The sequence below is a fragment of the Planotetraspora thailandica genome, from assembly GCF_016863335.1.
GTDB classification, from domain to species: domain Bacteria; phylum Actinomycetota; class Actinomycetes; order Streptosporangiales; family Streptosporangiaceae; genus Planotetraspora; species Planotetraspora thailandica.
In genome coordinates this window covers 1-56,610 of record NZ_BOOR01000035.1, presented here as the reverse complement: position 1 = coordinate 56,610, position 56,610 = coordinate 1, and the positions used below count along the sequence as shown (strand labels likewise).

The 56,610-nt window shown below is 69.0% G+C and carries 54 protein-coding genes; 32 read left to right on the top strand and 22 right to left on the bottom strand.

Annotated features, from left to right (window positions below; translation table 11 throughout):
- Positions 1 to 60: 60 nt before the first annotated feature.
- The 7 genes from Pth03_RS23575 to nucS all read right to left on the bottom strand — a co-directional run bounded on the left by Pth03_RS23575 (position 61) and on the right by nucS (position 5,680).
- Positions 61 to 660, bottom strand: a complete 600-nt coding sequence (locus Pth03_RS23575) for a cob(I)yrinic acid a,c-diamide adenosyltransferase (protein WP_203946537.1) — start codon at positions 658 to 660, stop codon at positions 61 to 63.
- A gap of 47 nt (positions 661 to 707) precedes the next feature.
- Complete coding sequence (locus tag Pth03_RS23570; RefSeq protein ID WP_239119307.1) at positions 708 to 1,310, bottom strand: TetR/AcrR family transcriptional regulator; 603 nt, start codon at positions 1,308 to 1,310, stop codon at positions 708 to 710.
- Between the two features lie 202 nt (positions 1,311 to 1,512).
- Positions 1,513 to 2,361 carry an ABC transporter permease gene (locus Pth03_RS23565; RefSeq protein ID WP_239119306.1) on the bottom strand — a complete coding sequence of 283 codons (849 nt, stop codon included), beginning with the start codon at positions 2,359 to 2,361 and terminating at the stop codon, positions 1,513 to 1,515.
- Positions 2,362 to 2,403: 42 nt separating this feature from the next.
- Complete coding sequence (locus Pth03_RS23560) at positions 2,404 to 3,231, bottom strand: ABC transporter ATP-binding protein (protein WP_203946536.1); 828 nt, start codon at positions 3,229 to 3,231, stop codon at positions 2,404 to 2,406.
- Between the two features lie 46 nt (positions 3,232 to 3,277).
- Positions 3,278 to 4,168 carry an alpha/beta fold hydrolase gene (locus Pth03_RS23555; RefSeq protein ID WP_203946535.1) on the bottom strand — a complete coding sequence of 297 codons (891 nt, stop codon included), beginning with the start codon at positions 4,166 to 4,168 and terminating at the stop codon, positions 3,278 to 3,280.
- A 78-nt stretch (positions 4,169 to 4,246) separates the two neighbouring features.
- Entirely contained in the window at positions 4,247 to 4,807 is a 561-nt protein-coding gene (locus tag Pth03_RS23550; RefSeq protein ID WP_203946534.1) for a hypothetical protein, read from the bottom strand.
- 198 nt (positions 4,808 to 5,005) lie between these two features.
- Entirely contained in the window at positions 5,006 to 5,680 is a 675-nt protein-coding gene (nucS, locus tag Pth03_RS23545) for an endonuclease NucS (RefSeq protein WP_203946533.1), read from the bottom strand.
- Positions 5,681 to 5,738: 58 nt separating this feature from the next.
- On the opposite strand from nucS, the gene Pth03_RS23540 reads away from it, so the two are divergent.
- The 4 genes from Pth03_RS23540 to Pth03_RS23525 all read left to right on the top strand — a co-directional run bounded on the left by Pth03_RS23540 (position 5,739) and on the right by Pth03_RS23525 (position 9,427).
- Positions 5,739 to 7,247: a 3-hydroxyacyl-CoA dehydrogenase family protein gene (locus Pth03_RS23540; RefSeq protein WP_203946532.1), complete on the top strand. Its 1,509-nt coding sequence runs from the start codon at positions 5,739 to 5,741 to the stop codon at positions 7,245 to 7,247.
- Between the two features lie 75 nt (positions 7,248 to 7,322).
- Entirely contained in the window at positions 7,323 to 7,640 is a 318-nt protein-coding gene (locus Pth03_RS23535) for an Rv1322 family protein (protein WP_203946531.1), read from the top strand.
- A 199-nt stretch (positions 7,641 to 7,839) separates the two neighbouring features.
- Positions 7,840 to 8,580, top strand: a complete 741-nt coding sequence (locus Pth03_RS23530; protein ID WP_239119305.1) for an alpha/beta hydrolase — start codon at positions 7,840 to 7,842, stop codon at positions 8,578 to 8,580.
- Between the two features lie 76 nt (positions 8,581 to 8,656).
- The gene (locus Pth03_RS23525) at positions 8,657 to 9,427 is read left to right on the top strand and encodes an alpha/beta fold hydrolase (RefSeq protein ID WP_203946530.1); all 771 of its coding nucleotides are present in this window, start codon (positions 8,657 to 8,659) and stop codon (positions 9,425 to 9,427) included.
- A gap of 155 nt (positions 9,428 to 9,582) precedes the next feature.
- Here the strand turns inward: Pth03_RS23525 and Pth03_RS23520 are convergent, their stop codons facing one another.
- Both Pth03_RS23520 and mce read right to left on the bottom strand, forming a co-directional pair.
- Entirely contained in the window at positions 9,583 to 10,881 is a 1,299-nt protein-coding gene (locus tag Pth03_RS23520; RefSeq protein WP_203946529.1) for a DivIVA domain-containing protein, read from the bottom strand.
- 184 nt (positions 10,882 to 11,065) lie between these two features.
- Entirely contained in the window at positions 11,066 to 11,488 is a 423-nt protein-coding gene (mce, locus tag Pth03_RS23515; protein WP_203946528.1) for a methylmalonyl-CoA epimerase, read from the bottom strand.
- 160 nt (positions 11,489 to 11,648) lie between these two features.
- On the opposite strand from mce, the gene Pth03_RS23510 reads away from it, so the two are divergent.
- Positions 11,649 to 12,842, top strand: coding sequence for an acetyl-CoA C-acetyltransferase (locus Pth03_RS23510; protein ID WP_203946527.1), 1,194 nt, complete (start codon positions 11,649 to 11,651; stop codon positions 12,840 to 12,842).
- 2 nt (positions 12,843 to 12,844) lie between these two features.
- On the top strand, positions 12,845 to 13,804 hold the full coding sequence (gene meaB, locus Pth03_RS23505) for a methylmalonyl Co-A mutase-associated GTPase MeaB (RefSeq protein WP_203946526.1): 960 nt from the start codon (positions 12,845 to 12,847) through the stop codon (positions 13,802 to 13,804).
- A gap of 53 nt (positions 13,805 to 13,857) precedes the next feature.
- Here the strand turns inward: meaB and Pth03_RS23500 are convergent, their stop codons facing one another.
- Complete coding sequence (locus Pth03_RS23500) at positions 13,858 to 14,559, bottom strand: DUF4230 domain-containing protein (RefSeq protein ID WP_203946525.1); 702 nt, start codon at positions 14,557 to 14,559, stop codon at positions 13,858 to 13,860.
- An 86-nt stretch (positions 14,560 to 14,645) separates the two neighbouring features.
- Positions 14,646 to 16,367 carry a hypothetical protein gene (locus tag Pth03_RS23495; RefSeq protein ID WP_203946524.1) on the bottom strand — a complete coding sequence of 574 codons (1,722 nt, stop codon included), beginning with the start codon at positions 16,365 to 16,367 and terminating at the stop codon, positions 14,646 to 14,648.
- A gap of 395 nt (positions 16,368 to 16,762) precedes the next feature.
- Here Pth03_RS23495 and Pth03_RS23490 point away from each other — a divergent pair, with 395 nt between their 5' ends.
- Positions 16,763 to 17,308 (top strand): MarR family transcriptional regulator, encoded by a 546-nt coding sequence (locus Pth03_RS23490; RefSeq protein WP_203946523.1) that lies wholly within the window; start codon positions 16,763 to 16,765, stop codon positions 17,306 to 17,308.
- Between the two features lie 263 nt (positions 17,309 to 17,571).
- Here the strand turns inward: Pth03_RS23490 and Pth03_RS23485 are convergent, their stop codons facing one another.
- On the bottom strand, positions 17,572 to 19,278 hold the full coding sequence (locus tag Pth03_RS23485) for a S8 family peptidase (RefSeq protein WP_239119304.1): 1,707 nt from the start codon (positions 19,276 to 19,278) through the stop codon (positions 17,572 to 17,574).
- A gap of 217 nt (positions 19,279 to 19,495) precedes the next feature.
- Between Pth03_RS23485 and icmA the strand changes: the two genes are divergently transcribed.
- Positions 19,496 to 21,178, top strand: a complete 1,683-nt coding sequence (icmA, locus tag Pth03_RS23480) for a coenzyme B12-dependent isobutyryl-CoA mutase large subunit (protein ID WP_203946521.1) — start codon at positions 19,496 to 19,498, stop codon at positions 21,176 to 21,178.
- Between the two features lie 471 nt (positions 21,179 to 21,649).
- Here the strand turns inward: icmA and Pth03_RS23475 are convergent, their stop codons facing one another.
- Positions 21,650 to 23,035 (bottom strand): pyridoxal phosphate-dependent decarboxylase family protein, encoded by a 1,386-nt coding sequence (locus Pth03_RS23475; protein WP_203946520.1) that lies wholly within the window; start codon positions 23,033 to 23,035, stop codon positions 21,650 to 21,652.
- A gap of 66 nt (positions 23,036 to 23,101) precedes the next feature.
- Here Pth03_RS23475 and Pth03_RS23470 point away from each other — a divergent pair, with 66 nt between their 5' ends.
- The 4 genes from Pth03_RS23470 to Pth03_RS23455 all read left to right on the top strand — a co-directional run bounded on the left by Pth03_RS23470 (position 23,102) and on the right by Pth03_RS23455 (position 26,854).
- Complete coding sequence (locus Pth03_RS23470; protein WP_203946519.1) at positions 23,102 to 23,569, top strand: Lrp/AsnC family transcriptional regulator; 468 nt, start codon at positions 23,102 to 23,104, stop codon at positions 23,567 to 23,569.
- 72 nt (positions 23,570 to 23,641) lie between these two features.
- Positions 23,642 to 24,559: a tetratricopeptide repeat protein gene (locus tag Pth03_RS23465; RefSeq protein WP_203946518.1), complete on the top strand. Its 918-nt coding sequence runs from the start codon at positions 23,642 to 23,644 to the stop codon at positions 24,557 to 24,559.
- Between the two features lie 207 nt (positions 24,560 to 24,766).
- Positions 24,767 to 26,176: an NAD-dependent malic enzyme gene (locus tag Pth03_RS23460; RefSeq protein WP_203946517.1), complete on the top strand. Its 1,410-nt coding sequence runs from the start codon at positions 24,767 to 24,769 to the stop codon at positions 26,174 to 26,176.
- Between the two features lie 105 nt (positions 26,177 to 26,281).
- A complete protein-coding gene (locus tag Pth03_RS23455) occupies positions 26,282 to 26,854 on the top strand; it encodes a YqgE/AlgH family protein (RefSeq protein WP_203946516.1) in 573 nt (190 codons plus the stop codon).
- 95 nt (positions 26,855 to 26,949) lie between these two features.
- Here the strand turns inward: Pth03_RS23455 and Pth03_RS23450 are convergent, their stop codons facing one another.
- Positions 26,950 to 27,591: a TetR family transcriptional regulator gene (locus Pth03_RS23450; protein ID WP_203946515.1), complete on the bottom strand. Its 642-nt coding sequence runs from the start codon at positions 27,589 to 27,591 to the stop codon at positions 26,950 to 26,952.
- A 179-nt stretch (positions 27,592 to 27,770) separates the two neighbouring features.
- Between Pth03_RS23450 and Pth03_RS23445 the strand changes: the two genes are divergently transcribed.
- The 6 genes from Pth03_RS23445 to Pth03_RS23420 all read left to right on the top strand — a co-directional run bounded on the left by Pth03_RS23445 (position 27,771) and on the right by Pth03_RS23420 (position 35,697).
- Entirely contained in the window at positions 27,771 to 29,336 is a 1,566-nt protein-coding gene (locus Pth03_RS23445) for a DHA2 family efflux MFS transporter permease subunit (protein ID WP_203946514.1), read from the top strand.
- 115 nt (positions 29,337 to 29,451) lie between these two features.
- Positions 29,452 to 29,703 carry a DUF3039 domain-containing protein gene (locus tag Pth03_RS23440; protein ID WP_203946513.1) on the top strand — a complete coding sequence of 84 codons (252 nt, stop codon included), beginning with the start codon at positions 29,452 to 29,454 and terminating at the stop codon, positions 29,701 to 29,703.
- A gap of 98 nt (positions 29,704 to 29,801) precedes the next feature.
- Positions 29,802 to 30,755: a zinc metalloprotease gene (locus Pth03_RS23435; RefSeq protein WP_203946512.1), complete on the top strand. Its 954-nt coding sequence runs from the start codon at positions 29,802 to 29,804 to the stop codon at positions 30,753 to 30,755.
- A 159-nt stretch (positions 30,756 to 30,914) separates the two neighbouring features.
- Positions 30,915 to 31,643 (top strand): hypothetical protein, encoded by a 729-nt coding sequence (locus Pth03_RS23430; protein WP_203946511.1) that lies wholly within the window; start codon positions 30,915 to 30,917, stop codon positions 31,641 to 31,643.
- A 1,540-nt stretch (positions 31,644 to 33,183) separates the two neighbouring features.
- Positions 33,184 to 34,935 carry a DEAD/DEAH box helicase gene (locus tag Pth03_RS23425; protein ID WP_203946510.1) on the top strand — a complete coding sequence of 584 codons (1,752 nt, stop codon included), beginning with the start codon at positions 33,184 to 33,186 and terminating at the stop codon, positions 34,933 to 34,935.
- 117 nt (positions 34,936 to 35,052) lie between these two features.
- Positions 35,053 to 35,697, top strand: a complete 645-nt coding sequence (locus tag Pth03_RS23420) for a hypothetical protein (RefSeq protein ID WP_203946509.1) — start codon at positions 35,053 to 35,055, stop codon at positions 35,695 to 35,697.
- Between the two features lie 65 nt (positions 35,698 to 35,762).
- On the opposite strand, the gene Pth03_RS23415 is transcribed toward Pth03_RS23420, so the two are convergent.
- From Pth03_RS23415 to Pth03_RS23405, 3 genes are all read right to left on the bottom strand, one after another.
- On the bottom strand, positions 35,763 to 36,347 hold the full coding sequence (locus Pth03_RS23415) for a hypothetical protein (protein ID WP_203946508.1): 585 nt from the start codon (positions 36,345 to 36,347) through the stop codon (positions 35,763 to 35,765).
- Positions 36,348 to 36,426: 79 nt separating this feature from the next.
- Complete coding sequence (locus Pth03_RS23410; RefSeq protein ID WP_203946507.1) at positions 36,427 to 36,999, bottom strand: nicotinamidase; 573 nt, start codon at positions 36,997 to 36,999, stop codon at positions 36,427 to 36,429.
- Positions 37,000 to 37,049: 50 nt separating this feature from the next.
- Positions 37,050 to 38,327: a nicotinate phosphoribosyltransferase gene (locus Pth03_RS23405; RefSeq protein ID WP_275413180.1), complete on the bottom strand. Its 1,278-nt coding sequence runs from the start codon at positions 38,325 to 38,327 to the stop codon at positions 37,050 to 37,052.
- A gap of 39 nt (positions 38,328 to 38,366) precedes the next feature.
- Here Pth03_RS23405 and clpS point away from each other — a divergent pair, with 39 nt between their 5' ends.
- The 5 genes from clpS (at position 38,367) to Pth03_RS23380 (ending at position 41,071) form a co-directional block, all read left to right on the top strand.
- Positions 38,367 to 38,654 carry an ATP-dependent Clp protease adapter ClpS gene (clpS, locus tag Pth03_RS23400; protein ID WP_203946506.1) on the top strand — a complete coding sequence of 96 codons (288 nt, stop codon included), beginning with the start codon at positions 38,367 to 38,369 and terminating at the stop codon, positions 38,652 to 38,654.
- Positions 38,655 to 38,690: 36 nt separating this feature from the next.
- Positions 38,691 to 39,215 carry a DUF2017 domain-containing protein gene (locus tag Pth03_RS23395; RefSeq protein WP_203946505.1) on the top strand — a complete coding sequence of 175 codons (525 nt, stop codon included), beginning with the start codon at positions 38,691 to 38,693 and terminating at the stop codon, positions 39,213 to 39,215.
- Positions 39,216 to 39,224: 9 nt separating this feature from the next.
- Positions 39,225 to 39,638: a M67 family metallopeptidase gene (locus tag Pth03_RS23390; RefSeq protein WP_203946504.1), complete on the top strand. Its 414-nt coding sequence runs from the start codon at positions 39,225 to 39,227 to the stop codon at positions 39,636 to 39,638.
- A gap of 206 nt (positions 39,639 to 39,844) precedes the next feature.
- A complete protein-coding gene (locus Pth03_RS23385) occupies positions 39,845 to 40,123 on the top strand; it encodes a MoaD/ThiS family protein (protein WP_203946503.1) in 279 nt (92 codons plus the stop codon).
- Positions 40,124 to 41,071, top strand: a complete 948-nt coding sequence (locus Pth03_RS23380) for a PLP-dependent cysteine synthase family protein (protein WP_203946502.1) — start codon at positions 40,124 to 40,126, stop codon at positions 41,069 to 41,071.
- Between the two features lie 437 nt (positions 41,072 to 41,508).
- Here Pth03_RS23380 and Pth03_RS23375 read toward each other — a convergent pair whose 3' ends face one another.
- Positions 41,509 to 43,161 carry a DUF3352 domain-containing protein gene (locus Pth03_RS23375; protein ID WP_203946501.1) on the bottom strand — a complete coding sequence of 551 codons (1,653 nt, stop codon included), beginning with the start codon at positions 43,159 to 43,161 and terminating at the stop codon, positions 41,509 to 41,511.
- Positions 43,162 to 43,326: 165 nt separating this feature from the next.
- Here Pth03_RS23375 and Pth03_RS23370 point away from each other — a divergent pair, with 165 nt between their 5' ends.
- The 8 genes from Pth03_RS23370 (at position 43,327) to Pth03_RS23335 (ending at position 50,630) form a co-directional block, all read left to right on the top strand.
- A complete protein-coding gene (locus Pth03_RS23370; protein WP_203946500.1) occupies positions 43,327 to 44,121 on the top strand; it encodes a thioesterase family protein in 795 nt (264 codons plus the stop codon).
- Positions 44,122 to 44,367: 246 nt separating this feature from the next.
- Positions 44,368 to 45,195 carry a glutamate racemase gene (gene murI, locus Pth03_RS23365; RefSeq protein ID WP_203946499.1) on the top strand — a complete coding sequence of 276 codons (828 nt, stop codon included), beginning with the start codon at positions 44,368 to 44,370 and terminating at the stop codon, positions 45,193 to 45,195.
- Positions 45,192 to 45,944 carry an MBL fold metallo-hydrolase gene (locus Pth03_RS23360; protein ID WP_203946498.1) on the top strand — a complete coding sequence of 251 codons (753 nt, stop codon included), beginning with the start codon at positions 45,192 to 45,194 and terminating at the stop codon, positions 45,942 to 45,944. The genes murI and Pth03_RS23360 overlap by 4 nt, the downstream gene beginning before the upstream one ends.
- A gap of 126 nt (positions 45,945 to 46,070) precedes the next feature.
- A complete protein-coding gene (rph, locus tag Pth03_RS23355; protein WP_203946497.1) occupies positions 46,071 to 46,790 on the top strand; it encodes a ribonuclease PH in 720 nt (239 codons plus the stop codon).
- Positions 46,787 to 47,389, top strand: coding sequence for an RdgB/HAM1 family non-canonical purine NTP pyrophosphatase (gene rdgB / locus Pth03_RS23350; RefSeq protein ID WP_203946496.1), 603 nt, complete (start codon positions 46,787 to 46,789; stop codon positions 47,387 to 47,389). The genes rph and rdgB overlap by 4 nt, the downstream gene beginning before the upstream one ends.
- Positions 47,390 to 47,442: 53 nt before the next feature.
- Entirely contained in the window at positions 47,443 to 49,113 is a 1,671-nt protein-coding gene (locus Pth03_RS23345) for a molybdopterin-dependent oxidoreductase (protein ID WP_203946540.1), read from the top strand.
- A gap of 192 nt (positions 49,114 to 49,305) precedes the next feature.
- Positions 49,306 to 50,340 carry a toxin glutamine deamidase domain-containing protein gene (locus Pth03_RS23340; protein WP_239119303.1) on the top strand — a complete coding sequence of 345 codons (1,035 nt, stop codon included), beginning with the start codon at positions 49,306 to 49,308 and terminating at the stop codon, positions 50,338 to 50,340.
- Positions 50,337 to 50,630 carry an SUKH-4 family immunity protein gene (locus Pth03_RS23335; RefSeq protein ID WP_239119302.1) on the top strand — a complete coding sequence of 98 codons (294 nt, stop codon included), beginning with the start codon at positions 50,337 to 50,339 and terminating at the stop codon, positions 50,628 to 50,630. The genes Pth03_RS23340 and Pth03_RS23335 overlap by 4 nt, the downstream gene beginning before the upstream one ends.
- On the opposite strand, the gene Pth03_RS23330 is transcribed toward Pth03_RS23335, so the two are convergent.
- The 4 genes from Pth03_RS23330 to Pth03_RS23315 form a co-directional block, all read right to left on the bottom strand.
- Positions 50,613 to 53,096 (bottom strand): ABC transporter permease, encoded by a 2,484-nt coding sequence (locus Pth03_RS23330; protein ID WP_203946495.1) that lies wholly within the window; start codon positions 53,094 to 53,096, stop codon positions 50,613 to 50,615. The genes Pth03_RS23335 and Pth03_RS23330 overlap by 18 nt on opposite strands.
- A gap of 2 nt (positions 53,097 to 53,098) precedes the next feature.
- Positions 53,099 to 53,839 carry an ABC transporter ATP-binding protein gene (locus tag Pth03_RS23325; protein ID WP_203946494.1) on the bottom strand — a complete coding sequence of 247 codons (741 nt, stop codon included), beginning with the start codon at positions 53,837 to 53,839 and terminating at the stop codon, positions 53,099 to 53,101.
- A gap of 114 nt (positions 53,840 to 53,953) precedes the next feature.
- Positions 53,954 to 54,619, bottom strand: coding sequence for a response regulator (locus tag Pth03_RS23320; RefSeq protein WP_203946493.1), 666 nt, complete (start codon positions 54,617 to 54,619; stop codon positions 53,954 to 53,956).
- Between the two features lie 37 nt (positions 54,620 to 54,656).
- On the bottom strand, positions 54,657 to 55,832 hold the full coding sequence (locus Pth03_RS23315; RefSeq protein WP_203946492.1) for a sensor histidine kinase: 1,176 nt from the start codon (positions 55,830 to 55,832) through the stop codon (positions 54,657 to 54,659).
- Between the two features lie 520 nt (positions 55,833 to 56,352).
- Here Pth03_RS23315 and Pth03_RS23310 point away from each other — a divergent pair.
- A complete protein-coding gene (locus tag Pth03_RS23310; RefSeq protein WP_203946491.1) occupies positions 56,353 to 56,586 on the top strand; it encodes a hypothetical protein in 234 nt (77 codons plus the stop codon).
- The last annotated feature ends 24 nt before the right edge of the window (positions 56,587 to 56,610 follow it).

Sequence of the window (56,610 nt, the reverse complement as noted above, 5' to 3'; positions counted from 1 at the left end):
GCGCCTTCGCGGGACAGTGGTAGGCGCTCTCATCGCGGGCTCGGGCGCTTTCAGGCAGGTTCAGCGGGTGGCGCCGGGCTTCCAGAGGATCTCTCCGCCGTCGGCGGCGACCCGGCAGAGGATGAACAACAGGTCGGACAGCCGGTTGAGGTATTTGGCCGGCAGAGGGCTGACGTCGTCGTGGGCCTCCAGAGCCGACCAGGCCGTGCGCTCGGCCCGCCGTACGACGGTGCGGGCGACGTGGAGGAACGCGGTCGCGGGAGGACCGCCGGGCAGGATGAAGCTGCGCAGGGGCTTCAGGGGAGCGTTGAACCGGTCGCACTGCTGCTCGAGCCAGGTGATGTAGGACTCCTCGACACGCAGCGGCGGGTATTCGGGATCGTCGGTCACCGGCGTGCACAGGTCGGCGCCGACGTCGAAAAGCTCGTTCTGCACGCGGGTCAGCACGGCGACGACGTCCGCGGGAAGCCCTTCGGCACCGGCGACGGCCAAGGCGGCCCCGATGGCGGCGTTGGCCTCCTCGACGTCTGCGTAGGCCGCCAGCCGGGGGTCGGTCTTGCTCGTCCTGCTGCCGTCGCCCAGGCCCGTCGACCCGTCGTCGCCGGTCTTGGTGTAGATCTTCGACAGCACGACCGGCTTGTCGTCATCGGCTCGTGTCATGCCGCCCAGCGTAGTCAGATCATTTCCGATGGCCCTGGGCAGGAGGGTCACAGGCCGAACGAGCGGTGGAAGATGTGCACGGCCGTGTCGATCACTACGTCCGTCGAAGGCGTCGGATCGGCGAGCACCCATTCGATGAGCAACTCCGTGACCGCGCCGATAAGGCCGAGGGACAGCATGTGCACGTTGCGGGGGAGAGGATGGCCCGCGTCCTTGGCGACACCCTCGATGATCTCCGTGAACGCCTTCACCGTGTGCTGCCGGGCCATGGTCAGCACGCTTCCCGCACGGCGGACCTCCAGATGCATGAGACGGGCCCGCCGTGCGTCCTTGGTCACGAAATTGACGTATTCGGCGATGCCGGCGACGATCCGGTCGTCCAGCGACGCGGGGGCCCTGTCGATGGCCGTGGTCACCACGGTGATGGTCTCGTCCACGCATCGCTGGTAGACGGCGTGCATCAGGTCGTCGCGGCTGGAGAAGCACTCGTAGAACGCACGATTGGAGATCCTCGCGGCGGCGCACAGGCGTTCGATGGTGGTGGCGTGGAAGCCGGGATGGGCGAACAGCGTGTACGCCGCTGTTATGAGCCGCTCCCTCCGGTCTGCGAGCCGCTCCGCCGCAGACATGCCCCGGTAGTCACGTCCCATGCAAATCTTCCACCTCATACCGTCATGACCCAAAGAACCTTCCATTATGGTGGCAAGATCCTTTACGCGGAAGTGCCGCTAAATGGGCGCCTTTCCGGTATGCCGAGGTGGCCTCAAGGCTTGACAGGGAGGTCAACCCGTCACTTTGTGGTTACCGTACCGCGTCGCGGCGACCACGTACTGTGATCGCCGCGACCCGGCCTCATCCGTCGCGACGGCCCTTCCAGCGGAACGTCGTCAGGCACAACACGGCGCCTCCGATCAACCAGGCGCCCAGGACCAGGGCGACCCGGTCCAGTTCGTACGACTTCGTCGTCTCGAAGACGGCTCCCGCGTCTCCGAGAAAGACCGAACGAAAGCCCTGGCACATCCACTTCAGCGGGAAGAACGACGCAATGTTGATCAGCCATTGCGGCATCAGGGTGAACGGGATGAAGACGCCGGAGATGAACTGCAACACCACGAAGGGCATGCTGATCACCGCCGCGGCGCTCTTGGCCGACCTCGGCAGGCTGCTCGCCGCGATGCCGAGCAGCGCGGCGGCCGAGACGCCGAGCAGGAACACCCAGGCGAGCGTCACCCAGCGTGACAGGTCCGAGGGCAGGTTCAGGTCGTACATCAGCACGCCGATGGTCAGCAGGATGGCCACCTCGAGCAGCGCGATGACCAGAACATTGACGATCTTGCCGATGAAATAAGCGCCGGCAGGCATCGGTGTCCCGGCGAGCCGCTTCAGCGTGCCGTCCTGACGTTCGGTCGCGATGCCGATGCCGAGGTTCTGGAACCCGGCACCCATGACGCCCGCGCCGATCAGGCCCGCGGTGTACAGCTGGGAGAAGGTGATCCCGGTGCCCTCGAGGCCGCCGGCGAAGATCGAGCCGAACAGCACGAGGAGGACGATCGGGAAGGAGAAGGTGAAGACGACCGCGTCTTTCTCGCGGAAGAACATCTTCGTCTCGACGGCCGCCCGGGCCAGGCCGAGCCGGAACGTGGACGGCATCGGCGCGGAGGCAGGAGCGGCGGTGGGCAGGGCGGTGGCGGTTTCAGCCAAGGGGGGCCTCAATTAGGTGTCGGGAGGGAGAGGGCACGATGATCAGGAGGGCTCGATCAGGCTCAGGTAGATGTCCTCGAGCGAGGGGCGGGTGACCGTGAGCCCGGGGATCTCGCCGTCGAACGTCCGGCTCAGCTCGAGCACGGTCTCCGTCGGGGTGTCGGTCTCGACGGAACCCTCCGACCAGGTCACGCGCGCCTTGGCCGTCGCGCGGCCACCTAGGGTCGACGGCTCTCCCTCGGCGACGATGCGTCCCTGGGCGATCACCGCGACGCGGTCGGCCAGTGCCTCGGCCTCTTCCAGGTAGTGGGTGGTCAGCACGATTGTGGTGCCGTCGTCGGACAACCCCTCGATCAGCTCCCAGAACTGCCGGCGGGACTCGGGGTCGAAGCCCGTCGTGGGCTCGTCGAGGAACAGCAGTTCGGGCCTGCCGACGACGCCGAGGGCCACGTCGACCCGCCGCCGCTGGCCTCCCGACAGGTGGCGGATGCGCTTGCCCGCGCTCTCGGTGAGGCCGACCATCGCGATGACCTCGTCAGGGTCGCGGCTGTCGGGATAGTACGCGGAGAAGTGCCGGAGCATCTCGCGCACGGTCAGCTCGGGGGATTCTTCGGTGTTCTGCAGGACGATGCCGATCCGCGACTTCCAGCGCCTGGTGGGTTTGCCCGGATCGGAGCCCAGCACGCTGACCTCTCCGGCGTCGCGTTTGCGGTAGCCCTCCAGGATCTCGACCGTGGTCGACTTTCCCGCTCCGTTAGGGCCGAGGATGGCGAAGATCTCGCCCTGTGCGATGTCGAGATCGATGCCGGCGACGGCGTCGACTCCGCCGTACTGCTTCCTCAACCCTCGCACCTGTATGGCTTGTGTCATATCTCTACTTTCGTTGCCATATAGGTGCCGCGTTACCCGTATTGGATCATCTTTGTAGGAACGCCTCGAGAAGCTCCGCCGTCAGCTCGGGGGCCTCCTCGGGCACGTAGTGATCGCTGGGCACCGCCTGCCCCCGCACATCCTCGGCGTACCGCCGCCAGACGTCCAGGACGTCGTACGTCCTGCCGACGAAGCCGTGCTCACCCCACAGGGCCAGCAGGGGACACCTGACCCGGTTTCCCGCCTCCGCGTCGGCGTCGTCGTGGCGCAGATCGATGCTCGCGGCGGCGCGGTAGTCCTCGCACGACGCGTGGATCGCCGCCGGGTCGGAGAAGCACCGCACGTACTCGGCCTGGGCCGCCGAGTCGAACGGCGAGCCGCCCCCGTGCCGGGCGGTCATCCGGGTGAGCACCCAGAACGCGGGGTCGCCGCCGATCAGATGCTCGGGGATGCCGTTCCCCGCCGCGAGGAAGTACCAGTGGTAGTAACCCAGGCCGAACGCGGCGTCGGCGTGGAGGAAGATGTGGCGAGTCGGCACGATGTCCAGCACGGCCAGCCTGTCGACCCGGTCCGGATGGTCGAGGGCGAGCCGGTGCCCGACCCGGCCTCCACGGTCGTGGCCCACCACCGCGAAGCGCTCGAATCCGAGCTCCCGCATGACGAGCACCTGGTCGCGGGCCATCGCGCGCTTGGAATAGGGGCTGTGGTCGGGCGTGGAGGCGGGCTTGTCGCTGTCGCCGTAACCGCGCAGGTCGGTCAGGACCACGGTGTGGTCGCGGGCGAGTAGCGGTGCCACGTGATGCCAGATGAGATGCGTCTGCGGGTAGCCGTGCAGGAGCAGCACGGGCGGACCGTCCCCGGCGACCACCGTGTTGATCCGCACGCCGTCGGCGTCGATCATGTGCCGGGCGAACGACGCGGGCAGGGGGACGGTCATGATCAGTCCTCCGATCGGCGTTGCAGGATGCCTTGCCGCCTGGTTATCAGCCCCCGGCCCGCGCCGCCACTTCGTCGATCAGCCTTCGAGGATCTCGAACCGCTCGGCCATGGCTGTGAAGAGGGCGTCGTCCTCGTCCGGCACCGATGATCCGAGGCCGAGGCAGAATCGCACACCGTCTTCGATGACGATGTATTCGCGGACCGCCCACACGCGGCCCGCGTCGTGCCGGGCGCAGTCGAGCCGAGCGGCGCGCCGCCCGGCCACGTCGACGTCGGAGATGACGAAGTCGCCGAATCCGGAGGCCTCCAGGGTGGCCTGGATGAGCTCGGCGACCTCGGCCGCGGTCGCGCCCGGCCGTCCCGGCCCGCGGAAGACGATCACGCTGTGCCTGCGGTCGGACGGCTGGGCGAACCGCGCGGTCTCCCAGGGGCTGTTCTTGAGGTTGGGCGGCCGCTCGTTCCAGTCCTGCGGAACGTGTACGGCATAGCCGTACTCGGGCTTTTCGATGCGCTGCCACTCCATGTGCCACTCCTCGGCGTCGAGACGTCGAAGGTGCCTCAGAGCAGCGGTGTACGACTCGCCGGTACGGCGGGCTCGTTCACGGACACGGCGCTTGAAGTGCTTGTTCGCTGTCATCGGGACCCTCGACACCACCATGGCCCGGCCCCGGCGACAGGCCCATGGCGGGCGGATGACAAGCGATCCGAGGAGACCAGTCCCCTTTGCCTCCGCCAGGCGGCCCCGCCGGGGAGGGCCGAAGGAGGTTGGGCGTTGGATCGACGCCGAGAACCCAGGATAGCGCCAGGAATGCCCTTTTTGCTTTGTGGCGGGCGGTCAGAAGAGGGTGGGGTTCTCCGGCTCGATGCCCCGCAGACCGTCGTAGTCGAGGACGACGCAGTCGATGCCGCGGTCGGCGGCGAGCACCCGGGCCTGGGGCTTGATCTCCTGAGCGGCGAAGACGCCTCTCACCGGAGCCAGCAGAGGATCACGGTTGAGCAGCTCGAGATAGCGGGTGAGCTGTTCGACTCCGTCGATGTCGCCTCGCCGCTTGATCTCGATGGCGACGGCGCCCCCATGATGGTCGCGGCAGAGGATGTCGACCGGGCCGATCGCCGTCATGTACTCCCTGCGGACCAGGCTCCAGCCCTCTCCGAGGGTGGTGATGTGCTCGGCGAGCAGCTCCTGGAGGTGCGCCTCGACGCCATCCTTCTGCAGGCCCGGGTCGATCCCGAGCTCGTGGCTGGAGTCGTGGAGGATCTCCTCGATCGTGAGGACGAGCTTCTCGCCGGTCTTGCCGTGGATCACCGACCAGGTGACCGAGCCGTCGATGTTCTCCTCACGGATCTTGCACGGGGGGTTCATCCAGTTGAGTGGTTTGAACGCCCGGTCGTCGGCGTGAATCGACACCGAACCGTCCGCCTTGATCAGGATGAGCCGGGGCGCCATGGGGAGGTGGGCCGTCAACCGTCCCACGTAGTCGACGCTGCACCGCGCGATGACCAACCGCATGAGCGCCAACCCTACCGGGGCGTACGGCCCGGACGAGCCGCTCTGGGAAACTGGCCGCATGGCACGCACGTTTGAGACGGTCGGAGTCGTCGGGCTCGGCACCATGGGCGCGGGCATCGCCGAGGTCTTCGCCCGCTCGGGCCTGAACGTGATCGGGGTCGAGGCCGACGACGCGGCGCTGGCCAGAGGACGCGGCCATTTGGAGAGCTCGACCGGCAAGGTCGTGGCGCGGGGCAGGATGTCCACGCAGGAGCAGACCGCTCTTCTCGGGCGGATCTCCTTCACCACGTCGCGTGAGGACCTGGCCGGCGCCGACCTGGTGATCGAGGCGATCCCCGAGATCATGGAATACAAGCGGGCGCTCTTCGCCGATCTCGACCGCATCTGCAAGCCGTCGGCCGTACTGGCCACCAACACCTCCTCGCTCTCGGTGACCGCCATCGCCGCCGCCACTTCCCGGCCGGCCCAGGTCGTCGGCATGCACTTCTTCAACCCGGCCCCGGTCATGAGGCTCGTGGAGGTGATCGGCACGGTCGTGATCGAGGACGGCCTGGCCGCCGAGGTCGCGGGCCTGGCCCGGCGGCTCGGCAAGACGCCGGTGACCGTGGGGGACAGGGCCGGATTCGTGGTCAACCGGCTGCTGCTCGGCTACCTCAACCACGCGTGCGTCCTGCTCGAGTCGGGCCTGTCCTCGCGGGACGACATCGACGTCGCGATGAAGCTCGGTCTCGGCCTGCCCATGGGCCCCTTCACGCTGCTCGACCTCGTCGGCCTGGACACGTCGTACGAGGTGTGCGAGGTGCTGTTCCGTGAGAGCCGGGACCGGCGGCACGCGCCCGCGCCGATGTTGCGCGAACTCGTCACCGCGGGGCTGCTCGGCCGCAAGACCGGCCGCGGCTTCTACTCGTACGGCGAAGGCACGGCGACCGTCCCCGAAGCCGGCCCGAAGGCCGCCGTGTCCGTGGCCGGCATCGTGGGCGGCGTGCCGGAGGCGGCGAGGCTGCTCACCGATCTCGACGCCGCCGGGTTCAAGGCGGTCGTCGCGGAGCCGTCCGACCTCACGCCGGTGGCCGACGCCGACGTGGTCATCGCACTGTCCGAGCGGCCCGTGATCGAGCTCGCCGTACGGCTTCCGCATCCCGAACGGCTCGTCGGGCTCCACCTCGTGGGCGACCAGGTGGCCGAGGTCGCTTCCACCGTCCTCACCTCGGACGAGGCCGCGGGAGCCGTACGGGATCTGGTGACGGTGCTGGGGCGCACGTCGGTGAGATGTGGCGACCGGGCGGAGTTCGTCGTCAACGCGCTGCTCTATCCCTATCTCAACGACGCGATCCGCATGCTGGACTCCGGTTATGCCTCCGCCGGTGACATCGACACGGCGATGCGGCTGGGCTGCGGTTACCCCGCGGGGCCGTTCGAGATGCTCGACGTCATCGGGCTGGAGCGGGTCAGGGACGGGCTGCGTGCGCTGTACGCCGAATATCGCGAGCCGTCGTTCGCCCCTGCGCCGCTGCTCGACCAGCTCGTGACGGCCGGTGTGTCCGGCATTCGCGCGTATGCCAGATGATCCTGGAAGAATGCAGGCAGATATACCGTTTCGCCCAGTGTTGATATCGTCCCCGGGTCCTGGAGGGCTGTTGCCGTGAGTCCGCGCCGTGCCCGACGTCTCGGCCCTTACGAGCGTCCCGACGGCCGCGGCGCCGTACGGCCGGTCGATTCCGTGCCGGGGGTCGACCAGGTGGAGAGCGCGGCCGACGGCGACTGGGTCGTACGGAAGGTCTCGGGTGCGGCGCTGGCCAAGACCTATCGATGCCCCGGGTGTGAGCAGGAGATCCGTCCTGGTGTGCCCCACATCGTGAGCTGGCCCGCCTGGCAGGGCGGCGAGGAGGAGCGGCGGCACTGGCACACCGCGTGCTGGAAGAACCGGGCAAACCGGGGCCCAGGGCGCAACCGGTACTGATCCGCCCGTGCATGATCACGTTTGGCGTCCGCGCTGGTCAGGTGGGGGATGGCCGAACTTCTGCATGATCACGATGGGGATATGGCCTGGTCGGCGGGCGTGACGCCGAAGTTCTGCATGATCACGCAAAGAGAAGTGGCTGGTCCGGGATACTGTGGGAGAACTTGTGCATGATCACGGCAAAGGGGGTGCGGTAGGGGTGTCGCACTCGCAGCCGCACGCGGAATCGCAGCCGCGGGACATCAGGGCGTCGACGGTCCTGCCCGCCAAGCGGGACGACATCGAGCTCCACACGGCCGACGGCCTGACCCTCGTCGGGGAGCTCGCGCTTCCGGAGGGCAAACCGCCGGTCGCGACGCTCGTGTGCCTGCATCCCCTGCCCACGCACGGCGGCATGATGGACAGCCACGTGCTGCGCAAGGCGTCCTACCGCCTGCCCGCTCTGGCCGACCTCGCCGTGCTGCGCTTCAACACCCGGGGCACGACCTCCGAACGCGGTACCTCACAGGGCTCCTTCGGCGAGGGAGAGACCGAACGCTACGACGTGGCGGCCGCCCTCGAATACGCGGAGTTCCACGATCTCCCCCACCCGTGGCTGGTCGGCTGGTCCTTCGGCACCGAGCTCGCCCTGAAGTGGGGGAGGGACCCCCTCGTCGAAGGCGCGATCCTGCTGTCGCCTCCGCTGCGCCGGGCCGGCGAGGCCGATCTCGACGCCTGGGCCGAGTTCGGCCGGCCCCTGGTCGCCCTCGTGCCGGAGTTCGACGACTACCTCCAGCCGGAGGAGGCCACCCGCCGGTTCGCCCGTGTGCCCCAGGCCGAGGTCGTCGGCGTCGACGGGGCCAAGCACCTGTGGGTGGGCGAGCCGTACGTGCGGATCGTCCTCAACGAGATCGTCAGGCGGGTCAACCCGGCCGCCGCGCCCCTTCCGATGGCGGTATAGGGCTCGTCCGCACTCGTGGGCGCCGAATCGGCCGCGGAAGGGTGGCAAGCGGCCGATCGCGCGTTACCTTGACCTGATGCAGCTGTACTCCCGATCGGCTGGAAGCGGCCTGCCCGTCGTCCTGCTTCACGCGTTCCCGCTCTCCTCGGCGATGTGGCTCGCGCAGCGCGAGAGCCTCGCCCCGGTGTGCCGGGTCATCACCCCTGACCTGCGGGGATTCGGCGGTTCACGGCTGGGCGACGACGATCCCTCGGTCGACGCGATGGCCGACGACGTCGCGGGCCTGCTCGATGCTGAACGCATCGACCGGGCGGTGGTCGGCGGGTTGTCCATGGGCGGCTACGTGACGATGGCGTTCTGCCGCCGCCATCCCGACCGGCTGCGCGGCGTGATATTCGCCGACACCAAGGCCGATGCGGACACGGAGGCGGCCCGGGCCAACCGGGAACGCGTCGCCCGCGCGGTGCTCGACGGCGGCTCGGGAGTCCTGGTCGACGACGTCATGCCTGCGCTGCTCGGCGTGACCAGCAAGCAGCGCCGGGGCATGGTCGTCGGACGTGTGCGCGGCCTGATGCAGTCGGCCCCGCCGGTGGCCGTCGCCTGGGCCCAGCGCGCGATGGCGGCCCGGCCGGACTCCTTCGACACGCTGCGGGCGCTGGACGTGCCCGCACTGGTCGTCGTGGGCGAGGAGGACGAACTGTCCCCGCCCTCCGACGCGGAGGCGATGGCCGCGGCCACTCCGGGCGCGAAGCTTGAGGTCATCGACAAGGCGGGCCATCTGTCCGCGATCGAGCAGCCCGAGGCGTTCAACCACGTCGTCGCGGAGTTCGTACGGTCCCTCAGCTGAGCTCCCTTACGGACCGGGATCCGGCTCAGCGGACCGAGCAGGGCGGCACAGGGCCCGGTGCGGCAACCGGAAGGGCCCGGCGAGATCGATCCCGCCGGGCCCTTCCCGTATAGCCGTTCAGATAGCCGTCGCCAACTCCCCGAAAGCGACGGTTGTTACTCCTGCCACCATTCGGCGTCGTCGTCGGCCTTGGGAGCGGGCTCGACCGGCTTGGCCGCCACCACGGGCTTGTCGGCCACGGGAGGCGCGGCGGACAGGGCCGGCTTCGCCGGGGCCGCGGCGACCGGAGCGTGCTCGGGCTCCATGCCCGGGAGAGCCGCGCCGCCGAGCAGCTGACGCAGCTGGGCGAGGTGGCTGGTGATGCTGTCGCGCTGGCGGGTGAGCTCGTCGACCTGACGCTGCATCGCAGTGCGGGTGCGCTCCGCTTCGCTCTTGGCGTCGGTCACGATCGACTCGGCGCTGGACTTGGACTCGGCCACCAGCTGGTCGGCGTTCTTACGCGCGTTGGCGAGCAGCTGCTTGGCGTGGGTGTCGGCCTCGCGGCGGGTCTGCTCGGCCTGCTGCGTGGCCTTGGTGGCCCGCTGCTCGGCCGTGGCGGCGCGCTGCTCGGCCTCGGCGACCAGCTTCTGGGTGTTGGCCTGGGCGGTCGCGTGCCGCTCCGCCTCCTGCCGCTCCGCTTCCTCACGGCGGGCGGCGAGCTGGATCTCGAACTCGGCCTCGTCCTGGGCCCGCTTGGCCTCGGACTCCTCCAGGACCCGCTGTGCCTGGGCGCGCATCTCGTCCGCCTGGCGCTTGGCCGTGGTGAGCACCTCGTCGCGCTCGCGCTTGGTGGACGCGCGCAGCTGGGCGACCTCGCGCTCGGTGGTGGTGCGCAGCTTGGCGATCTCACGCTCGGCGTCGGCGCGCTTCTCCGCCACTTCGTGGTCGGCCGTGGCGCGCAGCTTGGCGACCTCGCGCTCGGTCGTGGAGGTCAGCTCGTCGGACTCGCGCTTGGCGGTGGAGCGGATCTCCTCGGCGTCGCGCTCGGCCGTGGTCCGCATGTCCTCGGCCTCGCGGTTGGCCAGGGCCCGCTTCTCCGCTGCCTCGTTCTCTGCGGCCGCACGGAGGTCGGCCGCGTCCACCCGAGCCGCCGCCTTGATCTCGTTCGCCTCGGACCTGGCCGCCTGCACGAGCTCCGTGGCCTGCTCTTCCGCCAGACGCAGCAGCTGCTCGATGCGGGCGCCGAGACCGGAGTAGGTCGGGCGCTCCTGCTCCTGCAACTGGCGCTGCGAGTCGGACAGGTCGCGCTGCAGCGCGCTCACCTGCTCCTTGGCCTGACGCAGCTCGGTGTCGAGCGTCTTCAAGTGGTCGTGGACCTGGTGCCGGTCATAGCCCCTGAGCACCACGTCGAATTCCCGGGAAGGGGCGTCTTCGAAGAAATTATTGAGCTGGTGGGCGTCGATGTCGGACTGCATGAGGCTCGATCCTGGTTGTCGAGACGGCTACACGGGCCGGACGGGGGGTTCGGACATCCGAGGCGAGGAACCCATAGGGCATCCACGTCCGGTGGTACGTCAGCGTACTCCGGTACTGCCGTGTTGGCGGCCCCGTCCGACTTTCTGCGTGACTTGTTACGTATGAACGTTTCTTGCGTTTGACTCAGCGCCGTGATGTCTCGACGAGTTCGGTGAGCACTCCTCCGATGTCTTTCGGATGGAGAAAGGCGATCGAAGCTCCCATCGAGCCGTGCCGCGGCCTTTCGTCGACCAAACGCACACCTTTCGCGGAGATTTCCGCCAAGGCTTTCGTGATGTCCGCCACTCCGTAACCGATATGGTGCACGCCCTCGCCCCGCTTGGCCAGGAACTTGCCCACCGCGGTGTCGGGGTGGAGCGGCTCCAGCAGCTGGACGTAGGAGGCGCCCTGGTCGCCGTCCGCCACGTGCAGCATGGCCTCACGGACGCCTTGTTCCTCGTTGACCTCCCGGCTCACCACGGTCAGCCCGAACACGGACTCGTAGAACTCGATCTTCTCGTTCAGATTGTGGCACGCGATTCCCACATGATCGATCCTCAACAACATTTTCGGTCACTCCCTTTCGCCCGTCGCCGAAGTCCGCCTGAAGTCCGGGCCGAAGCCCCCCGGGAGGCAGGCGCCGAAGGGGGCCCGCTCCCCGCGGTCGTCCGGCGTCTGCTGGGTATGGTGGCACCGTCGCCCTGATCTCGTGGTGGAGGCCCCTGAAATGTCTGGTTCCGTCATCGTCGCCGGAGCACGCACGCCCATCGGGAAGCTGCTGGGCTCGCTCGCCGATCTTTCCGCTGTCGAGCTGGGCGGCATCGCCATCAAGGCCGCGCTGTCGCGCGCCGGCGTCGCCCCCGACCAGGTGCAATACGTGATCATGGGTCAGGTGCTCCAGGCGGGGGCGGGGCAGATTCCGTCACGTCAGGCCGCCGTGAAGGCGGGCATACCCATGACCGTGCCGTCCCTCACCATCAACAAGGTGTGCCTGTCCGGCCTCGACGCGATCGCCCTGGCCGACCAGCTGATCAGGGCCGGCGAGTTCGACATCGTCGTGGCGGGAGGCATGGAGTCGATGACCAACGCCCCCCACCTGCTGCCCGGGCTGCGCAAGGGCGTCAAGTACGGCGACGCCGGCATCGTCGACTCGATGGCGTTCGACGGCCTCACCGACGCCTACGACCAGGTGGCGATGGGCGCGTCCACCGAGCACCACAACAAGCGGCTCGGCCTCACCCGTGAGGAGCAGGACGAGTTCTCCGCCCGCTCGCACCAGCTCGCCGCGAAGGCGACCAAGAACGGCGTCTTCGACGACGAGATCGTTCCCGTCTCCCTGCCGCAGGGTAAGGGCGAGCCGATCGAGTTCTCCGCCGACGAGGGCATCCGGGCGGACACGACCGTGGAGGCCCTCGCCCGGCTGCGTCCCGCCTTCAGCAAGGACGGCACCATCACCGCGGGGTCGGCGTCCCAGATCTCCGACGGCGCCGTGGCCGTCGTGGTCATGTCGCGGGCGAAGGCCGAGGAGCTGGGCCTCGAATGGCTGGCCGAGATCGGCGCCCACGGCAACGTGGCCGGGCCGGACAACTCGCTGCAGTCCCAGCCGGCCAACGCGATCAAGCAGGCGCTCGGCAAGCAGGGGCTGACGACGGGCGACCTCGACCTGCTGGAGATCAATGAGGCGTTCGCCCAGGTCGTGCTCCAGTCGGCCAAGGAGCTCGGCGTCCCGATGGACAAGATCAACGTGAACGGCGGCGGCATCGCCCTCGGTCACCCGATCGGCGCGTCCGGCGCCCGGATCGTGCTGGCCCTGGCCCACGAGCTCAAGCGCCGCGGCGGCGGCCTCGGCGCGGCCGGCCTGTGCGGCGGCGGCGGCCAGGGCGACGCCCTCATCATCCGCGTCCCCGGCTCGGGAAACTGACGATGGAGGTCGCGGCGCTCGTCGCCGAGGCGCGGCTGGGCCGGCCCCGTGCGGTGGCGCGCCTGCTCTCGCTGGTCGAGAATGCCGTGTCGTCGCCCGAGCGCGCGGGCACACTCCGCGAGGCCATGGCGGAGCTCGCCACCGGGACGCGGGAGCCGTACACCGCGCGGGTCATCGGCCTGACGGGCGCGCCCGGGGTCGGCAAGTCGACGACGACGGGCATGCTCATCCAGGCGTTCCGCGCCCGCGGAAGCCGGGTGGGCGTGCTCGCCGTCGACCCCTCCAGCCCCTTCACCGGGGGCGCGCTGCTCGGCGACCGGGTGCGGATGCAGGAGCACGCCACCGATCCGGAGGTCTTCATCCGCAGCATGGCCAGCCGGGGCCACCTGGGCGGGCTCGCCTGGGCGACGCCGCAGGCGTTGCGCGTGCTCGACGCCGCCGGATGCGACGTGATCCTCATCGAGACCGTGGGCGTCGGCCAGGCCGAGGTGGACGTCGCGCGCCTCGCCGACACCACCCTCGTGCTGCTCGCCCCCGGCATGGGCGACGGCGTGCAGGCCGCCAAGGCGGGCATCCTCGAGGTCGCCGACGTGTTCGTGGTCAACAAGGCCGACCGGGAGGGCGTCCAGGCGACCGTGCGGGAACTGCGCAACATGGTCGCCCTCGTCGAGGCGCCCTGGCGGCCGCCGATCGTCACGACCGTGGCCGCCAAGGGCGAGGGCGCCGACGACCTGCTGGCCGCGCTCGACAAGCACGCCGCCCACCTGAAGGGCTCGGGCGAGCTCCACTTCCGCAGACTCGCCCGCGCCAGGGACGAGATCGAGGCGATCGTGCTCGCCCGGCTGAGGTCGCGGCTCGCCGACCCTCAGGAGGACCGGCTCGCCTCCCTCGCGGAGCGGCTGCTCGCGGGCGGCCTCGACCCCTATTCGGCCGCCGACGACCTCATCGCCGCGCTCAACTGAGTGGCCGGGCTGTACGGCTCCCGCCGCTCAGCCGAGCGCGGAATGAGCGGTCGTCAGGACTGGTCGTCGTACTGGATGACGACGGTCGTGAAGCCGAGCGACTTCAGCATGCTCTCCAGCGCGACCTTGGTGTTCTGGTCGGCCCGGGCGCGCAGGTCGCTCGAGGCCGCCGTGTCCCCGATCTTCTGCTCGGCCAGCAGGTAGAGCTCCTGCTGGTTCTGCGACGAGGAGGACAGGAAGTCCGACACCCGGTCGAAAAGGCCCCGCTGCTGCGCGTAGACGTAGGAACGCTTGTTGTCGAGGTTGGGCTTTTCGAGCTGGGCGTGCGGAAGCCGTACGGTCACGGTCTTGCCGTCGGGGGAGACGGTGATGGCGTCCTTGGACAGGCCTGAGAAGTCCACGTAGGCGTCCACGCTGCCCACGCCGACGAACAGGGTCCTGGTGCCCTTGATGGCGTCGGGCAGGAAGTTGGCGTCCTTCTCCAGGTCGACGATGACCTGGAAGTTGCCGGTCGCGGCCTCGTACCGGCTGAGGTTCTGGATCGACTGCAACAGCACCGGGCCGCTGCGGTCGATGGTCTCCTCTCCAAGCGGGTTCAGCCATGACCACGTAAGACGTGCGCCCACGACGACGAGGAGGATGACGAAGAGGACACCGGCGAGAAGCCGCCAGCCTCTGCGGGGATTGCGGGCCGGAGGCTGGTCGGGGAGCGGGCCCGTGGCCGGCTCGGGGAGGTGTCGGGTCTGGCGGTCCACGGGAGGACATCTTCCCCCTATTGGGGCGATCTCACATCCCGGTTGCCCGCGCCGCGGCTTTCGGCGGCGCGGGGGGAACGGGCGTCTCACTGGTTTCCGGGCACCGCCCCGGTGGCCTGCCGGACGTCCGGCGGCGTGATCGTGCGGCCTGGGGGGAGACGTTCCTGGTCAGGGCGGAAATCGGTGCCGCGGCGGGAATCCTGAGCCGGCTGGGAGTCGCCGCCGGAGCCCGGGTCGATCCGGTGGCCGCCCGGCCAGGAGCCGTCGCGGAATCCGCGGGCGTGGTGGGAGTCGCGCCCGGTGGGGTCGCCGGGACCCGTCGGCGCGGCCCCAGGACCCGGAGACGCGCTCGCCTCGGGGGCCGTGCCCGGAGCCGAACCCGGGTCCTGTCCCTGACCCGCGCCCGGCGACTGCCCCGGCTCTGGCGACTGCGGACCGGCCGACTGCCCGGGCGTCGTGACCGGGCCGGGGCCGGGAGGCACGGCGGGGGCGGGCGGCACGTCCGTCGGCGACGGCGTCAGGACGGGTGCGGCCGTGGGCGGATAGGACGGGCTCGGGTTGACGGGATAGACCGGCGCGTAATCATGCTCGCCGCCCACCGGATATCCGGTCATCTTCGGGACGGCCGGCCGGACTCCACCGCCGAAATGCCTGCTCTGCAGCCCGCACGACACGAAGTCGGAGTAGAACATGCGCAGCCAGTCGCGCCGCTGCGTCTCGGTGAGTTCCGAGAACCACACCGCGGCGTACCGGTGCTCGGGGATCGGCCCCGCGGGCAGTGGCTCGTTGCGCAGCCAGGCGATCACGATGGCCCGGTAACCGGCGGCGATCATCCCCGGGCACGGCCTGGCCAGATGGTCGAGGAACTCGGTCGCCGCGCGGTCGGCGTAGCCGTCGCCCAGGTCGTCGACGTGGATGAAGGCCACCCCGGGATCGGCCGTGTCGTCGTCGCCGCGCGAGTGCTGCTCCACCCGCTTGAAGCCGGCGGGAGTTCCGGCCAGCCGGGCCGCGATCGTCGTGAACGTGCTGACCAGCTCGGTCAGGCCGCCACGCATCGTCGGATGCACGCACACGGTGATCGGCCACTCCTGGCAGCTGTAGACCAGGCGCTCGGTCGCGGCCACCGTCTGCGGCTCGGTGACGAGCCTCGCCGCTCCCGTGCCCGCCGCCAGCACCGCGATGACCGCGGCGGCCAGCGCGAGCGTGCGCCCGGTGACGAGCGCCACCCAGCCGAGCAGCAGCGCGGTGCTCAGGCCGACCAGCCACAACGTCTGGTCGGTGAAAGCCGTCGCGCTCATCCCCTCGAACAGGTTGTACGGCTCCCGCGTCGCCGGGGCGAGCCGGTCCGCCCACCGGAAGTTGCCGGCCAGCCAGGTGAACAGCACATAGGTGCCGAGACCCGCGACGGCCGGCGTCGCGATCACGGGCAGCAGCCAGCCCACGATCCAGCCGACCACGACGTACAGCGTCAGCGAGGCGACGCACATCGCCAGCCCGCTGGGCACCATCCGGCCGGGCTGCTCGCCCAGGCCCGCCCGCAACCCGAGCACCAGCACCGTGGTGCCGAACGAGCCGGTCACCACCAAGAGGATCGCCAGCGGGGCCTTCACGGCCCGCCACGGCGTCATCGCGCGGCCGCGGCCCGCGCGGTGCTTGCACACCGCCACCCACGCCGCGAACGCGGCCGCCACCGGGCCTGTGAGCCGCAGCGAGCCGATGACCGCCATCACTATGTCGTCCCAGCTCATGAAGCCGGGAATCAGGACGCTCCACGCGGCGATGAGCCCAAGTGCCAACAACACGGTCACCGTGACGACCGTGCTGTGCTTGAACTCCTCGCGTGAAACGCCCCTGTGGCTACCCACGGCCAGGCGCGGCCGCCGGCCACGCCATCGTTGATATCCGGTGCGCGTTACACACCGGGACAGGCAAGCTGCCCATCAAGCACCCCCCGTGCCTGTGTGAGCGGGGCAAGGAGACCACGCCGTTCCCCCTGGCGCTGATCCTCCGTCGGCCTCGCCTCGGTCCGCCGCTAGCAGACCGGGCGCCCCGGGCCACCGGGTTTGCCGCCGCCTCACCTTTTGACGTGGCAACCATAACGGAGCGTGACCCTTGGGGTAGGAGTTCTGGGGTCAAGGAATGAATTCGGTTACGCACCGTACGCGGATCGATCACGAACGGCGTGGCGGTACCGTATGGGGCCATGTCCTTCCCGCCCAGTTCAAGCCCACTGCCGGCAGGTGGTGCCAGGCCTCTCAATCTGCCGTTCGACCCCATCGAGCGGGCCGCGGAAACCTGGCGGGAGAAATTCGGCCCGTCGTCCGCGATGGCCGCCGTCACGTCGATCATGCGGGCCCACCAGATCCTCCTCGCGCAGCTCGACGCACTGCTCAAGCCGTACGATCTGACGTTCGCCCGGTATGAGGCACTTGTGTTGCTCACGTTCAGCAGGACGGGCGCACTGCCTCTGTCCAAGATCGGCGAACGCCTGATGGTGCATCCGACGAGCGTGACGAACACCGTCGACCGGCTGGAGCGCTCCGGGCTCGTGAAGCGCATGCGCAACCCCCGGGACGGGCGCGGAGTCCTCGCGCACATAACCGAAGAAGGCCGTGGCGTCGTCGCCCGGGCCACCGCCGACCTGATGAACGCCGGATTCGGCATGGGCATGTACGGCGACGCCGACCTGGATGCGATGTTCGACCTGCTCAAAACCCTGAGGGTCGCCGCCGGCGATTTCAGCGTCTGATTGCGCTCGCTTCGCTTGCGCGGGCTCGGGGCGCTTTGAGGCCGTGTCTTCCCTCGTCACGTCCTCGCTCGTTCCTCGCTGCGGGCGTTCCTCAGTCCAGACCCGGCCGCGCCCCTCGCGCTCGGGGTTGGCCCAAGCACGATGCCGAGGGAAGGAGCCGCCTGAAGGCGTCCCGAGCCCGCGCGAGCGGAGCGAGCGCAATAAAAACGGCCACCGCCGGGGGCGGTGGCCGTTGTGTTACCGCGGATGACGCTGCGGGTCGATCAGTGGCCCACGGCGTGGAGGGCGTTCACGATGCCCTTGCCGTAGAAGCCGTTGTTGGAGGTGGTGCCCTCACACGTGTGCGTCGCGGTCGTGGTCTGACCGGTCGGCAGGATGCGCGTGTAGGTGAACGCGGCCGGGTTCGGGCAGGACTTCTTGGTGGCGGTGCCCTTGAGGATGTTCTCCACCACGTCGGGGTCGAGCGTCAGGCCGCCGTGGTGCGGGTCGCGGTGGCCGTACTTGCTGACGATCAGAGCCGCGACGCCGGCCGCCCGGGGGGAGGCCATCGAGGTGCCCTGAAGGTACTGGTAGTAGGCGCAGACCTTGCCCTTGCAGTCCTTCACGACGTAGTCGACCGTCGGGTCGCCGTTCTCGTCGATCTCACCGTTGGCGACGGCGAGCGACTTGGGGTAGGCCGACAGCGTCGCCTTGGTGACGTCCCGGGTGTTGCCGGGGGTGTCGTAGGCGTCGCCGCCTGGCGAGGCCACGTCGATGTAGCCGTTGCCGTAGTCGGAGTAGTACGACTTGCGGGTGCTGATGCCGGTGGAGGACACCGAGATCACGTGCTCACCCTCGCTCGGCATCGAGATGCAGCTCGTCGGGATCGTGCGGGTACGGGGCTGCTGACCGGCGACCTGGGCGAAGTCGGGGCTGGAGGCGTCGACGATCGTCTTGGTGTAGTCGGTTGCGCCGTTGCCGGCCGCCGACACGAGCGTCACGCCGTGCCGGTGTGCGTAGTCGAGCGCCCGCTGGACCGCCGAGACGATCGTCCGCTGCTCCAGCTGCTCGGCGGGGGAGTCGGCCGGGTTGTCGGCGCAGTTGAACAGCCACGGGTCGATGTAGTAGCTCATGTTGATCACGTCGACGCCGACGTCGCCCGCGTAGGTGAGGGCGTCGATGGTGGGCTGAACGAAGAAGTAACCCGAGTCCTGGCCGACCCGCAGGTTGACGAGGCTCACCTTGGGTGCGACGCCCGCGACGCCGAGGCCGTTGATCGGCGAGGCGATCGACGACGCGACGTGCGTGCCGTGGCCGTCCTCGTCCACGTCGGCGGGGTCGTTGCAGGATCCGTCGGGGTCGCTCGCGCACGGCCCGTCGATGACGGTGCCGTTCGCGTCGGCCGGGAGGTCGACGGTGAAGTTGCGGCTCAGCTTCCTGTTGAAGTTGGGTGCGATGTCCGGGTGGGACGCGTCGATGCCCGTGTCGAGGATGCCGACCAGGACGCCCTTGTCGCCTTCCTCGTACTTGTGGGCCTTGTCCGCCTGGATCTGCTTCATGTCCCACTGGAGGCCGGCCAGCGGCTCGTCCTTGACGTTCCGCTTCCACTTGGTGACGGAGCCGTGTCCGCGGCCTTCGCGCTCGACCACCTTGTTCTGGGCCTTGCGGGCGACGGCCGCGTCGTGCGGCACGGTGCCGATCGTGCGGTTGCGGGCGACGCCCGCGATGGCGGCGTCGCTCTGGATCGTGCCGGCGAAGCCGGCGTTGGCGGTGCTGACCGTGGCGACACCCACTTCGGCGTTGACCTTCACGATCGTGCCGCCGGCCGCCTCGATGGCCTTTTGGGCCTGGGCGGTGTTCGCGCCTTCCTTGTACAGAACGACGTACTCGGTTTTGGCTCCGGATTGCCTGGTTTCGACAGCCTGAGCCGGGGCCGTCAAGGTCGCAGCTACGACCGCGGTCGTAGCGACGACGACTGTGACGCGCTTCACATCCACCTCCATGTGGACTTTGAGAGGGCGTTGACCATGCTTGAAGATTTCTCGCCCTTGTCAAAGATCCGGAGAGATTTGCGACCAACGTGTGACATGAAAGTGTTCTTGGAGGAATGGCGGGATAACTCTTCGTGTGCTCCGGAGGTGCGGGGTTGGGCATCGGTAGTAGGACGTCCTAGTATTTTTCTCGGGAGCCGAGACAGGTGGAGGCTGAATGGACCCCGAGCGTGCGAACACCCCCGGCGACGAGGCCGGAAGGGCTCGCTGGCAGGCGCGGTACGACGCCGCCTTCAAACGGACACGGGAATTCCGGACGCTTTCCGGACTGGAGGTAGACCCCGTTTACGGTCCGCCCGGTGAAGATCCGCGGATGGAGCGCATCGGGTGGCCGGGCGAGTTCCCCTTCACTCGCGGCCTTTACGCGACGGGTTATCGCGGACGGCCCTGGACGATCCGGCAGTTCGCCGGTTTCGGCAACGCCCGGCAGACCAACGAGCGCTACAAGATGATCCTGGGCGCCGGGGGCGGCGGCCTGTCCGTCGCCTTTGACATGCCGACGCTGATGGGCCGCGACTCCGACGACGACCACGCGCTCGGCGAGGTGGGCCACTGCGGCGTCGCGGTGGACTCCGCGCTCGACATGGACCAGCTCTTCGAGGGCATCCCGCTCGGCGACGTGACGACGTCGATGACCATCAGCGGGCCGGCCGTACCGATCTTCTGCATGTACGTCGTCGCCGCCGAACGGCAGGGCGTGCCCGCGAGCCGGCTGAACGGGACGCTCCAGACCGACATCTTCAAGGAGTACATCGCGCAGAAGGAGTGGCTGTTCGCCCCCGAGCCCCATCTGCGGCTCATCGGCGACCTCATGGAGTTCTGCGCCGCCGAGATCCCCGCCTACAAGCCGTTGTCGGTCTCCGGCTATCACATCAGGGAGGCAGGGTCGACGGCCGCGCAGGAGCTGGCCTTCACCCTGGCCGACGGGTTCGGGTACGTCGAGCTGGGCCTGTCGCGAGGGCTGGACGTGGACGCCTTCGCCCCCGGGCTGTCGTTCTTCTTCGACGCGCACATCGACTTCTTCGAGGAGATCGCCAAGTTCAGGGCGGCTCGGCGGATCTGGGCCCGCTGGATGCGCGACGTGTACGGCGCCCGGACCGAGAAGGCCCAGTGGCTGCGCTTCCACACGCAGACCGCGGGCGTCTCCCTGACGGCGCAGCAGCCGGACAACAACGTCGTCCGTACGGCGATCGAGGCCCTGGCGGCCGTGCTCGGCGGCACCAACTCGCTGCACACCAACGCGCTGGACGAGGTGCTCGCGCTGCCGTCGGCGAAGGCCGCGGAGATCGCCCTCAGGACGCAGCAGGTCATCATGGAGGAGACCGAGGTCGTCAACGTCGTCGATCCGCTCGGCGGCTCGTGGTACGTGGAGGCGCTGACCGACAGGCTGGAGGAGGAAGCCGAAGCCATTTTCACGAAAATTCGGGAAATGGGGCCGGATGGGACGATGACCTCCGGCATCCTCCGTGGAATCGAGGACGGCTGGTTCATGTCCGAGATCGCCGAGGCGGCCTTCGACTACCAGCGGAAGCTGGAAAAGGGAGAAAAGCGCATCGTCGGGGTGAACTGCCACACCGCGACCGTCGAGGAGCCCCTGGAGATCCTCAGGATCAGTCACGAGGTCGAACTCGAACAGCGGCGGGTGCTCGCCGGACGCCGGGCCGCGAGAGACCAGGCCGCCGTGGACGCCGCCCTGGCCGCGCTCACGGATGCCGCGAGGACGACGGCCAACATGATCCCGCCCATGCTCGACGCCGTGAGGGCCGAGGCCACCCTGGGGGAGATCTGCGACGTACTCCGTACCGAATGGGGCACCTACTCCGAACCCGCCCGCTTCTAACCTCCGCGTGATCGCCCCCCTTCGCGTGATCATGCAGAAGTTCGTGGATATGGCCCGTGAGCTGCCCAAACGCTGCCCGTGATCATGCAGAAGTTCGCGGAAGCCTGTGCTGAGCAGGGAATATGCCATTCGTGATCATGCAAAAGCTCGCGCGGTATGGGGCCGGCCTGGCGCTTCATGTTGCGTGATCATGCACTCTCGAAGTGCATGATCACGCAACATGCCCTCCCAGTTCGTACGGCACGGCGCCGAACTTCTGCATGATCACGGTTCACGTTTGCCCAGGTCGTCGGGCATTCTGCCGAACTTCTGCATGATCACGCATTGGGTTGGGGCAGCTCATGGGGCATGCCTGCGAACTTCTGCATGATCACGCCCAAGGGTTTTGCATCACGCCCAAGGGTTTTGCATCACGCCAAAGGGTTTTGCATCACGCCCAAGGGTTTGCGTGATTCCCAAGGGGGTTTGTGATCAAGCCTCGGCGATCTTGGTGAGGAGGGCTTCGAGGGTTGTGTCGTCGGTCGCGGGGGCCATCACGGTCACCCGCAGATGGCGGACTCCGCCGATCTCGGCCGACGTCAGATGGAAGGAGCCGTCGTCCATCAGCCGCTCCCTGACGGCGGCCTGGTCGGCCGTGCCGTACCGGAAGCAGACGATGTTGGTCTCCGGCTCGTACGGAAAGTCGAACCCGGGCCTGTCCCTGCCCAACTCCCAGAACCGGTGGGCCGTGTCGTACTGCCGGGCCACGAAATCGCCCATGCCCTTCTCCCCGAGCCAGGCGAGATTGAGGAAGATCTTCAGCCCAAGACCGGCCTTGGTGCACTCCACGGTGCGGCCGACCAGGTCGAATCCCTGGTCGCCGTAGAACAGGTAGCTCGCCTGCTGCCGGAAGGCGGCGTCCAGGTCGGACTCCCTCCGCGTGAGCACGGCGGCGGCCAGGCCGGCGGTCCGCAACATCTTGTGCGCGTCCCAGATGACGGAGTCGGCCAGTTCGATGCCGTCGAGCAGATGCCGGTGCCGTTCGCTGAGCAGTGCGGAGGCCCCGTGCGCGCCGTCCACGTGGAGCCAGACGCCGTGCCGCGCGCAGACCTCCCCGATGCCCCTCAGATCGTCGTAGAGCCCTGAACTGGTGGCGCAGGCTCCGGCGACGACCGCCATCACCCGGCGCCCGAGGCGGCGCGCCCGATCGAGGGCCGCCGGCAGGGCGGCGACGTCGATCCGCCCCAGGCCGTCCACGTCGAGGGGCAGCACCGCCTTCTCGCCCATCCCGAGGATCGCGGCGGCCCGGGTGACCGAATAATGCGCGGACGGCGGGGCCAGCAGCACGAGGTCTCCGGGGACGCCGTCGGTCCACGCGTCGGGCGCGACGTGGGCCCGCGCCGCCAGCAGGGCGGTCAAGTTGGCGAGCGAGCCGCCGTGGGTGAGCACGCCGCCGCCCGTCTCGCCGAATCCCACGGTGGCGAGCATCCAGCGCAGCACCTCGAATTCGACCGTCGCGGCCGAGGCGCCCATCTCGTAGATCGCCATGGGATTGTTGATCGCGCCGTGGACGAAGTCGGCGAGTGCGGCGGGGAAATAGGGCGCGGCGGTCTGGTGCCCAAGGTAGGCCGGATGGTGCAACCGGGTGCCCTCGTCAAGGTAGTCGCGAAGGAAGTGCCGGTACGCCTCGGGCGTCATGCCTCCTTCACGGATCCACCTGGCCAGACCGAGCTTGTCCGCCAGCTCCCGCGGCGGCCGGCGGCGCAATACCGGCGGCACCCCGTGCTGGCTGTCGTCCACGTAGGCGCCCAGCTCGTCAACTGTCGCCCCGGCCGCTTCGGCGAACTCTTTCATGTCCCACATCAGATTCGACTCCATGTGAGGATGATGGCCGTGACAAGCGGAAAGACGCCATAGATACCGAACTCTGAGGCGGAATACACCATGAACGGCGAACTGGATTCGACGGACCGGGCGATTTTGCGGGAGCTGCAGAACGATGCGCGCCTGCCCAACAAGGACCTCGCCGAACGTGTGGGCGTCGCGCCCTCCACGGCGCTGGAGCGGGTGCGCGGCCTGCGCCGGCGCGGCCTGATCACCGCGTTCCGGGCGGAGGTGGACACCAGGGCGCTCGGCCGCTCGCTCCAGGCTCTTCTCGCCCTGCGCGTACGGCCGCACACCAGCCAGCTGGTCGATCCGCTCCGCACGTTCGTGCTCGGGCTGCCGGAGACGATCGCGCTGTTCCACGTGGCCGGTCCGGAGGATTTCCTCGTGCACGTCGCGGTGCCCGACGCCGACCATCTGCACCGGATGATCCTGGAACGCATCCTCGTCCGGCCGGAGATCATCCACCTGGAGACGACTCTCATCTATCGGACGGAGCGCCAACCGATCCAGCTGCCCGTGGACTGATCCCCCGGCTCCGGCTCCCTGAGGGGTGGGGTTGGCACGGATCAGGCACGCGCGTACGGCAGGATTGGGGGTATGGCAGCGGACTTCTCTCGACCTGGATCCCTGTACGGCGCCGTGGACCTCGGCGCGCGCAAGCAGGCTCTGGATGCGCAGGCGCGGCGCGAGGCCGAAGGACCGGGCGCGACCCCGGACGTCATCGAGGCCACTGCGGCCACCTTCAACACCGACGTCGTGGAGCGCTCGCTGAGCGTTCCGGTGATCGTCGAGGCGACGGTGCCGAGGGCCGAGCAGGTCCAGCCGTTCAGCCGGGTCATGGAGAAGCTGGCCGCCGAGGCCGCCGGCGCGTGGCTCCTCGCCCGCGTCGACGTGGAGACCAATCCCGAGCTCGCCCAGGCCCTGCGCATGCGGACCATCCCCACCGTCTATCTGGCGGTGCAGGGCCAGCTCATGCCGCTCTTCGAGGGCCCTCTGCCCGAGGCGCAGCTCCGGCAGGCACTGAACCAGGTCTTCGAGCAACTGGGGGTCGAGCTCGCCGCCCCCGCTCCCACGGAGGAGCAGGAGGAGGAGGCCGAGTACGTCGACCCCGATCTCCAGGCTGCCGACGAGGCCATGGAGAAGGGCGACCTCGACGCGGCGACCGCCGCCTTCGAGCGCCTGCTGGCGAGGTCGCCGGGCGACGAGGCCGCCAAGATCGGCCTTGCCGGGGTCGGCCTGCTGCGCAGGACCCAAGACCTGGACGCGGCCGACGTCATGCGCCGCGCCTCCGCCGACCCCGCCGACGTCGACGCGAACATCCAGGCGGCCGACCTCGAGACGCTCGACGGGAAGGTCGACGACGCCTTCGAGCGGCTCGTCGCGGTGGTCAGGCGCACGAGCGGCGCCGACCGCGACAAGGCCAGGCGTCACCTGCTGTCCCTTTTCGAGGCGCTGCCCACCGACGACCCGGCCGTCTCCAAGGCCCGGCGCAGCCTCGCCAACGCGCTCTTCTGATCACAGGCGGGCCGCCTCCGTTCGACGGGCGCACGCGTGGAACTCGTCATGCCGTCCCCGGCTGTCGGCTGAATCACACTCCCGGGGATGGCACGATGGAGTACACCCATGAAGCCGTCGAGCCGGGTGCGACAGCCTGACGTGCGACCGTCGAAGCCAGCCCCCGAGCGAGCACGGCAGGAAGAGCCCGCAAAGGAGCGGATTGCCGTGGCCACCGTGCCGAGCGTTTCATACTCGATCACCGTTCGCCTCGAGGTGCCGGCGGGGGGTAAGGCCGTAAGCCTGCTCACCCACGCGGTGGAGAACGCCGGAGGCGTGGTGACCGCCCTCGACGTCACCAACGCCGGCCACGAGAAGCTCCGGATCGACGTGACCTGTGCCGCCAAGGACACCGACCATGCTCAGGCGATCGTGGACAGCCTGGGTGCGGTCGAGGGGGTCACGATCCACAAGGTGTCGGACCGGACCTTCCTGATGCACCTCGGCGGCAAGATCGAGATGCAGTCGAAGGTTCCGCTGCGCAACCGCGACGAGCTGTCCATGGCCTACACCCCGGGTGTGGCGCGGGTCAGCCTGGCCATCGCCCGCAACCCCGAGGACGCCCGCCGCCTCACCATCAAACGCAACTCGGTCGCCGTGGTGACGGACGGCTCGGCCGTACTGGGCCTGGGGAACATCGGCCCGGAGGCCGCCCTCCCGGTGATGGAGGGCAAGGCGGCGCTGTTCAAGAGGTTCGCCGGCATCGACGCCTGGCCGATCTGCCTCGACACCCAGGACATCGACGAGATCGTGCGGACCGTCCAGGTGATCGCCCCCGGGTTCGGCGGCATCAACCTGGAGGACATCTCCGCGCCGCGCTGCTTCGAGGTCGAGCGCAGGCTGCGCGAGCTGCTGGACATCCCGGTCTTCCACGACGACCAGCACGGCACGGCGATCGTCGTCCTGGCGGCGATGACCAACGCGCTGAAGGTCGTGCGCAAGGAACTGTCCGAGGTGCGCATCACGCTGGCGGGCGCGGGAGCGGCCGGAACGGCCGTGCTGCGGCTGCTGCTCGCGGCGGGAGCGCGCAACGTGGTCGTGTGCGACTACCTGGGCGCCGTCCACCTGGGCCGGGACGACCTGGACGAGTCGCTGCGCTGGATCGCCGAGCACACCAACGAGGAGGGCTACGCGGGTGACCTGCGGGGCGCGGTGAAGGGCGCCGACGTCTTCATCGGGGTGTCGGCACCCGGAATCCTCACCGGCGACGACGTGGCGTCCATGGCGAAGGACGCGGTGGTCTTCGCCCTTGCCAACCCCGAGCCCGAGATCTCTCCCGACGAGGCGCGCGAGCACGCCGCGGTGGTGGCCACCGGCCGGTCCGACTACCCGAACCAGATCAACAACGTGTTGTCCTTCCCGGGCGTGTTCCGCGGGCTGCTCGACGCCCAGGCGAACCAGGTCACGCAGGAGATGCTGCTCGCCGCCGCCAAGGCGCTGGCCGCGGTCGTCACCGACGAGGAGCTGGGGCCGAACTACATCATCCCCAGCGTCTTCCACCCGGACGCGTCCAACGCGGTGGCGGCGGCCGTACGGGAATCAGCGGGCGGAAAGGCGCGTGGTTTCACGGAAGCATGATCATCCGTCACGCTGAGATGACAATGATCATTACAAAGAGTGATGCGCCGGAAGCGAACCGGGGCCGACGTGCATGAATCGCCGTTCCTCCCTCATGATGGGAGTATGGCGGAAGCGATCTACGTCGGCCGGCTCCTCGTGGCGACGCCTCTGCTCGACGACCCCAACTTCCGGCGCAGTGTCGTGTACGTCCTCGAGCACGACGAGAACGGCGGCACGCTGGGCGTCGTCATCAACCGGCCGAGTGAGGTCGCGGTGACCCAGGTGCTGCCGTCGTGGGACCCGCTGGTCACCGGTCCCTCCGTGCTGTTCGAGGGCGGGCCGGTGCAGACCGACAGCGCCCTGGCCCTGGCCGCGGTGCTCAGCGGCGAGGAGCCGCTCGGCTGGCGCCGCCTTCGCGGCAGGTCGACGTCCCGGCTGGGCACGGTGGACCTCGACGCGCCACCGGAGATCCTGGCCGGGGAGATCTCGCAGATGCGGATCTTCGCCGGGTACGCGGGCTGGACGGCCGGGCAGTTGGAGAGCGAACTCGAGGAAGGCGCCTGGTACGTCGTCGACTCCGAGCCGGGCGACACCTTCAACTCCGACCCGGCCAGGCTGTGGCGCACGGTCCTGCGCCGCCAGCAGGGCGACCTCGCGCTCGTCGCGACCTTCCCCGACGACCCCCAGCAGAACTAGACCGGCCCCCCGTACGGCCCGGCCGGGCCGTACGGGGAACCGGGCCGGCGGCCCGTATGCCGTACGGAGGGCCGCACCCGCCGGACGGGGCGATCTCAGGCGTCGCCGGACGGTGAGACGTCGGCCGGGGGCAGATCCCAGCCCGGGCGGAACGACCCGTCGGCCAGCGTGAGCACGTCCTCGAGGCGCTTGGCCATGACGTCGAGATGCTGCTTGCCGCTGCCGAAGCAGATCATCCCGATACCGGTGAAGACCGACACGACGAACTGCGGCAGCAGGTCGTCGGCGCCGACACCCTGTCGGCGCGCGACCTCGGCGACGAGCCTCTTCTCGTTCTCCATGAGCAGACGCATCTGCCCGGCCAGCAGGGCGGAGGTCGACTCGGTCAACTCTCTGGCCTTGACGAAGCGCGCGGCGTCCGCCGGATCCACGTCCTGCAGCGCCCCCACCATGGAGCGCATCGCCTGGCTGAGGGCGGTGTACGGCGGCTCGCTGTCGGGGCGGGCCGCCAGGTCGCCGAGGAAGATCTCCAGGCTGTCGGCGAAGAGGGAGAGCGCCACCTCTTCCTTCGACGCGAAGTAGCGGAAGAACGTGCGCGGAGACACGTCGACCTCGGCCGCGATCTGGTCGATCGTCGTGGCCTCGTACCCCTGCGTGAGGAAGAGGTCGAGAGCGGCGTCGATCAGGGCGTTTCGCGTCTGCACTTTTTTGCGCTCGCGCAGACCCACAGTTGTCACCTGCTCGAAACTGGTAGTTCACATGATGTCAGATGTCACCGTATGTCGGATAAAACAATTTGTCATCTGTCATGGGCTGACATAAATTACCTGACGGCACCTTGTGCTCAATCACGGTGACTTCGTGACGGTGCTCTTATACCGCGACTTCTCACGCAGTTCCTAAGGGGGACCCACTCATGGCTCAAACGGTGGCTGTACAGCCGGAAGCGCGCGAGGGGGGTGGTCAAGGGCATGCATGGCTGACGCTGCTGGCCGTCTCGCTCGGCGTCATCATGGTGATGCTCGACGGCACGGTCGTCGCGATCGCCAACCCGGTCATCGGCGTCGACCTCAAGGCGTCCTTGTCCGACCTCCAGTGGATCACCAGCGGCTATCTGCTCGCGCTGGCGGTCTTCCTCATCACCGCCGGGAAGCTCGGCGACATCTTCGGCCACAAGAAGATCTTCCTCATCGGCGTCGCCGGCTTCGCCCTCACGTCGCTGGCCATCGGCCTGACCTCCTCCGTGGGCATGCTGATCGCCTTCCGCGTGCTCCAGGGCCTCTTCGGAGCCCTTCTGCAGCCGGCCGCCCTGGCCCTGCTGCGCTCGGCCTTCCCCGGCGAGCGGCTCAACATGGCGATGGGCGCGTGGGGCGCGATCATCGGCCTGTCCAGCGCCGCGGGCCCGATCGTCGGCGGCCTGCTCGTCGAGAACGTGAGCTGGCAGTCGGTCTTCTTCATCAACGTGCCGGTCGGCGCGGCGGCGCTGATCTTCGGTCTGCTGGTGCTGAAGGAGGGCAGGGCCGGAGCGCTGTCGAAGATCGACTGGCTCGGCGTGGTGCTGCTGTCGGCCGCGATGTTCGCGCTGGTCTGGTCGATCATCAAGGCCCCCGAGTGGGGCTGGGGCGACGTCAAGACCATCGGCTTCCTGGTCGCGGCCGCTGTGGTCGGGGCCGTGTTCGTCTTCTGGCAGGGCCGCGCGAGCGAGCCCCTCCTGCCGCTCAGCCTGTTCCGCAACGTCTCGGTCTCCATCGGCACCGGCCTGATGATCCTCATGGCGTTCTCGATGTTCGGGGCGATGTTCTTCCTCACCTTCTTCTTCCAGGGCGTGCACGGGCTCACGCCGCTGGAGTCGGGCCTGCGGATGCTGCCCATGAGCGCGGGCATGATCGTGGCCTCGCCCATCGCGGGCGTCCTCATCGGCAAGATCGGCCCGAAGATCACCATTGCGAGCGGCATGCTGATCACCGCCGTCGCGATGTTCCTGATGTCGCGGCTCAGCGTCGAGGCGCAGTTCATGGACAGCGCGATCCCGTTCGTGCTGCTGGCCTTCGGGCTGTCGCCGGTCTTCGTCGGCGCGACCGAGATCATCGTGGGCAACGCCCCCGAAGACCTCAGCGGCGTCGCGGGCGGCGTGCAGAACTCCGCCATGCAGGTCGGCGGCGCGCTCGGCACGGCCGTCCTCGGCGCTGTCGTGGCGGCCAAGGTGTCGAGCGTCTTTCCCGGCTACCTCGGCCCGGCCGCCGCGGGCGTTTCGCCCACGCAAATGGAGGGCCTCAAGGCGCTGGCGTCGATCGGCGGCTCGCCCCAGGGCCTCAGCGGGGATGCGGCCGCGCTCATCGCCAGGGCCTCGCACCTGTCCTTCATGGACGGCCTGCACCTCGGCTTCCTGGTGAGCACCGGCGTCGCCGTCCTCGCAGCGCTGCTGGCGCTGTTCGTCAGGGCGGGCCGCAAGACCGAGGGCCCCGCCATCCACGTCGGCTGACCCGCGCCGATCTTCCTCTCGTACGGCTCCCGCCCGCGCTCGGGTGGGAGCCGTACGCCGTCGGAGGCCCGCGGGCAGGCGTCCGAACTCTGTGCGATCAGTAGACTCGGTATTCGTGAGCAGCACGAAGATTCTTCCCGAGAGCGACGTCACCCCGAGGACGTCGCACGGCGACGGTGATCACGAGCGGTTCTCGCACTACGCCGACAAGAACAAGATCACCGAGAGCTATGTGACCGGCGCGCCGGTCCGCGCGCTCTGCGGCAAGGTGTGGGTGCCCAGCAGGGACCCGAAGAAATACCCGGTGTGCCCGGAGTGCAAGGAGATCTATGAGGGTCTCCCCAAGGGCAAACCTTCCGACGACTGAGTGTCGCACCGAACTGATCGCTCCCGCGACGGCTAACGTCGGGCTCCTGACGAGCCCGAACGGGGGAGCGAATGGCCCGCTGCGCGACAGCCGTCCTGATGGCATGCCTGTTCACGCTGAGTGCCCTCCCCTCCGGTTCTCCTCCGAGTGCCCGGGCCGACGCCAGGTCTGACCGTACGGCAGGGAGGGCCGGCGATCCTGCGGAATGCGTCACCGATGACTGGCGCAGGGCCGCCCGATCTCGACGCGCGGGCGGCCTCACGCACGCCGCCGAGCCGGGCGCGCCCGGCCCGGACGAGACCGCGCGCATGTCGGCCGACCTGCGCCGCCGGCTCGGCGAGGAGGGCGGTGCGAGCCGTGTTCCCGCCACCGGCGAGATCGTCGTTCCGCTGTGGGTGCACGTCATCAAGGACGGCGCCCTAGGACTGCCCGACCCCGGCGTGAAGCGGCAGGTGGACACCCTCAACGCGGCCTACGGCGGGAAGATGGGCGGCGTCGACACCGGGGTGCGCTTCGTGCTCCAGGGCATCACCCACACCGACAGGCGGGACTGGTTCCGCGAGCCGCTGGCCAACGAGGAAGCCATGAAGACCGCGCTGCGCAAGGGCGGCGCGGAGACGCTCAACCTGTACATCGCGCAGCTCGGCGAACTGGTCCTCGGCTACGCGACCTACCCGTACTGGTACCAGGGCGAGCCGGCCATGGACGGCGTGGTCATCGACTGGCGCAGCGTGCCGGGGGGCCCGTTGCGCAACTTCGACAAGGGCTACACCGCCGTCCACGAGATCGGCCACTGGCTGGGCCTTCTGCACACTTTCGAGAACGGGTGCACGCCGCCCGGCGACGCGGTCGACGACACCCCGCCCGAGTCGATGCCGACCACCGGCTGCCCGCCGCGCAAGGATTCCTGCCCTCTCCCCGAGGAGGATCCGATCCACAATTTCATGGACTACGCCCAGGACCGGTGCATGACGCACTTCACGGCCGGGCAGGCGCTGCGGATGCGCCAGATGTGGAACGTGTACCGGCAGCAGAAAGTCCCGCTTGCCTAGATCCGATAGCAATGCCCTGATCTTCGTTGACGATGTACGGTCTCTGTGAGTAACTGCCACAGCAGCGCTCATGGTGACCGGGGTCGCGTCTGATCTCATCCGGCGCCGATGCCGGGCCGGTCCTACGGGCGCCCGGCTCGGCGGGCTCCTGGAGGCTTTGTGAACGATCAGTGGACGCGCCGCGTCTGGCCGCCCGCCGAGGACGACGCCCCTCTCACGGACTCTCGCCCGTCAGGCCGCCTGGATGCACGGCCGGACCCGGCTGAGGGCGGCGACGACCTGCCGCCCTCCGCCGTCTGGTACGGCACGCCGATCGAGCCGCCCCGCCGCATGCCACGCTGGCTGCAGCGCCTGCTGCTCGGCTGGGCCGCGCTGGCCGTGGCCGCCGCACTGATCAGCGCGGTCGTCTTCGTGATACTCAACCGGGCCGACACCACGCCTCCGACGATGGTCGCCGACCCGCTGGCCGGGGTCTCGTACGCGTTGCCGCCGCAGTGGACCGAGGGAGTGGTCGCGCCGGTGACCGGATTCACCTCCGTCGCCGCGTTCGGCGACCGGGCGACCGTCATGGCACGGCCCGAGGAGCACGTCGACCCCGCACGCCTCGGCCCCGCCGTCGCCGAGCTCAGCGACCTCTACACGCGACTCTTACTTCACGGTGACAAGGTCGAGGTGGTGGACGACCGCGCGGTCACGATCAACGGGCTGCCCGCCCACACGAAGGCGGTGCGGGCCGAATACCGCGACGTCGTCAATCAGCCGGCGTTCATGAGGGTGACGTTGCTCACCCGCTCGGATGGCAAGACCACGGTTCTGCTCGGCCTGGCCCATCCCGACGACCCCCGCATTCGGGACGAGATCGAGGAGCTGATGTGGGGGGCCCGCTGACCTTCAGGGGCTTTCTTTCCGTGTCCGCCAACCCTGGCGCCGATGTCCGGTCGTGGCCCCTTATTTATCGTACGGCTTGATATAGCTGATTAAGCGGGAAAGGTCTCGCTGTATCGGCCGAACTTTGTGCCGTGTGCGTTCTCATGATTGCCGCTATAGGCGTACAAGAACCATTCGGGTGGCCGAGAGGCGGGATATCGGGGGATGCCCTAATCAGCTGGGCCGCTTTGAGATATGCGTAATATCAGTTTGCTGGTATCCGATAAATGGCGCGCCGCCCAGGGTTCCCCTGACAGATATCTTCGAGGTCGCATCGCTCAAAACGCGGTGGACCGGAAAGTCGAATCTCACCATGGGGGGAAATCAAATTGATTTCTCGTAGGACCAGCTCGGTTTCTCGTTCGCGTGGCGCCGGCCGCGCGCTGATGCGGGCCGCCGCGGTGGCGGTGACCTGTGCAGCCGTGGGTCTGTCCGGCGCGATCGCAGCGAACGCCTCCAACGGTGGTGACCAGGCGCAGGCCAAGATGACGGACGCGCGCAAGCCCGTCGTCTACCCGCGCCTCGGCACGACGAACATCGTTACGAGTTGGGGGGGCGCGCGGGGTGGTTGCATGTACAACCCGCCGACGTGCGTCCCGCGACGGACGGACGTCCTCACCGGGACGGCGCGCCAGGGCGTTCCATGGGTGCACTCCCCAACCCCGGTCAACGGCGGCCAGTCGGCGGGGTGGGTCAACCTGTCTGCAGTGTTCCCGGGTTTCGTGTACGACATCTCCGTGGCGCCGGCCCCCTCTGGCAGTCCGTTGGCGGGGCCGGCTCACCCGCCCATTCAGGGCACAGGGATTCCCGGGGGTCTGGTGAGGGTGACTGTGCGCAAGGCGGACGGCAGCATCTTCTACGCCGACTGTGCAACCAGCGTCATCGCTACGCTGGCGCCGCGAACCTGCACTGCGGAAACGCTTCGCTCCTGAGAGCCGGCGTGACCAACTAGCAAACCAGGGCGGACACCCCGGATGCCGATCGGCTCCCGGGGCTGTCCGCCTTGGTTGCTCAGGCACCGGTGGTCGGCACCGTTCCCGTGGCAGCGCCGGCCCGCAGATGTTATCGCAGCATCCGTTTCGACCGGCCGCCCTCTTGTGAACATGAAATATCAGCTGAAATTGAATGTGAGAGCATCATAAGGAACTACGCCCAACGCAGTGTTGCCCGTATGTGGATGCCCACAAATGTGAAATAATGACATTTATGAATAAAGCAGACTGCGTTGGCCGGCGTTATCGGTAAAGCGATAAGTGAGAGACAAGGGAGATCAGGGCACGGCCGGGTCCTGCCGGCCCCGGCGTGTGCACACGCGGGGTCGCCTCGCTCCTCCTCGCACGCGGCACCCCGGCATGGCGGGGCCTCCTCCGAGGGCATGAATTTCGGGCTCCGATCCGGCCGGGTCGGTGCGTCTTGTCGGTCGGTCCCACTACCCTGAGGTCACTGTGAGGGAGCGAACCGATAGAGACAACAGAGTCCATGCGAGGCCGGGGAGGCGTCGTTGAGCGTTTCGGCCGCGTCCCACCTCTCCCCGTCCTATCCCGATCGCGCCGCCTGGGGCACCGCACCGAAACTGCGTGCGTGGCAGCAGGAGGCGTTCGACCTCTATCTCCAGCGTGAGCCACGCGACTTCCTGACGGTCGCCACGCCGGGAGCCGGAAAGACCACCTACGCTCTGCGGATCGCAAGCGAGCTGCTCAGCCGCGGCATCATTCGGGCGGTCACGATCGTCACGCCCACCGAGCACCTGAAGCGCCAGTGGGCCGACGCCGCGGCCAAGGTGGGCATCGGCATCGACCCCGAGTTCAAGAACAGCCAGGGCGCGACCTCCCGCGACTACATCGGCGTCGCCATCACCTACGCCCAGGTCTCGATGCATCCCGCGCTCCACCGCGCCCGCACCGAGGCGCGCAAGACGCTGGTCATCTTCGACGAGGTCCACCACGCGGGCGACTCCAAGTCGTGGGGCGACGGCGTGCGGGAGGCGTTCGAGCCCGCCACGCGCCGCCTCGCCCTGACCGGCACGCCCTTCAGGTCCGACGACAGCCCCATCCCCTTCGTGTCCTACGTGGAGGACGGCGAGGGCGCGCTGCGCAGCGCCTCCGACTACTCCTACGGGTACGGCCCGGCGCTCGCCGACGGCGTCGTCCGCCCGGTGATCTTCCTGGCCTACTCGGGTGAGATGAAATGGCGCACCCGGGCAGGTGACGAGATCGCCGCAACCCTCGGCACCCCGCTCACCAAGGATCAGCTCTCCCAGGCGTGGCGGGCCGCGCTCGACCCCAAGGGCGACTGGATCCGGCAGGTCATCCACGCGGCCGATCGGCGGCTCACCGAGGTCAGGCGGGGCGTGCCCGACGCGGGCGGCCTGGTCATCGCCACCGACCACGAGTCGGCGCGCGCCTACGCTCGACACATCCGGACCATCACCGGTGAGGGCGCGCAGATCGTGCTCTCCGACGATCCGGGCGCATCCAAGAAGATCAAGGATTTCTCCACCTCCGAGGCGCGCTGGCTGGTCGCGGTCAGGATGGTCTCCGAGGGCGTCGACATCCCCCGCCTGGCGGTCGGCGTCTACGCCACGAGCATCTCCACCCCCCTGTTCTTCGCCCAGGCGGTGGGCCGCTTCGTGCGGGCCCGCAAGCGCGGGGAGACCGCTTCGGTGTTCCTCCCGTCGGTGCCCCTCCTCATGGGGCTGGCCGCCGAGATGGAGGCCGAGCGCGACCACGTGCTCGGCCGTAAGAAAGACGAGGACGGCCTCGACGACCTGCTGCTCGAACAGGCCCAGCAGGAGAAGAAGCAGCCCGACGCCCTGGGCGACGAGCTGCCCTTCCAGACACTGGAAGCGTCGGCGACCTTCGACCGGGTGCTGTTCGACGGCGGCGAGTTCGGCACCGCCGCCGCGCCCGGCTCACCTGAGGAGGAAGACTTCCTGGGCCTGCCGGGGCTGCTGGAGCCCGACCAGGTGGCCTCGCTCCTGCGCAAGCGCCAGGCCGACCAGCAGGCCGCCAGACGCAAGGCCAAGCCCGTGGAGGAGGAGCAGGCCCTCGCCCCGCACGAGCTGCTTCACGAGCTGCGCAAGGAGCTCAACGGCCTCGTCGGGGCGTGGAACCACCGCACCGGCCAGCCGCACGGCGTGATCCACGCCGAGCTGCGCAGGTCCTGCGGCGGTCCCGCGATCGCCCAGGCCTCCGCCGAGCAGATCCGCGAGCGCATCGCGATGATCCGGAAGTGGGCGGCCCAGCGCAGGTGACCCGACTGAAGGGGCCAACGGGGGAGGAGAGGGATCTTTTCGGTGCGAGGTGGTGAAAATCACCGCGGCATGCGATAGAAGATCACTTGCACTGCACCGACTCTTCTTGAGGTACGCGTGAACAAGCTCCTGCGCCTTGTGGCGGCTCCGTTCCTCGCGGCGGCCGTCATGGTCGCCGCCCTCTCCACCCCCGCAAGCGCCGACACCGTCGACAGCGATCCGCAGATCGCCGCCGAGTGGCAGACCGCCTGGGACACCTACCACTTCTCCGACACCACGCCCCCGGCTCCGGGGTCGGGGCGGAGCCGGGTCACGACCAGCATCTCCGTCACGATCGACGCGTCCATCAGGCACGTCTTCGACGCCTACTCCAACATCAACAACCACATCGGCAGGGCCGCGTTCCTCAAGCGGGTCGTCACCCACAAGGACTACTACTACTGCGGCCTGCGGTACATCGACTTCACCGCCATCGAGGACGTGCCCTTCGAGGGCACCGTCGTGAGCCTGAAGACGCATGCGCAGCAGCGGATCAATCGTGACCGCTTCTTCTACGAGACCGACACCTGGTCGGAGCCCAACGTGGTCACGCACCAGAAGATCACCTTTGTGAAGGCGGCCGGTGGCAAGACCACGGTCACCGAGCGCCTCACCTTCGACGCGGACGCGTCGCTGATCGACTTCGTCGTCGCTAACGGCGTCGCCTCGCACCAGCAGACGCAGACGGCCGTCAAGCAGGCGATCGAGAGCGGCCAACTCTGAACATCGTCACGTGGCGGGGCTCCTCGCCGAGCGAGTCCCGCCACGCCTGAACGACGCACGACGACCTAGGCTCCCCGCCGCTCCGGGATCCGGTGACCGGTTCTGGCGTCCACCGCCACGTACTGGGAACGCGGGCGCAACGGCGGGCTCAGCCGCAGTTCGAGCGAGGCCAGGCCGCCCGCCACTTTCACGGGGAGGATGCGCGCCCCCTTGTGGTGGGCGGCGCCCTCGCGCAACCAGATCTGCAGTCGCCGCCCGTCAGGGTGCAGGGCGACCGAAGCCGTCCCGCATTCGTCCGGGGAGGCCGCCCAATAGACGGTCATGCCGTCCAGCCCCGTTTCGCGGCGCGAGAGCCGTACGGAGGAGGGGGACAGCGCGCGGGTGGCGCAGGGGCGCGCACGAGGGGACGGCGTGGGAGGAGCGCTGGGGGACGGGGTCGCACGCGCGGCGATGTGGGTCGCCTGCCCGTGCTCCTGGTGCTCTTCGGCGATGCCGATCAGCACCGTTCCCGTCTGCAATCCCACGAGGGTCAGGGCCGCGATGACACGGGCGGTCCCGCCGCGGTCGCGGCCGAACAACATCCAGACGCACAGCGGTGTCAGGACGAGCCAGGAGAGACCGAGCACCAACGCGAACATCGAGGCTGCCAATCACGAGGAGTATGTCGCTCTCCGTAATACACCCATGACGCATGGTGGTGAAGGTATTGAACGTCACATGACCGCGAAATCAGGAGCGCACGATGGGCGTGCCCTCGAGGGTGACGCCCGCGGCCGACAACTCGGCCAGCGCGGCGTCGGTCGTCTCCCTGGCGACTCCGGCGGTCAGATCGAGCAGCACGCGTACGGCCAAGCCGTGGCGCACGCCGTCGAGCGCGGTCGCCCTGACGCAGTGGTCGGTCGCGATGCCGACGACGTCGATGGCCTCCACGCCGTTGTCGCGAAGCCACGGACCGAGACCGGCGCCCGTCGGGCCGGTGCCCTCGAAACCGCTGTAGGCGGCCTGGTGGGCTCCCTTGCTGAAGACCTCCTCCACTGCCGTGGTGTCGAGTGCCGGGTGGAAGCGGGCGCCCGGGCTGCCGACCACGCAGTGGGCGGGCCAGCTGTCCACGTAGTCGGGCTCGGCGGAGAAGTGCGCCCCCGGATCGATGTGATGGTCGCGGGACGCCACGACGTGGTCGTACCGGCTCGACCTGACGTGGCCGCTGATCGCGGCGGCGACCTCGGCGCCTCCGTTGACGGCGAGGCTGCCGCCCTCGCAGAAGTCGTTCTGGACGTCGACGATGACGAGCGCGGTTCTCATTGGGTCTCCTGTCCTGCCGGCGGGGGAATCCCGGCTCGGCTGAAGACGGTTCAGCTGAAGACGGTGGGGATGGCCGGATCCCCGTCGGAGAGGCTGTGCGCGGAGGGCGGAAGCTCGGCCAGGGTGGCCTGGTGGCGCTCGCGCGCGGCGTCGAGAGGCTCCCTGCCGACCACCTGGCCGTCGCGCACCAGCTCGGCCAGGAGCGCCCGGCCCTCGCCCTCGGCGGGGGCGCAGGTGACGATCTCGGCCGTGGCCGTGGCCTTGGTGACGCTGCGATAAGCCCACTTGCGGCCGCCCTTGCTGGGCTTGCCGACCGACCGTTTGGCGACCGGCTGGAGGCGCCCCGACGCGTCCTCCCTGGCGACCAGCTTGTAAACGAGGTTGGCCGTGGGATGTCCCGAGCCCGTGACCAGGGCCGTGCCCACGCCGTACCCGTCCACGGGAGCGGCGGCCAGCGCGGCGATGGCGAACTCGTCCAGGTCGCCGGTCACGATGATCCTGGTCTTGGACGCGCCGAAGGCGTCGAGCGTCTTGCGCACGTCCAGGGCCGCGGCGGCCAGGTCGCCCGAGTCGATCCGGACGGCTCCCAGGTCGGGCCCGGCCAGCTCCACCGCGGTCCGTACGGCTTTCGCCACGTCATAGGTGTCGACGAGCAGGGTGGTGTCCTGGCCGAGAGACTGCAGCTGGGCCCGGAACGCGTCCTCCTCCGAGTCGTGGAGCAGGATGAACGCGTGCGCGGCCGTGCCCGCCGTCGGCAGGCCGTAGGTGCGGCCGGCCATGAGGTTGGAGGTCGAGGAGAAGCCGCACAGGTAGGCGGACCGGGCCGCGGCGACCGCGGCGAGCTCATGTGTGCGGCGCGAGCCCATCTCGATCAGCGGCCTGCCGCCCGCCGCGTGTGACATGCGCGACGCGGCGGACGCGATCGCGCAGTCATGGTTGAGGATCGACAGGACGACGGTCTCCAGGATCACCGCCTCGGCGAAGGTCCCCTCCACCACCATGATCGGCGATCCGGGGAAGTAGGCCTCGCCCTCGCGGTAGCCGTACACATTTCCGGAGAACCGGTAATCGGCGAGAAACGCCAGAGTCGGCTCGTCGACGATGCCCGACAGGAATTCCAGGTCGTCGGGGGCGAAGCGGAACGACTCCAAGGCGTCCAGCACCCTGCCGGTCCCAGAGACCACCCCATATCGCCGCCCTCCGGGCAGCCTGCGGGCGAACACCTCGAAGACCGCCCGCCGACGCGCCGTTCCGGCGGCCAGCGCGGCCTGAAGCATCGTCAGCTCGTATTGATCGGTCAGCAGGGCAGTGCCCATGGTCGTCCGCACGTGTCGAAGACTACGACCGTCGTGGTGCAGGATGGTCCTATGGGTGGTACCGCTCCGGCCGAGGTGGAGCGTCCGCTGTCGGACGTTCGGCCAGACCTGCCATGGCTGACCATTGTCTGGAATGATCCAGTCAATCTGATGTCCTATGTGACGTATGTCTTTCAGTCGGTCTTCGGCTATCCACGGGTCAAGGCTGAGAAGTTGATGATGGACGTCCATCACAAGGGCAAGGCCGTGGTCGCCAGCGGCACCCGCGAGGAGATGGAGCGCGACGTCCAGATCCTCCATTCGTACGGCCTGTGGGCCACGGTGCAGCGGGACTCCTGACGTGGGCGACGTTTCGAGGGAGTGGGAGCCGGGCCGATGAGCACGGGTTTCAAGGCGTCGCACGCAGGGGTGACGATCAGGCTCGACGCCGGCGAGGTGTCCATCCTGGTCTCGCTGGTATCGCAGATCCTCGGCCTCGTCGAGCCGGGCGCCACCGGCGACGATCCGATCGAGCGCGCGCTCGGGATCGGGGCGTCGGCCACGCCGCCGTCCGATCCGGTGCTGGCCAGGCTGTTCCCCGCGGCGTACGCCGATGACGAGGCGTCCGGGGAGTTCCGGCGCTACACCGAGGCGACGCTGCGCGAGGGGAAGCGAGCCGACGCCACGATGGTCCTGGAGACGGTCGAACCGGGCGAGCTGGAGCTCACCTTCGAGCAGGCCCAGGCCTGGCTGCGGGCGATCAACGACGTACGGCTCGCGCTCGGCGTGCGCCTGGAGGTCACCGAGGAGGTGCACGAGGAGATCGCGGCCATGTCCGAGGAAGATCCGCGATATCCGGCCTACGTCACCTACGACTGGCTGACCTACCTGCAGGACACGCTCGTCCGGGCGCTTTGGTAGTTTTCCCGCATGCTGACGATCTCACGTGAGCTGGTCGACGCGATCGTGGCGCACGCCCGCGCGGACCACCCTGACGAGGCATGCGGTGTGGTGGCCGGGCCTGAGGGGTCCGACCGGCCCGAGCGGTTCATCCGGATGGACAACGCCGAGCGTTCCCCGACGTTCTACCGGTTCGACTCCCAAGAGCAGTTCCGGGTCTGGCGCGACATGGACGACCGCGACGAGGTGCCCGTGGTGATCTACCACTCGCACACGGCGACCGAGGCCTACCCGTCGCGTACGGACATCAGCTACGCCTCCGAGCCCGACGCGCACTACGTGCTGGTCTCGACCGCGTTCGACGATCCGCAGTTCCGCTCCTACCGGATTCTCGACGGCGTCGTGACCGAGGAGGACGTGAAGATCGTCGAGGCCTACGGCTAGACTTGCGTCATGCCTCGCGAAGACGCCCTCACCGTGCCGTCTCGTGCCGCGCTGCAAAGATTCCTTTTCGCGCACACCCCCTCCGTCGTCGTCTACGACTGTCGCTGAGAATCCGTTTCCGACGGAATCCCGGCCCCCCTGACCATGTTCCAATCAGGTGGGTGTCCTCCACCATGACGACCACAGACCAAGGAGACTGAGCCGCGATGGCCATCGAGGTTCGCATTCCGACCATCCTGCGTAGCTACACCGGCGGAGCCAAGGCCGTGGACGCCTCGGGCGCCACGCTCGACGAGCTGATCGGCGATCTGGAGGCGCGTCACCCGGGCCTCAAGGAACGCCTGGTCGACGACTCCGGCCTGCGCCGCTTCGTGAACGTCTATTTGAACGACGAGGACGTCCGGTTCCTCGGCGGACTCGGCACGCCGGTCGCCGACGGGGACACCGTGACGGTGCTGCCTGCCGTCGCCGGTGGTGCGCGCTAAATGCGCTTCGACTCGCTGATCAACTCGGTCGGCCGGACTCCGCTGGTCGGGCTGCCCCGGCTCTCGCCGTCGGACGACGTGCGGATCTGGGCCAAGCTCGAAGATCGGAACCCGACCGGGTCGATCAAGGACAGGCCCGCACTGTGGATGATCGAGCAGGCGGAGAAGGACGGCCTGCTCACACCGGGCTGCACGATCCTCGAGCCCACCTCCGGCAACACCGGCATCTCGCTGGCCATGTCGGCAAGGCTCAAGGGCTACAAGCTCATCTGCGTCATGCCGGAGAACACCTCGGAGGAGCGCCGCCAGCTGCTCCGGATGTACGGCGCGGAGATCATCTCCTCTCCGGCGGCCGGAGGGTCCAACGAGGCCGTCCGCGTCGCCAAGGGCCTGGCGGCCGAGCACCCCGACTGGGTGATGCTCTACCAGTACGGCAACCCGGCCAACTGGCGTTCCCACTACGAGTCGACGGGTCCGGAGATCCTCGAGGACCTTCCGACGATCACCCACTTCGTGGCCGGTCTGGGCACCACCGGCACGCTGATGGGTGTCGGGCGCTACCTGCGGGAGCACGTTCCCGATGTGCAGATCGTCGCCGCCGAGCCGCGATATGGCGAGCTCGTCTACGGCCTGCGCAACGTGGACGAGGGCTTCATCCCCGAGCTCTACGACGAGTCCGTGCTGACCACCCGGTATTCGGTGACCTCGGCCGACGCGCTGCGCCGGACGCGGGAACTGCTGGCGGTGGAGGGCATCTTCGCCGGCATATCGACCGGCTGTGCGCTGCACGCCGCCCTGGGGCTGGCTCGCAAGGCCGTACAGGCGGGGGAGCGGGCCGACGTCGCCTTCATCGTGGCCGACGGCGGCTGGAAGTACCTGTCCACCGGGGCCTACGAAGGCACCCTGGACGAAGCCGAGGATCGTCTGGAAGGCCAGCTCTGGGCTTGAAACCGCCCTCCCCGGGGTGAAGAGAGGACGGGGCGCCGGGAGGAAGCAGCCCTCGAGTGGCAGCAGCCCTCCCAGTGGCGTGATCATGCAGAAGTTCGCCGGGATGGTGTGTGACCTGGTGTTTCCCGTGTCGTGATCATGCAGAAGTTCGGCAATCGCCCTCTGACCTGGCATTACGCCTTTCGTGATCATGCACTGGCCTGAGCTCGATGCGTGCATGATCACGAAAGGCGTTTTTGCAGATCGCGGCATGTCCGTGCGAACTTCTGCATGATCACGAACTGTGTCATGGCACGTCAACGGCCTTGATCACGAACTTCTGCATGATCACGCCCACAAAAAACATGATCACGCCCACAAAGGCGGCGACCAAAGAAACGGCCGCAAAAAATGAGGGGGATCACCGGTTTGGTGATCCCCCTGGTTGAGCTCTTACGTCAGTTGAACAGCACGCGCAGGTTGACCTGGCCGTCGGTTCCCTCGCTCGTGCCGCTCATGCCGACCGCGCGCAGCACCTCGAGGTTGGCCTTGTCATCCGCCGGCATGCCGGCGAGGTAGAGCGGCTCGAGCTTGTCGAGGTCGACGTAGGCGGCGAACTTCGCCGAGTCGGCATTGGGGACGGCGGCCTTGAAGGACTCCGTGTTGCCGAGCGTGCCCTTCGCTGCCAGCTTGTCCGCGTACGCCTGGTTGCTCGCCAGCACGTACTGGCCGTCGCCGGGGGTCTTGCCCAGCTGCAGCGGAGCGCCGAGTCCCGAGACGATGTTCTCGAGCTTGCCCACGACGGTCGCGGCCTTGGCCGGGTCCGTCGTTATGACCGCACCCACGTTGGGCAGCGCGGCGTCCAGGCCCTGTCCGTCGAGGGCGATCGTGATGCTGTCGCCGAACAGGGTCGCGATGTCGTCCGGGATGGAGATCCCGTACAGCTGCTTGATCTGCTCGAGAGACTGTGTGAAGGTCTCGCCGCCCGCCTGCGCCGCGGCGGCCTGCTCCACCTGCGGCCAGTTCGTGGCCAGGGCCTTGCCCGCGCCGGAGACCGACAGCGCGGCCACGGTCGTGTCGGGCAGCTGGCCGATCTTCACCGAGGGTACGTCGCCAAGCTGGGTCGTCCCCCCGTGCGTCGCCGCGCTCAGTTCGACGTAGTTGTCGTTGAAGCGGAGGGCGCCGGCGAACCGTGTGTCCTTGAACTGGCTGAGCGCCGTCGTGTCGGTGGCCGGAAGGCCGGAGGCCTTGACGAGGTTGCCCATGTCCGCCCAGAAGGACAGCACACCGGGCTCCCCGATGTCCGCCAGGTCCTTGGTGAATTGGGCGTTCTGCGAAAGCGGGGCAGCCTTGGCGTAGTTGTCGGCTGCCGCTTGCGTCTGCGCCACGATCGCGTAGTCCTCACGGAACGCCACGCCGTAGTCGTCGCCGCTTGCCAGCTTCTTGAGACCGTCGCGTGCCGCGGCCTCGTCCTTGACCTGTACGGCGACGGCGACGCCGGGCTCCTCGCTCCCGGCCGCCGGGGGCGTCACGGCGAGGCCGACGCGGTCGCCCAGCCAGGGCTCGATGTCCTTGGCGTAGTCGAGCTTGGCCAGCTCGGGCGACCCGGACCGGATGGCCTCGAAGAACGCCTTGCGCGGGTCGTCGCCGGTCAGAGAGTCCTTGAGGCCGGGGAACTTGCGCCCGATGGAGAAAAGGGCCAGCTTCTGGTTGGCCGCAGGGTCGAGGTCCAGTCGCGCGTAGGCCACCGCGTTGCCGGGGAGCACGTCCTCCGGCTGCGCGCCGCCTCCGCTGAGCAGGTTGACGGCCCAGACGCCGCCCCCGCCCAGCAGAACCACGACGACCGCCGCGATGATCCCCATGATCCAGCCACGGCCGCCCTTCGGCTGCTCGGGCGCGGGCTGCAGCGTGTAGCCCTCCTGGGTGTGGCCTGCGGGTGCCCCGCCGAATCCGAGTTCCTCGGCCGGGCCGTACGCGGGTTGCCGGGTGTCCGAGCCACCGCCTTGCGCGGGCTGGGTGGACTGGCCGGGCTGGGGGGTCCGGTGGTCTACGGTCTGCTCCGGATCCGGATTCTCCGGGAATGCGGCCCCGGGAGGAGTTTCGGAAGACATGTGTTTACGCCCCGTAAGTACGTGATGTGTGATCAGTAAAATTATGCCCAAGTAATAGGCAAGGAACGTCAATGTCGTCCATTGCGTCACATATCCGTGACACAGCCTCGATCGCGGCTAAAGTGACTGTTCCAGAACAAGATTCGGGCGCTCATAGGGAGTGTTGTGACGAAGTTCGACGAGGCGACACGGGCGATCAGGCTCGACGACACCACCTATGACGTGTGCCTGGACAACGGGTATTCGATCGGCGGGCCGCTGAACGGCGGTTATCTCCTGGCCGTCGTCCTGCGCGCGGCGGTCGACGAGTCGCCGCACGCGCATCCCGTGTCGACGAGCGCCCAGTTTCTCCGGGCCGCGACGCCCGGGCCGGCGACCGTACGCGTCGAGCGGCTCAAGTCGGGCCGCACGGCCACGATGACCCGGGCGACCCTCATTCAGGACGGCCGGCCGTTCATCGACACCTTGGTCACCACGGCCACGCTGGACGGCTCGGCCGTACCGGAATGGACGGGCGAGCCTCCGGTGCGCATGCCGGATCTCGGAGAATGCGTGAAACTGCCCGATCCCAAGCCGGAGTCGAACATCAACCTCAATGGGCAGATGGAATTGTTGTTCGACCCGCCCACGATCGGGTGGCTCTCCGGCGCGCCCACCGGGCGGCCCGAATCGCGGGCCTATTTCCGGCTGGCCGAGGAGCAGGATCCCGACCCTTTCGTGCTCGCACTCGCCGTCGACGCGCTGCCGCCCGTGGTGTTCTCCGCCGGGAGCCGGGGGTGGGCGCCCACGGTGGAGCTGACGTGGCATCTGCGGGCGTTGCCGGCGCCGGGGTGGCTGACGCTGCTGGGCGGCGGACGTCTGATCAGCGACGGCTGGTTCGACGAGGAGGTCGAGGTGTGGGATTCCGCCGGCCGCCTGGTGGCGCAGTCACGCCAGCTGGCGCGGGTGGGGCGCGGCTGAGGCCGCCGCCCTGTGCATGATCACGATTGGCGTTCGTGCAGGTGGGGGCGTGTTCCGCCGAACTTCTGCATGATCACGAAATGTGTTTGCGCAGGCGAGAGGCATCGCCGGCGATCTTCTGCATGATCACCCCCAAATGCTTCTGCATGATCACCCCCAAAAAAAACCTCTGCATGATCACCCTCTAAAAACGTGTGAGGATTCTTACCGTGAGTGGTCGTGCATGATCCCCTAATCTTGGGAGGCGTGCCGGATAACAGCAGGGCGATCGGGATCTTCGACAGCGGTGTGGGCGGCCTGACCGTCGCGCGGGCCGTACTCGACCAGCTTCCTCACGAATCGATCTTCTACGTCGCCGACACGGCGCGGCAGCCCTACGGGCCCAAGAGCATCGCGCAGCTGCGGCGCTACGCGCTCGAGGTGATGGACCATCTGGTCGAGCATGACGTCAAGATGCTCGTCATCGCCTGCAACAGCGCCAGCTCCGCCGTCCTCAGGGACGCCAGGGAACGGTACGCGGTGCCGGTCGTCGAGGTCATCCAGCCCGCCGCCCGCCGGGCCGCACGGGCGACGCGGAACGGCAAGGTCGGCGTGATCGGCACGCGGGCCACGATCGAGTCGATGGCCTACCAGGACGCGTTCGCGGCGGCGCCGGACGTCGAGCTGGTCGCGGTGGCGGCCCCTCTGCTCGTGGAGTTCGTCGAGCGCGGCGAGACCATGAGCGACGAGCTCATCGACGTCATCCGCGGCTACCTGAAGCCGATCCAGGACGCCGGCTGTGACACCCTGATCCTCGGGTGCACGCACTACCCGCTGCTCACGGGTGCGTTGTCCTATGTCGCTGGAGACGCGGTGACGCTCGTGTCGAGCGCCGAAGAGACGGCCAAGGACGTCTACCGGATCCTTCACGACCGAGGGCTGGCGAGCGGTCCCGGCGAGCCGTTCCACCGATTCGGGGCCACGGGCGAAACCGTCCTGTTCGAGCAGCTCGGGCAACGATTCCTCGGGCCCGAGATCCAGGCGGTCGAACTCGCGCCCGTCGGGGATGAGACCGGAATGGGGAGGTCGGCGTGAAACTGACGATCATCGGCTGCTCCGGGAGCTTTCCCGGCCCGGAGAGCCCGGCCTCGTGCTACCTGCTGGAGGCGGAGGGCTTCCGGCTGCTGCTCGACCTCGGCAGCGGATCTCTCGGCGCGCTTCAGCGGCACATCGGCCTCTACGACGTCGACGCCATCTGCCTGTCGCACCTGCACGCCGACCACTGCCTCGACATGTGCTCCTACCACGTGGTGCGCACCTACTCACCGGCCAGGCCGCTGCCCAAGGTGCCCGTGTACGCCCCGGCCGACGCCGCCAGGCGGCTCAACGCGGCGTACGCCATGCCCCACGAACCCGTCATGGAGCAGTCGTTCGACTTCGTCCAGCTGTCCGCCGGCACGCGGGAGATCGGCCCCTTCGAGGTGACCACCGCGCGGATGAACCACCCCGTTGAGACGTACGGCTTCCGCGTCGCGCACCGGGGCCGGTCCGTGGCCTACTCGGCCGACACCGGCGAGACCGCCGACCTTGTGAAGCTCGCCGCCGACGCCGACCTGTTCCTGTGCGAGGCGGCGCACATCGACGAGCCGGGCCTGCCGCCCAATCTCCACCTGAACGGCAGGGAGGCGGCCGGATACGCGTCCAAGGCGAAGGCCGGCACGCTGATCCTCACCCATCTCGTCCCGTGGCACGACAAGGACCGTGTTCTGGACGACGCGGCGAAGGCGGGCTACGACGGCCCCATCGAGCTCGCCCAGAGCGGAGCGGTGTACCAGCTCGGATAAGAGCTGCGACGACCGTGGTCACGGCGGCCTGGCTAGAATGAGGCGCTCTTTGCCCATTCCGGGCATGCGGCCGCGAAAGGAGGACGGGGAAGGGTGCTTGCGAGAGTGCCAAGCCCCTGACGCGATATGGCTCGTTCAGATGGACGTCGTCCCGACCAGCTTCGCCCCGTGACCATCACGAGGAACTGGCTCGCGCATGCCGAGGGTTCCGTGCTCGTCGAGTTCGGCGGCACGAAGGTGTTGTGCGCCGCGACAGTGGAGGCGGGAGTGCCCCGCTGGCGTAAGGGCAGCGGTCTCGGGTGGGTGACGGCCGAATACGCCATGCTGCCCCGTTCCACCAACACGCGCGGCGACCGCGAGTCGGTCCGCGGCAAGATCGGCGGGCGGACGCACGAGATCTCCCGGCTGATCGGCCGCTCGCTGCGGGCCTGCGTCGACTACAAGGCGCTCGGCGAAAACTCGATCATCCTCGACTGCGACGTGCTGCAGGCCGACGGCGGCACCCGTACGGCCGCCATCACCGGGGCCTATGTCGCGCTCGCCGATGCCGTCGGCTGGATGCGCAAGCGCAAGATGTGCCCGGGCGAGCCGCTGGTGAACTCGGTCGCGGCCGTCTCCGTCGGCGTCGTCGGCACCGACTCGCTGCTCGACCTGTGCTACGTCGAGGACGTCAAGGCTGAGACCGACATGAACGTGGTCATGACCGGCACCGGCGACTTCGTCGAGGTGCAGGGCACCGCGGAGGGCGCGCCGTTCGACCGTGACCTGCTGAACGGCCTGCTCGACCTGGCCGCTGCCGGATGCGCCGAGCTGACCCGCCTGCAGACCGAGGTGCTGGTCGGATGAAGAAGGTCGTGCTCGCCACCCGCAACGACGGGAAGATCGTGGAGCTGCGCCGCATCCTGGCGGAGGCGGGGCTTGAGGTCGAGCTGGTGGGGCTGGGCGAGTTCCCCCACATCGGCGACGTGGCGGAGACCGGGCTCACGTTCGCGGAGAACTCCCTGCTCAAGGCGCACGCCGTGGCCGCGCGCAGCGGCCTGCCCGCCATCGCCGACGACTCCGGTCTGTGCGTCGACGCCCTGAACGGCATGCCGGGCATCTTCTCGGCACGCTGGTCGGGCCGCCACGGAGACGACCTGGCCAACCTGCGGCTGCTGCTCGCCCAGATCTCCGACGTGCCCGACGGCCGCCGCCAGGCCCACTTCGCGTGTACGGCCGCGCTCGCGCTGCCCACAGGCGATGAGCACGTCGTGGACGGCATCATGCGTGGTCACGTCATCCGCGAACCCCGGGGCACGAACGGCTTCGGCTACGACCCGATCTTCGTTCCCGACGGCGAGAGCCGTACGACGGCTGAGATGGAGGCCGCGGAGAAGGACGCGATCAGCCACCGCGGCCGGGCGTTCCGCGCGCTCGTCCCGCTGATCGAGTCGGCCGTCCTGTAATCCGCCCGTAAGACCTTGGGAAAGCGGCAGGGCGTAGCGTTCCCGTTGTGAGCATGGACGACGGCGGTCCTCGCCTGCCCGCGTGGGTGGCCGCCCTGATCGGAGTCATCTCGGGGGCCGTGGCCCTCGGCGTGGCGCAACTGGTGGCGGGGCTGACCAACCCGGACGCCTCGCCGGTGATCGCCGTGGGCGGGTCGATGGTCGACCGGACCCCGGCGGCGCTCAAGGAATGGGCGATCCGGACCTTCGGGTCCAACGACAAGCTGGTTCTGATCAGCGGAATCGTCGTGGTGCTCGCTCTGATCGCCGCAGGGCTCGGCGTGTTGTCGCGCAGACGCGTGGGGTACGGCATGACCGGCCTGCTCGTCTTCGGCCTCATCGGCGCGGCCGCGGCGATGACCCGTCCAGACGCGGGTTCCTTGGACATCCTGCCGTCGCTGGTCGGCGTCGGGGCGGGCGCGTGGGCGTTGTCGCTGCTGATCCGGCGTGCCGAGGTGCACCCCTGGGAGCCGCTCGAGGACGCCGCGGCGCAGGGCACTTCGGCATGGACGGACGACCCCGACGCTCCGCCCGGACAACCTGCGCGCACGAGCGGCGAGACGATCTCCGTGGAGACGCCTCCGGTGATGCGGGCGGGCGACGACCTTTACGCCTTCGACCGGCGGCGGTTGCTGACCGGCGCGGTCGTGGGCCTGGGCGTCGCCGGAGTCACCGGGTTGGGCGGCAAGCTGCTCGCCTCCTCCAACAACGTCGACGCGGCGAGGAAGACCCTCGCCAAGACCCTGCCGCGGCCCACCATCCCGGCCAGGCCGATTCCGGCGGGCGCGGACCTGCGCATCAAGGGCCTGTCGCCCTTCGTGACGCCCAACAGCGACTTCTATCGGGTGGACACCGCGCTCGTCATCCCAGGAGTGGACCCGGCGTCGTGGACGCTCAAGATCCACGGACTGGTGGACAAGCCGATCGAGCTCACCTTCGCCGATCTGCTCAAGCGGCCCCTCATGGAGGCCGACGTCACGCTGACCTGCGTGTCCAACGACGTCGGCGGGCCGTACGTCGGCAACGCGCGCTGGCTCGGCGCGCGCCTGGCCGACCTCCTGCGCGAGGCCGGCATCAAGCCGGGCGCGGACATGCTGCTCAGCACGTCGAAGGACGGATTCACCGCCGGCACGCCGGTCGACGTCGTCATGGACGGCCGGGACGCGTTGCTCGCGATCGCCATGAACGGCGAGGTGCTGCCGACCGCGCACGGCTTCCCCGTGCGGCAGGTCGTGCCGGGCCTCTACGGCTATGTGTCCGCCACCAAGTGGATCACCGACCTCAAGGTGACGCGGTTCGACCAGGACGAGGCGTACTGGACGCCGCGCGGATGGTCGCCGAAGGGGCCGATCAAGACCGAGTCGCGCATCGACGTGCCGAAGGACGGCGACGACATCCCGGCGGGCCGCACCACCATCGCCGGAGTGGCGTGGGCCCAGCACAAGGGGATCGCCGCGGTGGAGGTCCAGGTGGACGGGGGAGAGTGGCGGGAGGCCACGCTGGCGCAGGTGCCCGGCCCGGACACCTGGCGGCAGTGGTCGATCGTGGCCGACCTCGCGAAGGGGAAGCACGTCATCACGGTCCGCGCCACGGACGTCACCGGATACACCCAGACGCTGCAGTACGCGCCGCCCGCACCCGACGGGGCGACGGGCTATCACTCGATCGGCGTCAAGGCCGGATGAACCAGGTCAAAGCCCATCTGAAGCCGTTCGCGCCGGGTCTGGACTTCGGAAAGTTCGCCGTGCGCCGATAGCGCCGCCTCTAGCATCGGCAGCCTGATGTGCGTGTCAGGGAGGGGGCCGCAGCACGTGAGTCAGGAGATGGCCCGTCGGCATTCCCGATGGCGGTTGCCGGCCGGTGTGTACAACCCCGTGGTGAGTGCCGACGGGCGCAGATGGCGCGACTACGAGAAGGCCGCGGAGGCCCCGGCGCCCGCGGCGGAGGACAGAGGTCAGGACGACCGCCGAGCGGACGAGTGCCACGCCGGGGTGCGGGTTTCCGCGCTGGCGAACGGCACGGCCGACGGCCTGACGAACGGCGTGCTGAGTGGTGCCTCCGTGCGTGTGCAGGCCGCCCTGAACGGGGCCGCAGGCGTGAAGGACACCTCGGCGGACACCCATGCCGATACCCACACCGCTGCTCACGCCGATGCTCGGGTCGATCCGGTGGACGATGCCGGCACAGAGACGGCGGCACATGAGCCCGAGCACGCGGATCCTCCCGCCGCCCCGATGGAGCCCGTCGCGGAGGACGTCTGCCCGCAGGAGGAGGAGCGGGAGCCGGACTGGTTCGACAGCGACCGCAGGCCCATGCGCCTGGAGGACACCCGGCCGTACGGCAAGGCCGGCGGCCTGGCCGAGCCGCGGCCGGGCACGGAGGAGGCGACGGCCCGCGAAAGCCTCGCGCAGGCGGTCAGCGGGCGGTTCCCCGATCCTCGCGGCACGTGGATCCGGCTGATCAACGCCGAGGGGCCGACCGAGGATCCCTTCCGGTCGACGAACGCCGTCGACTGCGCGCTGGCCGTCGTGTCGACATGGCACGGCGAGCCGGTGGTGGCGGCCCGCCGCCTGCCGGAGTTCGACGCGGGAGGCAAGCCCCTGCTCACCGGCGAGACCGGGGGAGTGGCACGCGCCGAGCAGTGGCTGGGGCACCGGTTCGAATACGTGGGGCACGGCCGTCGCGCCTACGTGGCCATCGCCCAGCGCCTCGTCTTCGGCGGGCACGGGGCGGCCGCGATGCTGATCACGCGCTGGCCCGGGGGCGGAAGCCACGCGTGGAACGCCGTGAACTGCAGAGACGAGGTGCTCTGGATCGACGCCCAGCGCGGTCACATGGCGGTCGAGCCGCCGTACGAGGTGGTCACCGGAGTCTTCTGCGTGGTCATCGACCGGGAAGGGCACCGCCTTTGAACCTGTCGCCCGACCAGGCGCGGGAACTGGCGGAGCGTTATTTCGGCGAGAGTGCCACCGAGGTCGGCATCGCGGCCGTCGACGGCGGATATGTGGCCTGGATCGCGAACGAGGAACCCGCGGACCCGAGCGTGCCCCCGGAGACCGTCGGGGGCGGCTGCGTCGTCATCGACGGGGCCACGGGGGACATGGTGGTGCGGCCACTGCTCTGCCCCCATGATGTGGCAGAGCAGTGGCCGGCCTCGCGGACGGGCGCGGAGCCGCCGGATCGATCAGTCGCCGGCCAGTGACGCCACGATCGACGCGCGCGCCGCACGTCGTGCCGGTAGCACCGCCGCCAGCACACCGGCCAGCCCGGACGCCGCGATGAACGCGAGAATCTGGCCGACCGGCAGCCGGAAGGAGACGTCCTCCGTCAGCGTCTTCGTCGCCACCCAGCCGTACACGATGCCGAGGGCGGCGCCGACGATCGCGCCGACCAGTCCGAGAACCAGCGCCTCGACCGTGAGCGTGCTTCTCAGCTGAGCACGGGTCAGGCCCAGGGCGCGCAACACCGCGGACTCGCGGGTGCGCTCGTGAACCGACAGCGACAGGGTGTTGGCGATGCCCAGCAGCGAGATGACGATTGCGAGGCCGAGCAGTCCTGTGACGACCAGCAGCATCGTGTTGATCGCCTGGTCGAACTGGTCGCGCAGTTCGGTGGTGCTGCGCACCTTCACCGCCGGGTAGGCCTGGGTCGCGTCGTCCACGATCTGCCGGGCCTTGTCGGCGTTGACGCCGTCCGCGATGTTGATCAGCACCTGGCTGTCGGCGATCTGCCGGAAACGCTGGTCGAAGAACTTCTCGGGCAGCAACACCGAGGGTGCCAGCAGGTCGTTGGAGCTCATCACCGCGACCAACTTGGCCGTGAAGCGCACCGAACCGGCTCCCACCGTGACGTCGTCGCCGACCGCCAGGGAGAGGTTCTTGGCGACGTAGTCCGCCACCGCGATCGTCCCCGGCGGGAAGTCATTGAGCGAGCCGGACGTCACGGTGGGTGTGAAGCCCGAGGTGAGCGCCGCCTGCGTCATGGAACCGAGGTAGTACTCCTGGCCGTTGAGTGTGCCGTCCTTCTCCCTGATCTCCGCCACCGTCGAGAACTCGGGCCGTCCGCGCAGCGACTCCGCGACCGAGCGGGGCATCGTGCCCGAGCTCGTCTGCGTCGCGATCTGGTAGTCGGCGGCGAACTGCTCGTCGAGCTGCTTCTCGCTGGTCGCGCGGACCGTCGTGGTGAGCACGGCCATGAACGTCATCAGCGTGACGCCGACGGTGAGGGCGATGGTGGTGGTGGCCGAGCGCTTCGGGTCACGGCGGGAGTTCTCCAGGGCCAGGCGTCCGGGAACCCCGAACAGCCGGGCCGGCACCCACCCCGCCACTCCGCTCAGCGGCTTGATCATCACAGGGCCGAGCACGAGTACGGCGAAGAAGACCAGCACGCCGCCCGCCATGGCGGTGATGAGGGCCTCGTCGCCCGGCTTCGACGTCACGGCCCTCGCCGTGAGACCGCCGCCCGCCAGCGCGAAGAGCACACTGAAGACGATGCGGGCGACTCCGGCCCGGAAGGTGCGCTCCTCCACCTGGGTGCGCAGCGCGGCCACCGGCGCCACCTTGGTGGCCTGACGTGCCGGCAGTAGCGCCGCCACCACGGTCATGAGCAGACCCGTCGCCAGGCCGATTGCGATCGTCTGCGGCGACAGCTCAACGGTGCCCGTGGGGACGTCCGCACCGACGTTATTGAGTACGGCCACGGCGATCGCTCCCAGGCCGAGGCCGACACCGAGGCCGAGGACGGCCGACAGGAGACCGACCACGGCCGACTCCAGCAGGATCGAGCCGAACACCTGGCGCCTGGTCGCGCCGATGCACCGCAGGAGCGCCAGCTCACGCGTGCGCTGCACCACGAGGATGCCGAAGGTGTTGTAGATGACCAGGCCGGCGACCAGCAGGGAGATGAGGCCGAACAGCAGCAGCCCGAGCTTCAGGAAGTCGGTGTTCGCCCCGTTCTCCGAAGCCATGTCCGCGGCCGCCTGGTCTCCGGTCTTGACCTTCAGACCCGTGCCGAGGGCCGCGGCGACAGCCGTACGGAGGTCCTCCCTGGAGGGGCCGGCGGTGGTGACGTCGATCTCCTTGAACTCGGCGGCGCCCGTCATGCGCTGGGCGGTCGCGGGCGTGAAGGCGACCGCGCCCCGTCCGGCGATGTTCCCGTCGATGCCGACGTCGAAGATCCCCACGAGCCGGAAGTCGTGCTTGACGTCCTTGTGGTCGAGCACGCCGATCGTGTCGCCCACGCGCAGACCCTGCTCCTCGGCCGTGGAGGTGTCGACCAGTGCCTGGTCATCGGCCGACGGGGCGGTGCCGCTCTTGACGTCGAGGCGGAGCGCCGGGATGGACACTCCGGCGGTGGGGAAGTCGCCGACGGCCTTGCCGTCCCGGCCGATCAGGGCGGCGTCGCCGAACACGTACGGCTGGGCGTCCTTGACGCCGCGGACAGCCCGGATCTTGGTGAGCATGCTCGCGGTGAGCTGGGCGTCCCCGGGAACCACGGCCACGTCGATCTTGTCGGCCGCGGCGGCGAACGATTTGCTGAAGCCGGCGTCGATGGTGTCGGTGAGGACGAACGTCCCCGCGATGAAACCGACGCCCAGGGTGATGGCCAGAGCTGTGAGCAGGAGCCGGAGCCTGTGCGCCACGAGCCCGGCGAGGGTGGTCCTGAGCACGGTCAGGCCTCCAACGCCAGAAGCGTGTCGATGACGGTCTGCGGCGTGGGCCGGTCGAGCTCGTGCACCAGGAGTCCGTCGCGTAGGAACACGACCCGATCGGCGTAGGAGGCGGCCACCGGGTCATGGGTCACCATGACGATGGTCTGGTCGAGCTCGCGCACCGACGTGCGCAGGAAGGAGAGCACCTCGGCGCCCGAACGCGAGTCGAGGTTGCCGGTCGGCTCGTCGGCGAAGATCACCTGCGGCTTCGCGATGAGCGCCCGTGCCACCGCGACCCGCTGCTGCTGCCCGCCGGACAGCTGGCTCGGCTTGTGCCCCAGCCGCTCCCGCAGCCCCACCGTGTCGATCACCCGGTCGAAGAGCGCCTGGTCGGCCTGCCTGCCCGCGATCTGCAACGGCAGCCTGATGTTCTGCTCGGCGGTCAGGGTCGGCAGCAGGTTGAACGCTTGGAAGATGAAGCCCACGCGGTCGCGCCGCAACAGGGTGAGCTGCTTGTCGCTCAGCTGGGTGATCTCCACGTCGCCGATGTTGACCTGGCCGTCGGTGACCGTGTCGAGCCCGGCGAGGCAGTGCATGAGCGTCGACTTGCCGGAGCCGGACGGGCCCATGATCGCGGTGAACGCCTCGGCGGCGAAGTCGACGTCGACGCCGCGCAGCGCGTGGACGGCCGTGTCGCCCCGGCCATATGTCTTGGTCAGCCCTTTCGCGCTCACAGCGCTGCGGACACTCGTGATGGTCATGAAATCGACTTTATGGGCGCGATCTTGCCCGCGCCTCGGCGCGCGGTAGGGCTTCGAACAGCGCTTCCAGGTGGTGCAGGAGAGCCGTGTGCGATTTCTGATGTAGTCGGGGCGTCAGCCTTGGGGATGATCCGGTGTGATGAGGCCGCTCTCGTACGCATAGGCGACGGCCTGGGCCCGGTCGCGCAGGCTCAGTTTCGCCAGGACCCGGCCGAGATGCGTCTTCACGGTCGCCTCCGCCAGCCCCAGCTGCTTGGCGATCTCCGCGTTCGAGAGCCCACGGGCGACGTGGTAGAGCACCTCGCGCTCCCGCGCCGTCAGCGCGCCCGCGTCCCGCTTCAGGGCCTCCCCGGCGGGAAGGTGCACGGCGACGCGGTCGAGCAGCCGCCGGGTGGTGCTGGGGGCGATCACGGCGTCGCCTGCGTGGACGGACCGGATCGCGCTGAGCAGGTCGGTCGGCAGCGCGTCCTTGAGGAGGAAGCCCGACGCTCCCGCTTTGATGGCCTCGAAGGCGTACTCGTCCAGGTCGAACGTCGTCAGCATGAGCACCCGCGGGCCGCCCGGCATCCCGCAGATCAGCCGGGCCGCCTCGACGCCGTCCATGGTGGGCATGCGCACGTCCATCAGCACCACGTCGGCGGAGACCGTGCGCGACAACTCGACGGCGGCGGCCCCGTCGGCCGCCTCCCCGACGACCTCGATGTCGGGTTGCGCGCCGAGGACCATCCGGAACCCCGCCCGCACCAGCTCCTGGTCGTCGACCAGCATCACTCGTATCATCGCCGTCCTCGTTCACGTCCTTGCGCGGGGAGCCCGGTCATGCGGCGGCGCCCGTCGGGATTCGGGCGACCACCTGGAACCCTCCGCCGGGGCGGGGCCCGGCGTCGACCGTCCCGCCGTACATCGCCGCGCGTTCGTACATGCCGAGTAGCCCGTGGCCGCCCTGGCCCGGGGTCGCGGCGGCCCCGCGTCCGTCGTCGGAGATCCGCAAGGTGACGCCGGCCGAGCCGTACGCGATGTCCACGACGGCACGAGCGCCTGGTCCGCCGTGCTTGAGGGTGTTGGTCAGCGCCTCCTGCACGATCCGGTAGATCACCAGCTGCTCGCCCTCGGGCAGGTCGCGGGGCGTTCCAGAGACGGTGAAGTCGATCGGCAACCCGGAGTCGCCGACCTGTTCGACCAGGTCGGCGAGCTGGGCCACGCCGGGCTGCGGGGCGTATTTCTCCCTGAACCCGCCGTCCTGCCTGAGCACGCCCACCAGGCGGCGCATCTCGGCGAGCGCCTGCCGTCCGGTGGACGAGATCGCCTGTACGGCCCGGCGAGCCTGTTCCGGATCGCTGGAGATGGCGTAGCTCGCGCCGTCGGCCTGGACGACCATCACGCTGACGTTGTGCGCGATGACGTCGTGCAGCTCGCGGGCGATGCGGGCCCGTTCGGCGGCGGCGGCGATCCGGGCCTGCTGGTCGCGTTCCAGCTCGGCCCGCTCGGCCCGCTCCACCAGGCTCTCGACATAGCGGTGCCGGGTGTTGACGTAGATGCCGGCGATCCAGATGGCGATGACGAACACCGACATCGAGGCGAACGCCGACGGCTGGAAGCCGCCCCAGCGCGACTGGGCCATCAGCAGCCCGAGCTCGGCCACCAGTCCCGCGGCGATCGCCCATCGGGCGGTGCACCTGGAGGCCACGGCGTACATCGCGACCAGCACCGCGAGGTTGGCGGACAGGATGCCCATGCCGAGCATCCACTGCCCCAGGGAGATCAGGGCTATGGTCGCAAAGACCTCGCGGGGGCGGTTTCTGCGCACGACCAGTGGGGCCAGCAGGAGCACGCTCAGCGCGAAGGCGAACGCGGTGCTGATGTGCATGCCCACGTCTTGGCTGACATCGCTGTATCTCGCGGAGCTCAGGCAGAACAAGATCACCGGGGAGACGGTCAGCGAGTCGACCAGGACGGGGTGGCGCCGACTCCAGGCGCGCAGTCTGCCGAACACGATCCCAACCCTACGTAGCGGCTGCTCAGACGGATTCAGTCCTGGGACGGATCCCGCGAGTACGACCCAGGTCGCACTCCCAGGATGGCCTTACGCCGCCTTTACGAAATGAGGACCATCATTATTCCCGGGAGCGCCCCGGTCGGGGTGGACTAGGAGATCTGTGATGGCGGATCAACATAGAGGGCCGCGTGATGCTGAGGATGAGTTACGCGACTCGGGGCCGGGAGAGGGCACCACGCCACTTCCTTCCGGGGTGGCTCCCGCCCATGAGACCACGGCGGAGCCACGCTCCGGATCTGCTGCAGGGTCCGGAGTAGGCTCCGCCGGCCAAGCCGCGTACGGGCCCGGGGCGGCACCGGGTCCGTTCCAGGCGCAGCGCTACGCGTTCGGCCCTGGAGGGGCCGGATGGAGGGCTCCTGGCTGGAGCTCACCGGGCCCTCTTGGACCGGGCTCGGCGCCTGCAAGCCGGCGGAGGCCGGGCGCCAACCGTCTCGTGGTGGTCGGCCTGGTGTGCGCCTTGTCTGGAGCCCTGGCCGGCGGGGGCGTGGTAGCGGTGGTCGGCGTCCTGTGGAACCGCTTCCACGGCCCCCAATACCCCGTGGTGTTCTCGGACTCGCGCAACGGACCGGGGCAGATGCCTGGGGACGGCCGGTTCGGGCCCGGTTTCGGCCAAGAAGGCCAAGGCGATCAGGGCCGGGGTTTCGGCCCGGGCTTCGGGCAGGACGGGCCCGGTCAGCCGGGAACGTGGTGACGGGCGTCGTCGTGGTGGGGCCGG

What these genes read in the sequence shown, in the direction of transcription:
- Pth03_RS23575 (WP_203946537.1), bottom strand. Translation starts at nt 660, where the DNA reads ATGACACGAGCCGATGACGACAAGCCGGTCGTGCTGTCGAAGATCTAC.
- Pth03_RS23570 (WP_239119307.1), bottom strand. Translation starts at nt 1,310, where the DNA reads ATGGGACGTGACTACCGGGGCATGTCTGCGGCGGAGCGGCTCGCAGAC.
- Pth03_RS23560 (WP_203946536.1), bottom strand. Translation starts at nt 3,231, where the DNA reads ATGACACAAGCCATACAGGTGCGAGGGTTGAGGAAGCAGTACGGCGGA.
- Pth03_RS23555 (WP_203946535.1), bottom strand. Translation starts at nt 4,168, where the DNA reads ATGACCGTCCCCCTGCCCGCGTCGTTCGCCCGGCACATGATCGACGCC.
- Pth03_RS23550 (WP_203946534.1), bottom strand. Translation starts at nt 4,807, where the DNA reads ATGACAGCGAACAAGCACTTCAAGCGCCGTGTCCGTGAACGAGCCCGC.
- nucS (WP_203946533.1), bottom strand. Translation starts at nt 5,680, where the DNA reads ATGCGGTTGGTCATCGCGCGGTGCAGCGTCGACTACGTGGGACGGTTG.
- Pth03_RS23540 (WP_203946532.1), top strand. Translation starts at nt 5,739, where the DNA reads ATGGCACGCACGTTTGAGACGGTCGGAGTCGTCGGGCTCGGCACCATG.
- Pth03_RS23525 (WP_203946530.1), top strand. Translation starts at nt 8,657, where the DNA reads ATGCAGCTGTACTCCCGATCGGCTGGAAGCGGCCTGCCCGTCGTCCTG.
- Pth03_RS23520 (WP_203946529.1), bottom strand. Translation starts at nt 10,881, where the DNA reads ATGCAGTCCGACATCGACGCCCACCAGCTCAATAATTTCTTCGAAGAC.
- mce (WP_203946528.1), bottom strand. Translation starts at nt 11,488, where the DNA reads ATGTTGTTGAGGATCGATCATGTGGGAATCGCGTGCCACAATCTGAAC.
- Pth03_RS23510 (WP_203946527.1), top strand. Translation starts at nt 11,649, where the DNA reads ATGTCTGGTTCCGTCATCGTCGCCGGAGCACGCACGCCCATCGGGAAG.
- meaB (WP_203946526.1), top strand. Translation starts at nt 12,845, where the DNA reads ATGGAGGTCGCGGCGCTCGTCGCCGAGGCGCGGCTGGGCCGGCCCCGT.
- Pth03_RS23490 (WP_203946523.1), top strand. Translation starts at nt 16,763, where the DNA reads ATGTCCTTCCCGCCCAGTTCAAGCCCACTGCCGGCAGGTGGTGCCAGG.
- icmA (WP_203946521.1), top strand. Translation starts at nt 19,496, where the DNA reads ATGGACCCCGAGCGTGCGAACACCCCCGGCGACGAGGCCGGAAGGGCT.
- Pth03_RS23475 (WP_203946520.1), bottom strand. Translation starts at nt 23,035, where the DNA reads ATGGAGTCGAATCTGATGTGGGACATGAAAGAGTTCGCCGAAGCGGCC.
- Pth03_RS23470 (WP_203946519.1), top strand. Translation starts at nt 23,102, where the DNA reads ATGAACGGCGAACTGGATTCGACGGACCGGGCGATTTTGCGGGAGCTG.
- Pth03_RS23465 (WP_203946518.1), top strand. Translation starts at nt 23,642, where the DNA reads ATGGCAGCGGACTTCTCTCGACCTGGATCCCTGTACGGCGCCGTGGAC.
- Pth03_RS23455 (WP_203946516.1), top strand. Translation starts at nt 26,282, where the DNA reads ATGGCGGAAGCGATCTACGTCGGCCGGCTCCTCGTGGCGACGCCTCTG.
- Pth03_RS23445 (WP_203946514.1), top strand. Translation starts at nt 27,771, where the DNA reads ATGGCTCAAACGGTGGCTGTACAGCCGGAAGCGCGCGAGGGGGGTGGT.
- Pth03_RS23435 (WP_203946512.1), top strand. Translation starts at nt 29,802, where the DNA reads ATGGCATGCCTGTTCACGCTGAGTGCCCTCCCCTCCGGTTCTCCTCCG.
- Pth03_RS23410 (WP_203946507.1), bottom strand. Translation starts at nt 36,999, where the DNA reads ATGAGAACCGCGCTCGTCATCGTCGACGTCCAGAACGACTTCTGCGAG.
- clpS (WP_203946506.1), top strand. Translation starts at nt 38,367, where the DNA reads ATGGGTGGTACCGCTCCGGCCGAGGTGGAGCGTCCGCTGTCGGACGTT.
- Pth03_RS23395 (WP_203946505.1), top strand. Translation starts at nt 38,691, where the DNA reads ATGAGCACGGGTTTCAAGGCGTCGCACGCAGGGGTGACGATCAGGCTC.
- Pth03_RS23390 (WP_203946504.1), top strand. Translation starts at nt 39,225, where the DNA reads ATGCTGACGATCTCACGTGAGCTGGTCGACGCGATCGTGGCGCACGCC.
- Pth03_RS23385 (WP_203946503.1), top strand. Translation starts at nt 39,845, where the DNA reads ATGGCCATCGAGGTTCGCATTCCGACCATCCTGCGTAGCTACACCGGC.
- Pth03_RS23380 (WP_203946502.1), top strand. Translation starts at nt 40,124, where the DNA reads ATGCGCTTCGACTCGCTGATCAACTCGGTCGGCCGGACTCCGCTGGTC.
- Pth03_RS23375 (WP_203946501.1), bottom strand. Translation starts at nt 43,161, where the DNA reads ATGTCTTCCGAAACTCCTCCCGGGGCCGCATTCCCGGAGAATCCGGAT.
- rph (WP_203946497.1), top strand. Translation starts at nt 46,071, where the DNA reads ATGGCTCGTTCAGATGGACGTCGTCCCGACCAGCTTCGCCCCGTGACC.
- rdgB (WP_203946496.1), top strand. Translation starts at nt 46,787, where the DNA reads ATGAAGAAGGTCGTGCTCGCCACCCGCAACGACGGGAAGATCGTGGAG.
- Pth03_RS23345 (WP_203946540.1), top strand. Translation starts at nt 47,443, where the DNA reads ATGGACGACGGCGGTCCTCGCCTGCCCGCGTGGGTGGCCGCCCTGATC.
- Pth03_RS23325 (WP_203946494.1), bottom strand. Translation starts at nt 53,839, where the DNA reads ATGACCATCACGAGTGTCCGCAGCGCTGTGAGCGCGAAAGGGCTGACC.
- Pth03_RS23320 (WP_203946493.1), bottom strand. Translation starts at nt 54,619, where the DNA reads ATGATACGAGTGATGCTGGTCGACGACCAGGAGCTGGTGCGGGCGGGG.